This window comes from Pseudoalteromonas sp. SW0106-04, assembly GCF_001293805.1.
Classification (GTDB): Bacteria; Pseudomonadota; Gammaproteobacteria; order Enterobacterales; family Alteromonadaceae; genus Pseudoalteromonas; species Pseudoalteromonas ruthenica.
The window spans coordinates 1-57671 of sequence record NZ_BCAI01000002.1; the positions used below are offsets into that span (position 1 = coordinate 1).

59 protein-coding genes, 1 tRNA gene and 1 pseudogene (1 of these 61 running past the window's edge) are annotated in these 57671 nt (G+C 47.9%); 34 read left to right on the forward strand and 27 right to left on the reverse strand.

Translation table 11 applies throughout. The features are described from left to right. Positions 1–326: 326 nt before the first annotated feature. The 3 genes from W04_RS02555 to rph form a co-directional block, all read right to left on the reverse strand. Positions 327–713 carry a diacylglycerol kinase gene (locus W04_RS02555; RefSeq protein WP_026110905.1) on the reverse strand — a complete coding sequence of 129 codons (387 nt, stop codon included), beginning with the start codon at positions 711–713 and terminating at the stop codon, positions 327–329. Positions 714–775: 62 nt separating this feature from the next. Further along, the gene (gene pyrE, locus W04_RS02560; RefSeq protein ID WP_045980696.1) at positions 776–1420 is read right to left on the reverse strand and encodes an orotate phosphoribosyltransferase; all 645 of its coding nucleotides are present in this window, start codon (positions 1418–1420) and stop codon (positions 776–778) included. Positions 1421–1450: 30 nt separating this feature from the next. Continuing rightward, positions 1451–2164, reverse strand: coding sequence for a ribonuclease PH (rph, locus tag W04_RS02565; protein ID WP_022943484.1), 714 nt, complete (start codon positions 2162–2164; stop codon positions 1451–1453). Between the two features lie 169 nt (positions 2165–2333). Between rph and W04_RS02570 the strand changes: the two genes are divergently transcribed. Then, on the forward strand, positions 2334–3194 hold the full coding sequence (locus W04_RS02570; RefSeq protein ID WP_022943483.1) for a YicC/YloC family endoribonuclease: 861 nt from the start codon (positions 2334–2336) through the stop codon (positions 3192–3194). Between the two features lie 52 nt (positions 3195–3246). Here the strand turns inward: W04_RS02570 and W04_RS02575 are convergent, their stop codons facing one another. Next, positions 3247–4128 (reverse strand): cation diffusion facilitator family transporter, encoded by an 882-nt coding sequence (locus tag W04_RS02575; protein WP_053909708.1) that lies wholly within the window; start codon positions 4126–4128, stop codon positions 3247–3249. 212 nt (positions 4129–4340) lie between these two features. On the opposite strand from W04_RS02575, the gene W04_RS19050 reads away from it, so the two are divergent. The 10 genes and pseudogenes from W04_RS19050 (at position 4341) to W04_RS02625 (ending at position 16645) form a co-directional block, all read left to right on the forward strand. Next, complete coding sequence (locus tag W04_RS19050) at positions 4341–4706, forward strand: MCP four helix bundle domain-containing protein (RefSeq protein WP_231658002.1); 366 nt, start codon at positions 4341–4343, stop codon at positions 4704–4706. 27 nt (positions 4707–4733) lie between these two features. Then, positions 4734–6356, forward strand: a complete 1623-nt coding sequence (locus W04_RS02580) for a methyl-accepting chemotaxis protein (RefSeq protein ID WP_231658004.1) — start codon at positions 4734–4736, stop codon at positions 6354–6356. A gap of 76 nt (positions 6357–6432) precedes the next feature. Further along, positions 6433–6774: a hypothetical protein gene (locus tag W04_RS02585; RefSeq protein WP_053909709.1), complete on the forward strand. Its 342-nt coding sequence runs from the start codon at positions 6433–6435 to the stop codon at positions 6772–6774. Between the two features lie 309 nt (positions 6775–7083). Next, a pseudogene (locus tag W04_RS02595) lies at positions 7084–8064 on the forward strand (efflux RND transporter periplasmic adaptor subunit). A gap of 14 nt (positions 8065–8078) precedes the next feature. Continuing rightward, on the forward strand, positions 8079–11201 hold the full coding sequence (locus W04_RS02600) for an efflux RND transporter permease subunit (RefSeq protein ID WP_053909712.1): 3123 nt from the start codon (positions 8079–8081) through the stop codon (positions 11199–11201). A gap of 111 nt (positions 11202–11312) precedes the next feature. Continuing rightward, positions 11313–11933, forward strand: a complete 621-nt coding sequence (gmk, locus tag W04_RS02605) for a guanylate kinase (protein ID WP_053909713.1) — start codon at positions 11313–11315, stop codon at positions 11931–11933. A 65-nt stretch (positions 11934–11998) separates the two neighbouring features. Beyond that, on the forward strand, positions 11999–12274 hold the full coding sequence (gene rpoZ, locus W04_RS02610; protein ID WP_022943476.1) for a DNA-directed RNA polymerase subunit omega: 276 nt from the start codon (positions 11999–12001) through the stop codon (positions 12272–12274). Between the two features lie 117 nt (positions 12275–12391). Further along, a complete protein-coding gene (gene spoT / locus W04_RS02615) occupies positions 12392–14497 on the forward strand; it encodes a bifunctional GTP diphosphokinase/guanosine-3',5'-bis pyrophosphate 3'-pyrophosphohydrolase (protein WP_053909714.1) in 2106 nt (701 codons plus the stop codon). A gap of 9 nt (positions 14498–14506) precedes the next feature. Beyond that, entirely contained in the window at positions 14507–14899 is a 393-nt protein-coding gene (locus tag W04_RS02620) for a RidA family protein (protein ID WP_022943474.1), read from the forward strand. A gap of 126 nt (positions 14900–15025) precedes the next feature. Further along, positions 15026–16645: a DUF342 domain-containing protein gene (locus W04_RS02625; RefSeq protein ID WP_022943473.1), complete on the forward strand. Its 1620-nt coding sequence runs from the start codon at positions 15026–15028 to the stop codon at positions 16643–16645. Positions 16646–16707: 62 nt separating this feature from the next. Here the strand turns inward: W04_RS02625 and asnA are convergent, their stop codons facing one another. Then, on the reverse strand, positions 16708–17700 hold the full coding sequence (gene asnA / locus W04_RS02630; RefSeq protein WP_045979327.1) for an aspartate--ammonia ligase: 993 nt from the start codon (positions 17698–17700) through the stop codon (positions 16708–16710). A gap of 158 nt (positions 17701–17858) precedes the next feature. On the opposite strand from asnA, the gene asnC reads away from it, so the two are divergent. The 3 genes from asnC to recG all read left to right on the forward strand — a co-directional run bounded on the left by asnC (position 17859) and on the right by recG (position 21204). Then, positions 17859–18317: a transcriptional regulator AsnC gene (gene asnC / locus W04_RS02635; protein WP_053909715.1), complete on the forward strand. Its 459-nt coding sequence runs from the start codon at positions 17859–17861 to the stop codon at positions 18315–18317. Between the two features lie 50 nt (positions 18318–18367). Then, a complete protein-coding gene (gene trmH / locus W04_RS02640) occupies positions 18368–19063 on the forward strand; it encodes a tRNA (guanosine(18)-2'-O)-methyltransferase TrmH (RefSeq protein ID WP_022943470.1) in 696 nt (231 codons plus the stop codon). A gap of 65 nt (positions 19064–19128) precedes the next feature. After that, positions 19129–21204, forward strand: a complete 2076-nt coding sequence (recG, locus tag W04_RS02645; RefSeq protein ID WP_269432178.1) for an ATP-dependent DNA helicase RecG — start codon at positions 19129–19131, stop codon at positions 21202–21204. A 99-nt stretch (positions 21205–21303) separates the two neighbouring features. On the opposite strand, the gene W04_RS02650 is transcribed toward recG, so the two are convergent. Both W04_RS02650 and W04_RS02655 read right to left on the reverse strand, forming a co-directional pair. Further along, the gene (locus W04_RS02650) at positions 21304–22230 is read right to left on the reverse strand and encodes a porin (protein ID WP_053909716.1); all 927 of its coding nucleotides are present in this window, start codon (positions 22228–22230) and stop codon (positions 21304–21306) included. Between the two features lie 155 nt (positions 22231–22385). Further along, positions 22386–23243 (reverse strand): LysR family transcriptional regulator, encoded by an 858-nt coding sequence (locus W04_RS02655; RefSeq protein WP_022943467.1) that lies wholly within the window; start codon positions 23241–23243, stop codon positions 22386–22388. A 93-nt stretch (positions 23244–23336) separates the two neighbouring features. On the opposite strand from W04_RS02655, the gene W04_RS02660 reads away from it, so the two are divergent. Beyond that, positions 23337–23711: a DUF413 domain-containing protein gene (locus W04_RS02660; protein WP_053909717.1), complete on the forward strand. Its 375-nt coding sequence runs from the start codon at positions 23337–23339 to the stop codon at positions 23709–23711. A gap of 52 nt (positions 23712–23763) precedes the next feature. Here the strand turns inward: W04_RS02660 and rarD are convergent, their stop codons facing one another. Beyond that, positions 23764–24693, reverse strand: a complete 930-nt coding sequence (rarD, locus tag W04_RS02665; RefSeq protein ID WP_045979326.1) for an EamA family transporter RarD — start codon at positions 24691–24693, stop codon at positions 23764–23766. 58 nt (positions 24694–24751) lie between these two features. Further along, positions 24752–25204, reverse strand: a complete 453-nt coding sequence (locus W04_RS02670; protein WP_022943464.1) for a thioesterase family protein — start codon at positions 25202–25204, stop codon at positions 24752–24754. A 111-nt stretch (positions 25205–25315) separates the two neighbouring features. Here W04_RS02670 and recQ point away from each other — a divergent pair, with 111 nt between their 5' ends. The 4 genes from recQ (at position 25316) to W04_RS02690 (ending at position 29809) form a co-directional block, all read left to right on the forward strand. After that, complete coding sequence (gene recQ / locus W04_RS02675; RefSeq protein ID WP_022943463.1) at positions 25316–27133, forward strand: DNA helicase RecQ; 1818 nt, start codon at positions 25316–25318, stop codon at positions 27131–27133. Positions 27134–27160: 27 nt separating this feature from the next. Further along, complete coding sequence (locus tag W04_RS02680; protein WP_053909718.1) at positions 27161–27451, forward strand: DUF3630 family protein; 291 nt, start codon at positions 27161–27163, stop codon at positions 27449–27451. Positions 27452–27499: 48 nt separating this feature from the next. Next, entirely contained in the window at positions 27500–29176 is a 1677-nt protein-coding gene (locus tag W04_RS02685; RefSeq protein WP_022943461.1) for a POTRA domain-containing protein, read from the forward strand. A 72-nt stretch (positions 29177–29248) separates the two neighbouring features. Further along, positions 29249–29809, forward strand: a complete 561-nt coding sequence (locus W04_RS02690) for a mechanosensitive ion channel domain-containing protein (protein WP_053909719.1) — start codon at positions 29249–29251, stop codon at positions 29807–29809. 30 nt (positions 29810–29839) lie between these two features. Here W04_RS02690 and W04_RS02695 read toward each other — a convergent pair whose 3' ends face one another. The 3 genes from W04_RS02695 to W04_RS02705 are packed head-to-tail and all read right to left on the reverse strand — an operon-like array spanning position 29840 to position 32230. Next, entirely contained in the window at positions 29840–30928 is a 1089-nt protein-coding gene (locus W04_RS02695; RefSeq protein ID WP_268838279.1) for a succinylglutamate desuccinylase/aspartoacylase family protein, read from the reverse strand. Next, positions 30888–31793: a 30S ribosomal protein S6--L-glutamate ligase gene (rimK, locus tag W04_RS02700; protein ID WP_022943458.1), complete on the reverse strand. Its 906-nt coding sequence runs from the start codon at positions 31791–31793 to the stop codon at positions 30888–30890. The genes W04_RS02695 and rimK overlap by 41 nt, the downstream gene beginning before the upstream one ends. An 8-nt stretch (positions 31794–31801) precedes the next feature. Then, entirely contained in the window at positions 31802–32230 is a 429-nt protein-coding gene (locus W04_RS02705) for an ATP-dependent zinc protease (protein ID WP_053909720.1), read from the reverse strand. Between the two features lie 180 nt (positions 32231–32410). Here W04_RS02705 and zntB point away from each other — a divergent pair, with 180 nt between their 5' ends. Both zntB and W04_RS02715 read left to right on the forward strand, forming a co-directional pair. Then, positions 32411–33373, forward strand: coding sequence for a zinc transporter ZntB (zntB, locus tag W04_RS02710; protein ID WP_022943456.1), 963 nt, complete (start codon positions 32411–32413; stop codon positions 33371–33373). 67 nt (positions 33374–33440) lie between these two features. Further along, the gene (locus W04_RS02715) at positions 33441–34151 is read left to right on the forward strand and encodes a hypothetical protein (protein WP_053909721.1); all 711 of its coding nucleotides are present in this window, start codon (positions 33441–33443) and stop codon (positions 34149–34151) included. A 221-nt stretch (positions 34152–34372) separates the two neighbouring features. Here W04_RS02715 and W04_RS02720 read toward each other — a convergent pair. Beyond that, a tRNA-Arg gene (locus tag W04_RS02720) sits at positions 34373–34447 on the reverse strand. 414 nt (positions 34448–34861) lie between these two features. On the opposite strand from W04_RS02720, the gene W04_RS02725 reads away from it, so the two are divergent. Continuing rightward, on the forward strand, positions 34862–35044 hold the full coding sequence (locus W04_RS02725; RefSeq protein ID WP_022943453.1) for a helix-turn-helix domain-containing protein: 183 nt from the start codon (positions 34862–34864) through the stop codon (positions 35042–35044). On the opposite strand, the gene W04_RS02730 is transcribed toward W04_RS02725, so the two are convergent. Genes W04_RS02730 through W04_RS02740 form a run of 3 tightly spaced genes read right to left on the reverse strand, consistent with a single transcriptional unit; the run spans position 35030 to position 36703 of the window. Further along, entirely contained in the window at positions 35030–35818 is a 789-nt protein-coding gene (locus tag W04_RS02730) for a phosphotransferase (protein WP_053909722.1), read from the reverse strand. The genes W04_RS02725 and W04_RS02730 overlap by 15 nt on opposite strands. Further along, the gene (gene pnuC / locus W04_RS02735) at positions 35811–36434 is read right to left on the reverse strand and encodes a nicotinamide riboside transporter PnuC (protein ID WP_053909723.1); all 624 of its coding nucleotides are present in this window, start codon (positions 36432–36434) and stop codon (positions 35811–35813) included. The genes W04_RS02730 and pnuC overlap by 8 nt, the downstream gene beginning before the upstream one ends. Positions 36435–36445: 11 nt before the next feature. Beyond that, on the reverse strand, positions 36446–36703 hold the full coding sequence (locus tag W04_RS02740) for a hypothetical protein (protein ID WP_045979317.1): 258 nt from the start codon (positions 36701–36703) through the stop codon (positions 36446–36448). A gap of 211 nt (positions 36704–36914) precedes the next feature. On the opposite strand from W04_RS02740, the gene pdsR reads away from it, so the two are divergent. The 4 genes from pdsR to W04_RS02755 all read left to right on the forward strand — a co-directional run bounded on the left by pdsR (position 36915) and on the right by W04_RS02755 (position 40194). Then, on the forward strand, positions 36915–37604 hold the full coding sequence (gene pdsR / locus W04_RS02745) for a proteobacterial dedicated sortase system response regulator (protein WP_022943449.1): 690 nt from the start codon (positions 36915–36917) through the stop codon (positions 37602–37604). Then, positions 37605–39743, forward strand: a complete 2139-nt coding sequence (gene pdsS, locus W04_RS02750; protein ID WP_053909724.1) for a proteobacterial dedicated sortase system histidine kinase — start codon at positions 37605–37607, stop codon at positions 39741–39743. Between the two features lie 62 nt (positions 39744–39805). Continuing rightward, positions 39806–39943 carry a hypothetical protein gene (locus W04_RS18830; RefSeq protein ID WP_157576255.1) on the forward strand — a complete coding sequence of 46 codons (138 nt, stop codon included), beginning with the start codon at positions 39806–39808 and terminating at the stop codon, positions 39941–39943. Positions 39944–39972: 29 nt separating this feature from the next. Continuing rightward, positions 39973–40194, forward strand: a complete 222-nt coding sequence (locus W04_RS02755) for a hypothetical protein (protein ID WP_045979315.1) — start codon at positions 39973–39975, stop codon at positions 40192–40194. Between the two features lie 8 nt (positions 40195–40202). Here W04_RS02755 and W04_RS02760 read toward each other — a convergent pair whose 3' ends face one another. From W04_RS02760 to W04_RS02775, 4 genes are all read right to left on the reverse strand, one after another. Further along, entirely contained in the window at positions 40203–40703 is a 501-nt protein-coding gene (locus W04_RS02760; protein WP_022943445.1) for a DUF1543 domain-containing protein, read from the reverse strand. A gap of 75 nt (positions 40704–40778) precedes the next feature. After that, positions 40779–42131 (reverse strand): sigma-54 dependent transcriptional regulator, encoded by a 1353-nt coding sequence (locus W04_RS02765; protein WP_022943444.1) that lies wholly within the window; start codon positions 42129–42131, stop codon positions 40779–40781. Continuing rightward, positions 42121–42693, reverse strand: a complete 573-nt coding sequence (locus tag W04_RS02770; RefSeq protein WP_022943443.1) for a hypothetical protein — start codon at positions 42691–42693, stop codon at positions 42121–42123. Before W04_RS02770 ends, W04_RS02765 begins: the two co-directional genes overlap by 11 nt. Before the next feature lie 11 nt (positions 42694–42704). Then, on the reverse strand, positions 42705–44120 hold the full coding sequence (locus W04_RS02775; RefSeq protein WP_022943442.1) for a HAMP domain-containing sensor histidine kinase: 1416 nt from the start codon (positions 44118–44120) through the stop codon (positions 42705–42707). Between the two features lie 252 nt (positions 44121–44372). On the opposite strand from W04_RS02775, the gene W04_RS02780 reads away from it, so the two are divergent. The 5 genes from W04_RS02780 to W04_RS02800 all read left to right on the forward strand — a co-directional run bounded on the left by W04_RS02780 (position 44373) and on the right by W04_RS02800 (position 47533). After that, complete coding sequence (locus W04_RS02780) at positions 44373–44609, forward strand: calcium sensor EFh (protein WP_022943441.1); 237 nt, start codon at positions 44373–44375, stop codon at positions 44607–44609. A gap of 105 nt (positions 44610–44714) precedes the next feature. Continuing rightward, a complete protein-coding gene (locus W04_RS02785; RefSeq protein WP_022943440.1) occupies positions 44715–44948 on the forward strand; it encodes an EF-hand domain-containing protein in 234 nt (77 codons plus the stop codon). Between the two features lie 109 nt (positions 44949–45057). Beyond that, positions 45058–45726: a hypothetical protein gene (locus W04_RS02790; protein ID WP_138547105.1), complete on the forward strand. Its 669-nt coding sequence runs from the start codon at positions 45058–45060 to the stop codon at positions 45724–45726. 18 nt (positions 45727–45744) lie between these two features. Further along, positions 45745–46896 carry a sensor histidine kinase gene (locus W04_RS02795; RefSeq protein ID WP_053909726.1) on the forward strand — a complete coding sequence of 384 codons (1152 nt, stop codon included), beginning with the start codon at positions 45745–45747 and terminating at the stop codon, positions 46894–46896. Next, complete coding sequence (locus W04_RS02800; RefSeq protein ID WP_053909727.1) at positions 46889–47533, forward strand: response regulator transcription factor; 645 nt, start codon at positions 46889–46891, stop codon at positions 47531–47533. Before W04_RS02795 ends, W04_RS02800 begins: the two co-directional genes overlap by 8 nt. Positions 47534–47662: 129 nt before the next feature. Here the strand turns inward: W04_RS02800 and W04_RS02805 are convergent, their stop codons facing one another. Together W04_RS02805 and yaaA are read right to left on the reverse strand one after the other, a co-directional pair. Then, positions 47663–48625, reverse strand: a complete 963-nt coding sequence (locus W04_RS02805; RefSeq protein ID WP_053909728.1) for a mechanosensitive ion channel family protein — start codon at positions 48623–48625, stop codon at positions 47663–47665. A 141-nt stretch (positions 48626–48766) separates the two neighbouring features. Next, positions 48767–49546 carry a peroxide stress protein YaaA gene (gene yaaA / locus W04_RS02810; RefSeq protein ID WP_053909729.1) on the reverse strand — a complete coding sequence of 260 codons (780 nt, stop codon included), beginning with the start codon at positions 49544–49546 and terminating at the stop codon, positions 48767–48769. A 282-nt stretch (positions 49547–49828) separates the two neighbouring features. Between yaaA and tal the strand changes: the two genes are divergently transcribed. Together tal and W04_RS02820 are read left to right on the forward strand one after the other, a co-directional pair. Continuing rightward, on the forward strand, positions 49829–50779 hold the full coding sequence (gene tal / locus W04_RS02815) for a transaldolase (protein ID WP_053909730.1): 951 nt from the start codon (positions 49829–49831) through the stop codon (positions 50777–50779). 152 nt (positions 50780–50931) lie between these two features. Further along, the gene (locus tag W04_RS02820; protein WP_022943433.1) at positions 50932–51117 is read left to right on the forward strand and encodes a DUF3545 family protein; all 186 of its coding nucleotides are present in this window, start codon (positions 50932–50934) and stop codon (positions 51115–51117) included. 45 nt (positions 51118–51162) lie between these two features. On the opposite strand, the gene ung is transcribed toward W04_RS02820, so the two are convergent. The 5 genes from ung to W04_RS02845 form a co-directional block, all read right to left on the reverse strand. Then, the gene (gene ung / locus W04_RS02825) at positions 51163–51834 is read right to left on the reverse strand and encodes a uracil-DNA glycosylase (RefSeq protein ID WP_053909731.1); all 672 of its coding nucleotides are present in this window, start codon (positions 51832–51834) and stop codon (positions 51163–51165) included. Between the two features lie 67 nt (positions 51835–51901). Beyond that, the gene (thrC, locus tag W04_RS02830; RefSeq protein WP_053909732.1) at positions 51902–53185 is read right to left on the reverse strand and encodes a threonine synthase; all 1284 of its coding nucleotides are present in this window, start codon (positions 53183–53185) and stop codon (positions 51902–51904) included. After that, positions 53185–54126, reverse strand: coding sequence for a homoserine kinase (gene thrB, locus W04_RS02835; RefSeq protein WP_053909733.1), 942 nt, complete (start codon positions 54124–54126; stop codon positions 53185–53187). Before thrB ends, thrC begins: the two co-directional genes overlap by 1 nt. A gap of 9 nt (positions 54127–54135) precedes the next feature. Continuing rightward, the gene (thrA, locus tag W04_RS02840) at positions 54136–56553 is read right to left on the reverse strand and encodes a bifunctional aspartate kinase/homoserine dehydrogenase I (RefSeq protein WP_053909734.1); all 2418 of its coding nucleotides are present in this window, start codon (positions 56551–56553) and stop codon (positions 54136–54138) included. A gap of 251 nt (positions 56554–56804) precedes the next feature. Continuing rightward, on the reverse strand, positions 56805–57170 hold the full coding sequence (locus W04_RS02845) for a response regulator (RefSeq protein WP_022943428.1): 366 nt from the start codon (positions 57168–57170) through the stop codon (positions 56805–56807). A 236-nt stretch (positions 57171–57406) separates the two neighbouring features. Between W04_RS02845 and W04_RS02850 the strand changes: the two genes are divergently transcribed. Further along, positions 57407–57671: the 5' portion of a HAMP domain-containing sensor histidine kinase gene (locus tag W04_RS02850; protein ID WP_053909735.1), read on the forward strand. The gene runs 1496 nt beyond the window's last position; the window shows 265 of its 1761 coding nt (coding positions 1–265); it begins with the start codon at positions 57407–57409; its stop codon lies off the right edge, out of view.

Here is a 57671-nt window from a genome sequence, read left to right on the forward strand (position 1 = left end):
CCTCGAGGGCTGTGCATTCTACTCAACCCTGTTTTATTGTCAACACTTTATTTTAAGAAGTTTGCATTTTTCAATGCGCTTTTTAAAACTCAGTTTTACTTGACTCCCTGAGTAGCTACCGCTTCGCTATGCGTTGCTGCCTGCCGTCTCAGTGGGGTCGCATTATAGGGAGATTCGATTTCCACGCAACCCCTTTTTTAAAGAAAATTGCTAAAAATGGATCATTTGCGCACTTTACGCTCAAAACGCACTAAAAAAGACCATTAATTGACTTATTAATGGCTATTATTCTGTTGTTAACTGAAAAGCGGTTTAAAAGATGACCATTACCAGTAGGGTCTGACTGCTTGGTAAATACTGACTCCCCATACCAAGGCTGCAATCAACAATGCCAAGCTTACCGCAGCCGAGCCCATATCTTTAGCGCGCCCAGAAAGAATATGTAATTCCGTAGACACCCTATCGGTGAGCGCTTCAATGGCTGAGTTCAGTAATTCAACAACCAACACTAATAATATAACCACAATCAGTGCTAACCAATGCATCGCGGTATCGGCAATGAAAAAGGAGATAGGAAAAAGGATGAATGCCAAGGTCAGCTCTTGGCGAAATGCGGCTTCGCCCTTATAAGCTGCTTTGAGTCCCCAGTAGGTACAACGCAATGCTTTAACTATCCGCCCTAGCCCTTGGCCGTTTAACTTTAAGCTTGTCATAACGCTTGCCACCTTATTATCAGCCATAAAAAAAGCCCCGATAGCGGGGCTTTCCAATATTGCTATGCAACACCATATTGGTCGCGGTAGGCTTTGACCGCTTGCAGGTGCTCATCCATATTGCCCTGCTGCTCAAGATAGGTGATTAAATCTGCTAGTTTAACTATCGATACCACTTGGGTGTTGAAGTCTCGCTCTACTTCTTGGATAGCCGAGAGCTCTGCTTTGCCTTTTTCCTGACGATCCAGAGCAATCAGCACCCCGCTCAAATCAGCGCCATTGGCGGCAATGATTTCCATAGACTCGCGAATGGCGGTGCCAGCGGTGATCACATCATCCACTAACATCACCTTTCCTTTAAGGTCAGAGCCAACTAGGTTGCCTCCTTCACCATGGTCTTTTTTCTCTTTGCGGTTAAAGCAGTAAGGTACATCTTTATTGTAGTGGTCTGCCAACGCCACCGCTGTAGTCGTAGCAATAGGGATCCCCTTATAAGCAGGACCAAACAATAAGTCGTAATCAATACCGGCATCTTCAAGTGCAGCTGCATAAAAGCGGCCTAACTTGGCCAAGTCTTGCCCGGTGTTAAACAACCCAGCATTAAAGAAGTAAGGGCTAGTGCGGCCAGACTTAAGCGTAAACTCACCAAACTTCAATACCTGCTTGGCTAATGCGAATTCAATAAACTGCTTTTGATATTCTTTCATTAGATGTCTCTTTAACTAGTCGTTTAGTGCTTATGCCAAAGCTTGTTTTTGGATGTCGATAATTTCGCGGATAGAGTGCTTAGCTAAACTTAGCATTTGCTCTAGCTCATCAAATGAGAACGGTTCACCCTCAGCAGTGCCTTGCACCTCGATGATTTTACCCGTTTCGGTAAGAATCACGTTCATATCTGTTTCGGCTTGTGAGTCTTCGATATATTCCAAGTCGGTAATGGGTTCGCCGTTGAAAATACCCACAGAGATAGCCGCTATCATGTGTTGCAGAGGGTTAGTGTTGATCATTCCTTTAGCGCGCATATAGGTTAATGCATCAACCAAGGCGACACAGGCTCCACTGATAGATGCCGTACGTGTACCACCGTCCGCTTGAATCACGTCGCAATCGATAGTGATAGTGTTTTCACCCAGGGCTTTTAAATCAACGGCAGCTCGCAATGCACGGGCGATCAGTCGTTGAATTTCCATGGTGCGTCCGCCTTGCTTGCCACGCGCTGCTTCGCGGTTATTGCGGGTGTGGGTCGAGCGCGGTAACATGCCATATTCTGCGGTTACCCAACCTTTACCTTGGCCCTTCATAAAACGCGGTACACCCGCCTCAACACTCGCAGTACACAATACCTTAGTGTTGCCAAACTCAACCAGCACTGAGCCTTCAGCATGCATGGTGTATTGGCGAGTAAAGGTCACTGGACGAATTTGATTAGGTGTTCTTTCACTTGGACGCATTCACTATCCCCTTCATTAAAAATTTTCGTTCATTATATGTGTTCACCCGCTGCGATGCCACGGCACTTTTATGAATTTCCCTAATTGTGCTGGAAATTTCCGCTAGAGCTCACTCTTTGTTAAGGTATAATGCATGCCGATATATCTGTTATAAATTAGGAAATCATTCATGATCCACAGCATGACTGCGTATGCTCGCCAAGAAATTAAAGGCGATTGGGGCACCGGAACTTGGGAGATCCGCTCTGTAAACCAACGTTATCTGGAAACCTTCATTCGCGCCCCCGAGCAATTTCGCGGTTTAGAACCTGTGATCCGTGAACGGCTGCGTAAAAACTTACAGCGCGGTAAGGTTGAAGTATTCTTAAAATTTGCCGCCAACCCAGCCCATGTTGGCGAGTTACAAATCAATGAGTCTTTGGCCTCACAATTAGTAAAGAGCGCGCAATGGGTGCAAGCACAAAGCCAAGGCGACATTAATCCCGTAGACATTCTTCGCTGGCCAGGCGTAATGGAAGCGGAAGAAATGGATATGGACGTCGTGCAAGGTGAATTGCTCAAAGGCTTAAATGGCGTTATAGATGACTTTAAAGCCGCCCGTGCTAGCGAAGGCGAGAACCTTGAGCAAATGATATTAACTCGCTTAGACGCGATTTTAGAGCAAGTCGCCATCGTCGAAGCGCAAATGCCCGAAGTCATCAAATGGCAACGTGAAAAGCTATCGCAGAAGCTGGAAGATCTGCAAGCCGAAATCGACGAGACCCGCCTTGAACAAGAGCTTATTTACTTGGCGCAAAAGCAAGATGTTGCCGAAGAACTCGACCGCTTAAAATCGCACGTAAAAGAAACCCGTAAAATTCTGAAAAAAGGCGGCGCCTGTGGTCGTCGTCTTGATTTTATGATGCAAGAGTTTAACCGCGAAGCCAATACACTGGCCTCCAAATCTATTAACACCGAAGTGACCAACGCCGCCGTTGAGTTAAAGGTGCTGATTGAGCAAATGCGTGAGCAGATCCAGAATATTGAGTAATTACCTCGCATTCATTTTACACTTAAAAGCCCCTTTCCAGGGGCTTTTTTGCTTAACCATCTCGGCATTGCTCTTGCGGATACTCAAATTCTAAGGTGGTGTGTGCTAAGTCATACTCTGCCAGGTTGTCGGCCAAACGTTGCTTTAGCGCTATCACTTGCTCAGCATTAAGCTCTTGAGCAAGACACAAATGCGCTGTCAGCACATGATGTTCACCATCTAACGACCAGTAATGCACATGGTGAGCGGTGCTGATTTCTTGCGGCTCTATCAGTACCTCAGTGAGTTTTTTTTGCGTCTTTTTATCCGGTGCCCCTTGCAGAAATAGCCGTACGGTTTGTACTAGGTTGCGCACCACATTGATCAAAATAAACAAGGTAAAACAAATGGATAAAATAGGGTCTAGAATCGGCCAATCAACAAACATCAATACGATTGCGACCACCAGCACTGCCACCCAACCCAGCACGTCTTCAAGAAGGTGCCAGTTAAGCACCTTCTCATTAAGTGATTTACCACTGCTCAGTTTTATCGCCGCATAACCGTTCACCGCAATACCTAGTATCGCCAGTGCGAACATGCCTTCCGTTACCGGCATCACTGGGTCGAACAACCTCGGCACCGATAACACCAGTACCCACACCGAGCCGACCACTAATACCACCGAATTAATAAACGCACCGAATAAACTTAAGCGCCGGTAACCATAGGTAAAATGCTGATTGGCACCTTTATTACTGAATTTGTTAAGCAGCCAGGCGCTGCCGATTGACAGGCTATCCCCTAAGTCATGCACGGCATCGGCCATTATCGCGGTACTGTTTGTAAGCCAGCCGCCAATAAACTCGATAATAGTAAACCCGAGGTTTAAAAAGAATGCCCAACCAATGCGCTCTGAAGCGATATCATGGGAATGATCGTGGTGATGCGCCATTTTCTTATCCTTTTGCTGCGTGTACCTACACTCTGGGTTAAAATCTCTTTACCGTCTTTCCCGCTTTTTATCGCGCTCCCTTTAACTTAAGCGCGATTAAGCACATTTTTCTCGTGCGTTATATCTGTGTAAAAACACTATGCCAAACTTTTGTGAGCATTACTAAGCCTGTCAGCTATCCTAATTAACAGGCTCTTATCAGTGAGTACATTATGAAACTAAAAACAAAGTTGTCTTTGTCGTTTGCCGCCGTTATTGCTTTAATGGTTATCTCGAGCCTTATCGTTTGGCTTAAAGTCTCCACCGAAACCCTGCAAGCTGAGGAAGTTAAAAACGACGACCTTCCCGGTTTACTAGCCTATTTATCGATCTCCGATACTATTTATCAAATGCAAAATGAAGCCCTTGAATACATAGGCGGTGAGCAACAAAAGCGAGACAGCTTTGCGGCTTTGTATAGACAATTTCAAACGCAACACCAAGAGCTTTATAAGTATGAGTCTAACAAGCCATCAGACATAGAGAAGATGGCAAACATAGAAAACTTAGTGAAGGAATATAATCGCGGCATCACTTAGGGCGTATTTAATCGATACGACCCTGAATTGTTTCGTAGCGTACAATCACAAGTGGCACAGTTAGAACAAGACACCGGTGAGAAGTTAGGTGACTTACTCGACGAGCTAAAAGACCAAGAGTATGCACAGGCCATGCAAGCAAGGGATTTACAAACCAGCTTGCAGGATAATTTACCGGGTGTCAGATATTACCTCGAACTGATAGATGAGGCCGGTGACCTGGTCGCGGGTGTGAACGCACACATTCGCGGTGATACCGCAGCTAAAGCACGCTTTAAAGATGATTTAACCAGTTTCAATGAATACCTTGAGGCGCTTCGGCCACTTGAGCAACAACCTGATGAAGTTGCAGCGCTACGCCAAGTTGAGTCTTATCGCGATGACATTGTGCGCACGGCCAACAGCATTTTTACACGCTATAGTCCACAGGACTATATTGATGCTCGAAGTACTATCAATGACCTAGAAGCCCAGGTTGTTGATAAACTAAACACTATTTTGCAAACCTCAGCGCGGGAAGAGCAAGTAGATGCTATTAGCGCCTTAAACCACCTTGTCGAGGGCTTAAACCTGACCTTGATCATTATTGTGATCATTACCTTAATCGCCTTCGTTGTCGCAGGCATTATTGCCTACCTCATTAGCCACTCAATCATTACTCGCTTAAACAATGTGCTAGAGACAGCAGAAAGTGTCAGCATCGGCGATTTATCGCGCCCGGCTATTGCTCATGCTAACAAGGATGAAATCGACAGCCTTGCTGCGGCGACCAATAAAATGTCGTCATCTCTGCATGATTTAATGGCTCTGATCACGTCACTGGCCACTCAGGTTAGAGAATCTAGCTTGGAAATTAGCTCAACAAACGAGCAAATCGCTAATCGCAGCCAAAACTCAGCAGACCAATCAACACAGATAGCCACTGCCATTGAAGAAATGAGCTCAACGGTTTCAGAGGTCGCCAGACAATCACAACAAGCATCTGGCAATAGTGAGCAAGCAAGAGAGTATGCCGCTCATGGTGCCGAAGCAGTAAGCCAAACGGTAGCGGAAATAAGAAGCGCTTCGAGCAGAGTGCAGAACACCTCCAGCTCAGTCACCGAACTGGGTGAGCTTAGTAATCAAATTGGCAATATCATCAGTGTGATCAGTGCCATTGCCGAGCAGACAAACTTGTTGGCACTTAATGCTGCCATTGAGGCCGCACGAGCCGGTGAGCAGGGCCGAGGCTTTGCCGTCGTTGCCGACGAAGTACGCACCTTGGCTGAGCGCACGACCAAAGCCACCGATGAAGTCGCGCAGACAATTACCGCCATCCAAAAGCAAACTCACCAAGCGGTAGAATCTATGCATAGTAGCGTAGAACAAGTAAACAGCAGTGTATCTATGGCGGAGCAGGCCGGGGAGCAACTTAGCAATATAATGCAAAGTGCCAGCGACATTGCCAGTATGATTCAATCCATCGCGACGGCCACCGAAGAGCAATCAGTGGTCGCTGCGGAAATGGCCAAGGACGTGTCTGATATTGAACGCGCGAGCCAAGCATCACTGAACGACACGCAAGGGGCTTTAGAGATTGCGAAACAGCTTAATTCTCAAGCCGGTGAACTTAGTGAGTCTGTGCAGCGCTTTAAATTGCGTGCCAGTTAAGCACAATACTCATTGATTTTATGTATCGCTGTCGGTATTTTAGACCCTAATTTGATAACTAACAGGTGTGCTCCCGGTGCTTAAGTGTGTATTTAGCATTCTTTTACCCCTAGTGATTGTGCTGCAATCACTGGCAGCGAGTGCTGATCCCACCCCTGTACATCAAATCGACAGCGAGCATTTACAGAGCGTACATTCGCACCAACAACATGATGACTTGCAACCACAGGCAAGCGATAACTTGCACGATACTGCTGATTGTCATCACTGCGGCCACTGCTCAGGCTCACATCTCACTTGGGGGAGCATGCCGGCCCCCTGTTTTGCTAATGACCATGTTGATTTCGCATTGCCGGACTGGCGCCACCGCGCTGTGGGCGAAGTCATTTACCCAACTTTCCGCCCTCCCATCGTCTAACTGCACTTATCCGCCATGCCCAACGCGCACACTGCGCTTGCGGCTAACTTAACATTTGCAGTTAGAGAACAGTTTATGAAGCTTTCTATTTTTTGCTTTGCGCGCAGCGCGAAGGCACTTAGTGGCGCGTGTATTTATCGCGCCTTGGACACCTTTTTCACGGTGTTTATCAAAACCGTTACATTGTTAGTATTGAGCGTGTCGTCGCTCACCTTCGCGGGCGAAGGTCACGACCATAATGATATCAACAATACCGCAAAATCATCACCCAGCGACCATAGTCAAGGTATTGCACTCAGTGAGCGCAGCATGGCCCTAGCGCAAATAAAAGTAGCGCCCTTACAAGCACGTACACATAACAAAACGCTGTATGCACCTGGAGAGCTCAAAGCCAATGGGTACTCAAGTTACATCGTTTCTGCACGTACTGAGTCGGTTGTCATTGAGCGCCACGCAATGCTTGGCGAGCACGTCAATCAAGGGCAACCACTGGTCACCTTATTCAGTGAAACAATGGCCAATGCTCAGGCCGACTACCTAGTAGCAGCGAGTGAGTGGCAACGAGTAAAGCAACTTGATAACCGAGCGGTGAGTGAAAGTGCTCGCTTAAAAGCACAGTCACAATACAACGCCAGCTACGGGCAGTAAATTGCCCTTGGCTTAACCACTGAAGCCATTGATACGATTAGTAAGGACAACATTGCGTCATTTGGCCAATATTCTTTGGTGGCCCAAACCTCAGGAGTGGTGCTTAACGACGACTTCACCCAAGGCCAACGAGTGGAAGCTGGCCAGAGCATTATGACCATCGCCGATGAATCTAGCCTATGGGTTGAGGCCAAAGTTGCGCCTTATAGCGACGGCGCCATCAATAAAGCCACAGCGGTGAATATTGTCGTCAACGGCCGCACTTATCCAGCGAAAGTCATTCAAGAAGCCCATGTGATTGACCCAACTACACGGACGCGGGTGATCCGGCTAAAAGTAGATAACCCGCAAGATAAACTCCATGCCGGCATGTTCGTTGATGTGCATTTCACCTTTGCCAGCACCACGCCTGTATTAGCTCTTCCGCAGAGCGCGCTCATGCGCGGCAGTGACGGCGATTGGCAGGTGTTTGTACAACAAAGCCCCGGCGAGTTCTTACCCGTAGAGGTTGAATTGGGTGAACGCTTTGGTCGCTACCAACAAATCTCCGGCGTGCCTGCGGGTGTCAATGTCGCGATGACCGGGGCTTTCTTTATTTCTTCTCAGCTGGCCAAAAGTGGCTTTGACCCTCATAACCACTAAGCTGGAGCGGCACAATGTTTAATTATATTATTGCTTGGGCGGTGCGTAACCGCCTCCTTGTCGTGCTGGCGTTGGTGAGCCTGATCGCTGCCAGCATCACAGTGATCCCTAAACTTAACTTAGACGCCTTTCCCGACGTCACCAATGTACAAGTAACGGTAAACACCGAAGCCCCTGGTCTGGCCGCCGAAGAGGTAGAGCAACTGATCACCTACCCTATCGAAGCGGTTATGTATGCACTTCCCAATGTCGAGCAAGTGCGCTCGATATCTAAAACAGGCCTTTCTGGAGTGACCATCGTGTTTAACGAGGACACCGATATTTACTTTGCTAGACAGCTGGTTTTTGAGCGTTTACAAGCCGCCAAAGAGCTTATCCCTGACGGTCTTGGCAGCCCTGAGATGGGCCCCAATACCTCAGGCTTGGGGCAAGTGTATCAGTACTTACTTATAGCCGATGCAGAGGCCGAGCTCGATACGATGGCCCTGCGCTCACTCAATGATTGGGTGGTAAAGCTGCTGATTATGCCGATTGACGGCGTCACTGATGTGCTGTCATTTGGTGGTCGTGTGCGCCAATATCAAGTCGCCATCAACCCGAATAAATTACTCGCCTACCAATTAACGCAGCAAGACCTTGTTGCCGCGCTCGATGCCAGCAATGACAATGTGGGCGGTTGGTATATGGACCGTGGTCAAGAACAGCTGGTGGTGCGCGGTACCGGCTGGTTTGCTCACTCACGCCAAGGCATTGAGCAAATAAAACAAGTAGCGGTAAAAACCGTCGCCGGCACGGTCATTACCGTCGGTGATATTGCTGAGGTACGCTTAGGCAGCGAGATTCGCCAAGGTGCGGTGACCATGAGCCGTAAAAACGCCCAGGGCGAGGTCGAGCAGTTAGGTGAAGTGGTCTCTGGCATTGTCCTCAAACGCATGGGTGCCAATACCAAAGCCACCATCGATGGGATCGAGCAAAGGGTGCAAATGATCAATCAAGCGCTGCCACAAGGGGTGCGATTTCAACCTTTTTATGATCAAGCAGACCTTATCACCAAAGCCGTGAATACGGTGATGAATGCACTCACTCTCGCCTTTATTTTTATCGTTGTTGTGCTCGCCCTGTTTCTAATGAACCTACGCGCCACGTTATTAGTGCTCATATCCATCCCTATTGCCATTGCTATGGCCTTAATGATGATGGTGTGGCTTAACGTTTCCGCTAATTTAATGTCACTTGGCGGTCTTGCTGTGGCGATTGGCATGCTAGTCGACGGCTCAGTGGTGATGGTTGAGAACATGTTTAAGCATTTAAGCCGCCAAGACAGCACGTTAACGGCACGCGAGCGTATTTTACTCGCGGGTAAAGAGGTCGCTCGACCGGTGTTTTTCGCCGCAACCATTATTTTAGTCGTGTTTATGCCGCTCTTTAGCTTCGAAGGCGTTGAAGCCAAACTGTTCCAACCGATGGCGATAAGCATTATTTTAGCGGTGATCAGTGCGATTTTCGTGGCGTTGATTATCGTCCCTGCACTAGCAAGCTATCTGTTTATCGGTCAAATCACGTCGCGCCCCAGCTTGATACTCAAACCCTTGGATGTGCTTTATCGAAAAACATTACACCTGGCCCTAGCGCATACCAAAGCGGTGGTAGTCACGGCGCTTATACTCGTTGCTGGCGCTGTTGCCACCCTAGGGCAGTTGGGAACCGAATTTGTTCCCGAGCTCGAAGAAGGTACCATTAACCTGCGCGTTACCTTGGCACCTTCTTCAAGCCTCGAAACCGCGCTTGCGGTGGCCCCCAAACTCGAAGCCAAACTGTTAAGCTTTCCCGAGGTCACGTACGCCCTAAGCCGTATCGGTCGGGCCGAAATCGGTGGTGACCCCGAGCCGGTCAATAACATCGAAATCTATATTGGCTTAAAGCCCCCCAGTCAGTGGCAAAGTGCAGAAAACCGCTATCAACTACAAGCCTTGATGGAGCAAAAGCTCAGTGCCCACCCTGGATTGTTGTTTAACTTTTCTCAGCCTATCGCCACACGAGTTGATGAGTTACTGTCTGGAGTAAAAGCGCAGCTGGCCATCAAACTATTTGGCCCCGAACTTGAAGTGCTAGCGACTCAGGGCGAGGCCATTGCCAATGCGGTAAAAGCGGTGCCAGGCACCCGCGATGTCGCGCTTGAACAAATTGCCGGCGAAGCACAACTGATCGTAAAACCAAAGCGCCAAGCCTTGGCTCGTTATGGCTTACAAGTCGCCGATGTGATGGGCTTGGTACGCGACGGCATTGGCGGTGTACAAGCCGGACAAATTATTAATGGCAATGAACGCTATGATATTAACGTACGCCTTGATAAACCCTACCGACAAACCCCACAAGCCATTGGCAATTTATATTTGCAAGCTAGCAACGGGGCGTGGGTGCGCTTAGCCGATGTGGCCGATATTAGTATTGAATCGGGGCCTCCTCAGGTGCGCCGCGACGATGTACAGCGCCGAGTTGTAGTCCAAGCAAATGTACAAGGCCGGGATATGGGCTCGGTGGTGGCGCAAATTCGTGAGCAAATCGCAAATGATGTGGCGCTGCCCAGCGGGTACTCTGTGGCCATCGGCGGGCAATTCGAAAATCAACAGCGGGCACAGCAGCGCCTCAGCATTGTTATTCCATTGTCACTGGCTGCCATCGCGCTGTTACTGTATTTTGCGTTTGGCAGCGTCGGCCAAGCCTTGCTGATACTAATCAACGTCCCACTGGCAGTTATTGGCGGGGTGTTTTCCTTATATTTAAGTGGGCAGTATTTGTCGGTGCCAAGCTCGGTAGGCTTTATTACTTTATTTGGCGTTGCCGTACTCAATGGAGTGGTGATGGTCGAGAGCATCAATCAGCGTATCAATAGCGGCCAGGCTCTAGCCAGTGCAGTATTTGAGGGGGCCACGCAGCGCCTACGCCCGGTGCTGATGACCGCCATCACGTCGGCATTAGGCTTGATCCCCATGCTGCTTTCTCAAGGTGTGGGCGCCGAAATTCAGCGCCCCTTGGCAAGCGTGATTGTCGGTGGGCTACTGACATCCACCTTATTAACTTTGTTTGTGTTGCCAGCTTTGTATCCACGTTTTTCTCAGGCTAAGCTTAAACACTAAAGCTATTGTGGCGCATGAATCGACAACAGGTTTATGCGCCAGTTAACCTAGGCTAAGAAATCCGCTATACTACGCGGCTCTTTTTTAAACCCCAGTATTTAGAGAGACATCATGAGCCAAGTTCGTGGTAATTTGTTTATTTTATCCGCCCCATCTGGTGCGGGTAAGTCCAGCTTGATCAATGCATTACTCCAACAACATAGTGATATGCAAGTATCGGTGTCACACACCACTCGTGCTCCTCGCCCTGGCGAGCAAGACGCTAAGCATTATCATTTTGTAAGCGAAGCTGAGTTCAAAACACTGATCGACAATGATGATTTCTTTGAATGGGCGCAAGTGTTCGACAATTATTACGGCACTTCAAAGGCGGCGATAGAACAGCAACTTGCCAACGGCATTGATGTGTTTCTCGATATCGACTGGCAAGGCGCGCGACAAGTGCGTGAATTAGCCCCGGACGTCACCACTATTTTTATTTTGCCGCCATCCAAGGCAGAACTTGAAAATCGCCTGACTAATCGCGGCCAAGATTCCGCAGACGTGATTGCCGGGCGCATGGCCAAGGCGCAATCGGAAACCTCACACTTTGATGAGTATGATTACTTGGTCGTTAATGATGACTTTGGCACCGCTTTAGCTGAGATTGAAACCATCGTTAAAGCCAAGCGCTTAAGCATCAGCGCTCAGCGTGTAAAACATAACGAACTAATCCACGACTTGTTAAAATAACTATTGGCCTAAACTTAACCTTGCAGTAAACTATGCGTTTACAGAATTAAATTTTGGAGTGAAGCATGGCTCGCGTAACTGTTGAAGATGCAGTAGATAAAATTGGCAACCGTTTTGACTTAATCCTTGTCGCCGCCCGTCGTGCGCGCCAGATCGCCGTAGGTGGTAAAGATCCTATGGTTGATGCTGAAAACGATAAACCAACGGTTCTCGCTTTGCGTGAAATCGAGGAAGGCCACATTACTGTGGATACCCTAGAGGCCATTGAACGCCAAGAGCAGCAAAACCAAGAAGCTGCTGAAATGGCAGCTGTTGCGGCTATCGTTGGCGGCAACCAATAAGCGGCCTCTAACGCTCTCAAAACGGCTGCAATACTCGCGCAGCCGTTGGCTTTCCCCTCTTTTCATCGTATATTCACCTTAACTGTTCAATTTCGCCTCGCTGTGTTTGGAGTGTGAATGTATCTCTTTGAAGGTCTAAAGAAAAAAATATCCGAGTACCTGCCTCCGGCTGATGTGGCATTGGTACAAAAAGCCTATGTGGTGGCCCGTGAAGCCCATGAAGGACAATTTCGCTCAAGTGGTGAGCCGTACATCACACACCCCGTTGAAGTAACGCAAATTTTAGCCAGCATGAAGCTCGACCATGAGACCCTTATGGCGGCGCTTATGCACGATGTCATCGAAGACACCGACTTCTCGCAACAAGACCTGGCGGAGATATTTGGCGAGACGGTCGCCGAACTCGTCGAGGGCGTCAGTAAGCTCGATAAACTCAGCTTCAAAGACAAAAAAGAATTCCAAGCTGAAAACTATCGCAAAATGATCATGGCGATGACTCAGGACATCCGCGTTATTTTAATTAAATTGGCGGACCGCACCCATAATATGCGCACCCTGGGAGCACTACGTCCTGACAAGCGTCGTCGCATCGCCCGCGAGACCTTAGAAATCTTTGCCCCCATCGCTAACCGCTTAGGTATCCACGACATTAAAAACGAGCTCGAAGACTTAGGTTTTCAAGCGCTTTACCCGATGCGCTATCGCGCCCTGAAATCAGAGGTTGCGAAAGCACGAGGCAATCGTAAGGAAGTGATCAGCAATATTCAGGGTGAGATTGAATCACGCTTGGAAGACGCAGGCATTCAAGCGCAAGTATCAGGGCGAGAAAAGCACCTCTACAGCATTTACAAAAAAATGCTCAACAAAGAGCTGATGTTTAACGAGGTGATGGACATTTATGCGTTTCGCATTGTTGTTGATAGCATGGATACCTGTTACCGCGTGCTTGGGGTGGCGCATAATCTCTATAAACCTATCGAAACACGTTTTAAAGATTATATTGCCGTACCAAAGACCAATGGCTATCAGTCGCTACACACCTCGCTGGTGGGGCCACACGGCATTCCCGTGGAAATTCAAATTCGCACCTTAGATATGGACCACATGGCCGATAAAGGGGTCGCGGCACATTGGATGTACAAAAAGGCGGGAGAAAATACCGGGCATACTGCTCAGCAACGCGCCCGTCAATGGATGCAAAGCCTGCTCGAGCTGCAACAAAGTGCAGGCTCTTCATTTGAGTTCGTGGAAAACGTTAAAACCGAACTGTTCCCTGAAGAGATTTACGTATTTACTCCTGATGGCCGTATTATCGAGTTGCCAATGGGGGCCACCGCTGTCGACTTTGCCTATGCGGTGCACACCGATGTTGGCAACACCTGTGTAGGTGCCCGCGTCAATCGCAAACCGCACCCCTTGAGTCGACCGCTTGATACCGGGCAAACCGTAGAGGTGATCACCAGCTCAGGGGCACACCCCAACGCCACGTGGCTCAACTTTATTGTTACCGCAAAAGCACGTTTATGTGTACGTAATTACCTTAAGAGTCAACGCCAAGAAGAGGCTATGCAATTAGGGCGTCGTCTGCTTGATTCGGCTTTGGGCGAGCACGCATTAGACGAGATAGGTGAAGAGCGGATAACGCGTGTACTTGAAGAGCACCAACTCAACACCTTGCTGGAGCTATTGGTCGAAATAGGCTGTGGCAATATTATGAGCATGCTAGTTGCCAAACGCCTACTGCAAGTAGACGAGGAACAAATCGACGACTTAGAAAAATCGGCAAAGGCGGCCATTATTGGTACCGAAGGCATGCTGGTCAATTACTCTAAGTGCTGTCGTCCGGTCCCAGGTGATGCCATTGTCGCTCATGTTAGCCAAGGCAAAGGCCTGACCGTGCACCGCCAAGAATGTAAAAATATTCGCGGCTGGCAAAGCGAGTCATCAAAGTACTTTGTTGTGAAGTGGGAAGATAACCCAGAAAAAGAATACATTGCCGCTTTACGTGTGGAAATCATCAACCACCAAGGTGTGCTCGCTAAGCTCACCAACTTAGTGGCGTCAACAGGCGCTAATATTGTTGAACTAACAACTGATGAAAAAGAAAGCAATTTATATGTTATTGACCTTGGCGTGACCGTGAAAGACCGTATTCACCTAGCAAATATCATGCGCCGCATCCGGGTGATGCCAGATGTACAAAAGGTCTACCGTAAAAAGTAAAGGACAATCATGAATAAAATTATTATATCAACCGACCAAGCTCCCTCAGCTATTGGCACTTATAACCAAGCTGTTAAGGTAGGCACCGCTGTATACCTTTCGGGGCAAATTCCACTTGTGGCAGAGACCATGGAAATGATCTCTGATGACTTCGCGGAACAAACACAGCAAGTATTTAAAAACCTGGCCGCCGTTTGTGAAGCCGCCGGGGGTGAGTTACAAGACATGGTCAAGGTCAATATTTTCCTTACCGACTTGAGCAACTTTGCCACGGTGAATGAAATTATGAGCCAACATTTCAAGATGCCTTACCCCGCTCGCGCCGCGATTGGCGTGAAAGAGCTGCCTAAAGGCGCGCAAGTTGAAATCGACGGAATTATGGAGCTTCCATCCACTAATTAGACAGCCCACCTCACTGGTATACTTTTTGGGCAGAGTTTTCTGCCCTCTCCTCTCTTCCATTCTCCTTGTAAATCTCATAAAGTAGGATAAAACTTAATAAAGTCGTGTGCTTGCAAGGAATTATTTGTGTTTAAATTGGCCCACAATGGCAATGTGCTGTTTAATGTGACGCAGGAGACACCAGCGCCACCATCAAAAGCAGCCATGCTAGAAGCATTACAGCAATCCGAATTTGCTGGCTGTAAAGTGGACGACGAGCACCTCGATAAGTTTTACAGCGGTGAAGAATCAGGTCCGAGTATCGTAGTCGGTAAGCGCGTAGATGCCACGTTAGAGGTCACCATCAGCGACGATAAAATGTCAGCGATGGGACGGCTAACCACAGCGCAAGGGGGCAAAGCCCTCGATTTGGAAGCCGGCAAAAAGGCCATTGTGGTGGCGGGTGTACGCCGAGGCTACCAGCAAGCGCTTTTAGAAAAGCTTTTACAACAGCAATTCGAATTGGCCCCTGGTAGTTCAGTGAAAGGCACACTAGCGCGTGGACGCTTACCCGTTGATGGGCAGCCCAGCGAACTAGTCAAACAAACACAAACCCTAAAAGATCGCATTAACAAACCTAAACGCCGTGAAGACGGCACGGTTGATATGCGCGACTTTGGCAAACTTGCCAGCGTTCAGCCCGGCACTGTTTTAATGATCCAAAAGCCTGCGACTCCAGGGAAAGAGGGATTCACCGTCACCGGCGATGTGCTTGAAGCCAAACCTGGTGAGCAACTGTCTTTAACCCCCGGAGAGGGGACCGAACTCAATCCGGATAACCCACTGGAGCTGCGCGCGACTGTTTCTGGTGTGCCCGTGGAATCTCCCAATGGCATGCGCGTTGACGATATTTTCACGATTAAAGAAGTGAACGTTAAAAGCGGCCATATCGATTTTGATGGCTCTGTGGTGATCACCCATAACGTTGAGCCGGGTATGCGGGTGACCGCTAAGGGTGAAATTAGCGTACTGGGCACGGTGGAATCAGGTATTCTTAATGCCACCGGTGATATCACCATCAAACAGGGCACCATTGGTCACCCTAACCACCAACAAAATGACGCCGAGCTTACTTGCCAGATTAATGCGGGCGGTAATTTACATATCAGCCACGCCCAATATTGCTACCTAGAAGCCACCAATATCTATATCGAACGCCAAGCTAGCCATTGCCAATTAAAAGCTCTAGAAAGCCTCATAGTGGGGCCAGAAGAGAGCCCAAATGGTAAGCTCTTTGGCGGTGAAGTACTCGATGCCTGCCGCCTTGAAGCCGGTGAAATTGGTAGTGAGTCGGGGGCCAAGATGCGCATTAATCTAGTTGCCCGAGGCGCGGATATTACCGCTGACAATGACGCCTGTGTGCAGCAACTTTCGCAGACTGACGATAAACTCGCGTCGTTGCAAGATGCACTAGAGAAGGCCGAAGCGATTAAAGACGCGGAAAAGAAAAAGCAACTCATTGAAAAAATTGGCGCCACACAACTGGCTCTAGTACAACAAGCAGATGAGCTTGAAACTAAGCTGTCTAGCTTAGATAACACCTTACACTCACTGCTTGATGGCGCTAATCTTGTCGCTCATCAACGCTTAAATTCCGGCGTTGAGATTCATATCTTTGACAAGGTACTGAAAACAGCCAGACAGTACCCACCCTGCGTTGTAAAACTAGAGAAAAGCAAAATAGAGGTTGAGTTTAAAACCTCCTAAACAGCAAAAAAGCGTGCCTAGCCCATTACTCATAACGAGGCTCAGCACGCTAACCACAAGATTTACAATAAGGCTTGCTGTTGTTTTAGCTGTTCAGGCCATACTCCTACCTGCACTTGACCAATATGACTCTTTTGCAAAAGCAACATCGCTAAACGAGACTGGCCGATACCGCCACCAATGGTTTGTGGTAGCTTTTTATGAAGCAAGGCTTGATGCCAAGGCAGTTGCGTTTTGTGGCTTTGCTCGCTCAACTCCAACTGAGTGAGTAATGACTCGGGGCAAACCCGAATGCCCATGGAAGAAATCTCAAATGCATCTTCAAGTACCTTGTTCCACACTAAGATATCGCCGTTAAGTCCAGGCAACCCCTCATCTCCTTGAGTAGACCAATCATCATAATCCGGGGCGCGCACGTCATGACGTTGACCGTCTGCGAGCTTACCACCGATGCCGATGAGAAAGACTGCACCATACTGCTTACAAACCGCACGCTCCCGTTCTTTCGCGCTTAAATCTGGGTATGCCTGACGCAACTTCTCGGCATGAATAAAATGAATTTTTTCAGGTAGGTAAGGAGCAATATCAAACTGCTCACCGACATAGGTCTCTGTCGCTTTAATGGCAGCATAAATTTGCTCAACAGTGGCCTTTAGCGTCGCTAAACTGCGCTCGCTACGCTCACAAATCACCTTTTCCCAATCCCACTGGTCAACATACACTGAATGGATAGGGCTTAGACGTTCTTCGTCTGGGCGCAAGGCCCGCATATGTGTGTACAATCCAGAGCCCACCGCAAAGCCGTAATCAGCGAGGGTCTTACGCTTCCACTTCGCTAATGAATGCACCACCTCATAACGTTGCTCAGGCAGGGTTTTCACCTGCACGGCGACGGCCTTTTCGTGACCACTGAGCTCATCTTGAATGCCATCTCCTACCTGGGCAAGAATCGGCGCCTGCACCTCAACAAGATTCAAAGCCGCTGCTAAGTGCTGTGAAAATACCTGTTTAACCGTACTAATTTGCTGCTGTTGTTGAATATACTCTGTGCTCATGGTCCTCATTCCCATTGCTGCTGCTTTGTTCGATATAAAAACCATACCTCAGCGAGCGTTTTATTCAATAGCATTTAACAAAAAGAGCTTTACTTAAAAATAAAAATTAATTTAACTGAAATATATTAGATATCATTTATTTTTTATGTGTTTTAACTATGGAAAATTATCGATTCGACAATTTAGACAAATCCATCCTTAAGAGCTTGATGAGTAATGCCCGCACCCCTTACGCCGAATTGGCGAAACAATGCGGAGTCAGTGCTGGGACCATTCATGTGCGCATAGAAAAAATGCGCCAAGCCGGAGTGATCACCGGCACCCAGGTATGTGTTGACGCTAAACGCCTGGGGTATGATGTGTGTTGCTTTATTGGCATTAACCTCAACAATGCCCGCGACTACCCCCATACTTTAGAGCTATTGCGTGAGCTCGAAGAAGTAGTCGAGGCCTACTACACCACAGGTAATTACAGCATTTTTATTAAGGTGATGGCGCGCTCCATCGAGCACTTACAAGACGTGCTGATCAATAAAGTGCAAGCGATTGAAGCAATTCAGTCAACCGAAACGCTGATTTCTTTGCAAAACCCTATTAATCGTAGTGTGACCCCATAGCCACATTGGCGTATAATCGGCGCACTTTTTTGTAACAGCAAAGATGGGCTATGGGCGAGAAGCGTTACCACCGAGTAAAACAAGTTTTAGATAGACGACAAACCGATCTAAGCGTGTGCTTAGATGAAGTGCATAAACACCATAATCTTTCGGCCATCGTGCGCACCGCCGACGCTGTCGGTTGTCACCATATTCATGCGGTCTGGCCTAAAGAGCAGCGTCGTCTCACCAATAACACCTCCGGCGGTAGCAAAAACTGGGTGCACACCCATATGCATGACGATATTGACCAGGCTGTTGGCAGTATTCGCGAGCAGATCCCTGGGGTGCAGTTGCTGGCCACCAACCTCAGTAGTGACGCCGTCGACTATCGTGATATTGACTACACCCAACCCACTGCGGTGATTGTCGGCCAAGAGCGCGAGGGTATTTCCGATGCAGCGCTTGCCCATGCTGATAAACATATCGTTATTCCAATGCGCGGTATGGTGCAGTCTCTAAATGTCTCTGTGGCCGCAGCGTTAATCCTTTATGAAGCACAGCGTCAACGCGAAGCCGCTGGCTTGTATGAACGCGATATGCTCAATCCACAAATCAAGCACACTTTACTGTTCGAAGGATGCCACCCTATTATTGCCCAGCAATGCAAAGAAAAGGGGCTCCCCTACCCAGCTCTTGACGAGAACGGTGAAATTATTGCCAATGAACAGTTCTGGGATACCTTACGCTACAAACGTCAGCGCTAAGTGACTTGAAAGCAAGGCCCTGCAGTCAGTACACTTAGGTTATAACTGTTTGAAGGACATGCCATTTGCCAAGCCTGAACACCTACCCCATTAACGAGCTCAAAGGCGTTGGCCCAAAAATGGCCGAGCGCCTTGCCAAGCTTGGCATTCGCAGCGTGCAAGACATGCTATTTCATTTGCCGCTGCGCTATGAAGACCGCACCCGCATTGTTCCCATCTGCGAGCTTCTGCCACATACCCATGTGTGTGTGCAAGCCACCATTGAATCCGCCAACATTACCTTTGGTCGCCGGCGGATGTTGGTGTGCCATATTAATGATGGCAGTGGACGCATGACACTCAGGTTCTTTAACTTCTCTGCGGCGCAAAAAAATGCCATGCAAGAGGGTAAAGTGATCCGCTGTTTTGGTGAAGTGCGCCGCGCTAAAGTCGGGCTGGAAATGGCGCACCCTGAGTACAGTATTAGCGACAGCCCCGAAGCCCTCCCCACACAAACACATTTAAGCGCTATTTATCCGACCACCGACGGACTAAAACAACTGTCATTGCGCAACCTGATGCTTCAAGCGCTGCAAGCCTTGAATCGCGCGCCGATAGAAGAGCTGCTGCCACAACAGTATCGTCCCGCAGGTTGGTCACTCGCCGATGCCATTCGCTTTATTCACCAACCACCGGTTGATAGCGATACCCAAGCTTTAGAGCTCGGTGAACATCCAGCGCAGCAACGTCTGGCATTTGAAGAGTTACTGGCCCATAACCTCAGCTTGTTGGCCCTAAGGCAACAGGGGCAAGCACATAAGGCCGTGGCCTTGGCGCCAAATAATGCCTTAGAGCAGCCGTTTTTAGCGTCTTTAGGGTTTACGCCGACGTCAGCACAGCAACGCGTAGTGGCACAGATTAAAACGGATATGCAGCAGCCGTATCCAATGATGCGCTTGGTACAAGGCGATGTTGGCTCAGGGAAAACCTTAGTGGCAGCACTGGCAAGCTTATGTGCCATCGCCCAAGGTTACCAAGTGGCGCTCATGGCGCCGACAGAAATTCTCGCCGAGCAACATGCTTTAAACTTCAGCCGTTGGTTTACCCCGCGAGGTATTCAACTCACCCTGCTGGGTGGTAAAACCAAAGGCAAAGCACGTGAGCACGCCCTGAGCGATATTCAAAGTGGCCAGGCGCAAATGATTATTGGCACCCACGCATTATTCCAAGATCAGGTGCAATTCAATAACCTGGCGTTGATCATAATTGATGAGCAACACCGTTTTGGCGTCCACCAGCGCTTGTCACTGCGTGAGAAAGGCCGCTTTGGCGATTGCTACCCACACCAATTGGTGATGACCGCTACCCCCATCCCTCGCACCTTAGCGATGACCGCTTATGCTGATTTGGAAACATCAATTATCGACGAGCTGCCCCCGGGGCGCACGCCTGTTACCACCGTTGCTATCCCCGACAGCCGACGCGACGATGTCATAACGCGTGTGCACAAAGCGGTACAAGAGCAAGGTAGACAAGTTTACTGGGTGTGTACCCTGATTGATGAGTCTGATGCGCTGCAGTGTCAAGCCGCGCAATTAAGCGCCGAAGAGCTTCGTGAACGCCTCCCTGAGCTGCGTATTGGCCTAGTTCATGGTCGTCTAAAGGCGGATGAAAAGCAGCGCGTTATGAGTGAGTTTAAAGACGGCGAACTTGATGTGCTAGTGGCAACGACAGTGATTGAAGTGGGTGTTGATGTCCCCAATGCCAGCCTAATTATCATAGAAAACCCCGAGCGCTTAGGTTTGGCGCAATTACATCAGCTCCGTGGTCGTGTTGGCCGGGGCGCGGCAGCCTCCCATTGTGTGCTGCTCTATCATGCCCCTTTGTCACATACTGCGCAGCAGCGCCTAGGAGTGTTACGTGATAGCAACGATGGTTTTGTTATTGCCGAGCGCGATTTGCAAATTCGTGGGCCAGGGGAAGTGTTAGGCACAAAACAAACCGGCATGACCGATTTTAAAGTGGCGGATTTAGAGCGCGACAAAGCCTTAATCAACAACCTTCGTCCGCTCGCCAAACAGCTTCTCATACAGCATCCAGAGGTAGCCAAGGCATTGTGTTGGCGCTGGTTAGGCGATCGCTCTGCCTACGCCCAGGCCTGATGGAGCTATACCTGTATCAAAGCATTATAAGTGTGCTAACTCGCTGTATTTAGACAACAAAAAACCCGCCAAATGGGCGGGTTTTTCATCTGCAAAAGCTTAGAATTTGTATTCCATGCCTACAGCTAAATAGTCTTCATCAGCGCTCGCATCGTCATCAAATTTGGTATAAAAGCCAAATAACTTGGTACTTTTATTAAACTTGTAATCAACGCCTGCGGTCATCGCATTACGGTCGTTGCCAGCAAAATCCATGGTTTGGTATTGCGCTTTTAATACCGTTTTATCAATCGCATATGCTGCACTTACTAAGAAGCCGTCGCTGTCTTCACCACCTGCTGCGGGCTCTTGTGTTTGGTACATGGCACCGAGCTTTATTCCTGCGACTTTAGTGCCCACCGTAGCACGTAAAATATCATAGCCTTTTACTTCACTGTCAGCGGCAATTGCGGCGTACACGTTGGATTTTTTCAGGCCTTTATCACCATAAGTCAAGGCAACCGAATAGCCGTTGTCGGCATCGGTATCATCTTCAGCGATATAACTGGCAATAACTTTAAAACCATTGAGGCTATTCGAGGTGTATGTAACTGAGTCACCTAAGCGATTTTCACCTTTGAATACGTTTTTAATATCGCCTTCAAGGTCACTGAACAAGTCAACTTTACCTTGCGATTGCTTTAGCGCGGTATCGTTACGACCAATCACGATTTGGCCAAAGTTACCTTTAAGACCGACGTATTGGTTACGTGCAGTGATGTTGTCTTTATCGCCTTTTGAATCAGCATCAGACAAATCAACCTGAAACTCAAGTTTATAAACTACGTCCAAGCCATCAGCAATCCCCTCTGAGCCTTTAAAGCCAAGGCGAGACGCATTACTTTTGATTTCAGTGAATGATCCCTCACCCTCATCAGATGATTGCACTGTTACATTCGCTTTACCGTAAATATTGACATCAGCCGATGCGTAAAAAGGCAATCCAGCCGCCACAGCGAACACTAGTGCAGAAGGAGCAAATCTCATAGTCATTTCCTCAGTTAAAAATCGCAACACATAATTAAAACGCCTGCAGTCTGCCAGTGTTAAATTACAGAAATATGACAAATGACATTTAAAGTTCAACAAAGTGTCACCGAGGTGACATTTAAGCTTCACATTCAACGCTTTAATAATGATGTTTATGTGAGTTCTTCACCGATTAATTGTAGCTGCTGTTGGAGCTTTTCAATTAAGTCTTTTTGTTCATTGTCTTTATGAAAGGCGACGAACACTTCTCGCGAGGTCTGCGGCACTCCTTCAACTAAGAAGAGCTCTCCCGATTCCAGATATTGCTGCGCTTGCACTCTTGGCACAAAGGCACTACCGCCACAACGTAAAATCAACTCTAAGGCGATACGTCCTGTACTGGTGCGAAAATAAGGCGGTGCCGAATTGGCAAAATTGCGGGCATGCCACAGCGAAAATGCCGTCCCCCAATCCACGAATACATATTGGTTATCAAAAAAAGACTCAGCAGTCGCGTCGGCATAACTCGACAGCGGAATAATATCCAGTGTGCAAATTGGTTCAACGCATAACTCATCGACCTTAGGTAAATCGAACAGCACCGCTATATCTAAGGTGCGTTCGAGTAATAGTCGGGTGCTCTCCTGCTGATTTTTAACTTCTGCGACCAAGGAGATGCCCGGCATGGCCGAGACAATATGGGCAATACCAAATTGCAAAAACGCATCCCAAATATTCGCTGTGCCACTGAGTGCCAATTGGCGACGCATGTTATCCGCCAGCGCCACATCCAGCTTGGCGCGCTGTACTCCGGTGACAATCAACTTAGCGTGAGGTAACAGACGCTCCCCCGGAGCAGTCAGCTGGATGTTATTGCGTTGGCGCAGAAATAGATTGACGCCCAAGCTTTGCTCTAACTGACGAATACGAAAGCTCACCGCTGACTGCGTGATATATAAGTTCTCTGCAGCGCGGCCAAAGTGGCGAGTACGCGCGACCTCAATGAACGTCTTCAGTAAATCGATATCCACTCGTGTTTATCCTCACGATAAAAATTTTTTGTTTAAAAAAACAACGCTTGTGTACCATACTCCAGCCGATTTCCCTTGTATTAGGAGCTAGCTATGACGGCGCACCAATTGTTCGAATTACGCAAAGCCTTTGCTTGCGATCACAAATTCTATAATGATGAAAAGTTCCCACGCGGTTTCAGCCGCAGTGGCCACTTTACGCTACTAGAATCGGAGATTTTAGAAGAACATGGACGCTTATTAAAAGCTTTGCAAGAAAAAACGGTTGAACCCATTAACGACATACAAGCGCACTTTGTTGCAGCCACGACTGGCGTATCCACACCCATCAACCCGGTCGAGAAAGCGTGGATAAAGTACTTAAAACTGACGACCAGTAAGGCACGATTTTTCACCTTGTTTGGTCGTAAACGCAGCTTTGACGCACCTGAAGTGGAAGTAGAAATCGATAGCGACGATCTCGATTAAACCGCACTTTACGCCCATGCCAGCCATTAGCAGGCGTGGGCGAACTTAAAAATTAACGCAAGCTGGCGCGATTGACGGTACCTTGCTGCTGCGCGCGAGCGTTGCGGCTAAAGCGCCATGAATCCCAACTAAACACCAGCAATGCAGCCCAAATACAGGCGAAGGTAACGATGCGCTCAGCATCAAATACCTCGCCATAAAAGACCACGGCTAATAAAAACATCAGGCTTGGGCCAATATATTGGAAAAAGCCGATAGTGGTGTATTGCAACCGCTTAGCAGCAGCGGTGAAGCACAATAGCGGTAAGGTGGTCACAATACCGGCGCTAACCAGCAAGGTATTTAATTGCCAACTATTGACCATTAAATCGGAGCTTGCTGTGGGCGTTGAGAAGTACCAATAAGCCAATGCCACCGGGAATAAGATAACCGCTTCAAGTAGTAACCCAGGTAATGATTCAACGGGCATCTTTTTACGAATTAAACCATAGGTGGCAAAGGAGCCAGCCAACGCAAAGGCCACCACCGGAAACGAACCGAAACTGATCAGCTGAATGGCCACCCCAGTGAGCGCCAGAGCCACCGCAAATAGCTGCCACTTGCGCAAGCGCTCAGATAAAAAGGTCACACCGAGCAGTACGTTCAGTAACGGGTTGATGTAATAGCCAAGACTGGCATCGAGCATGTGGTCATTGTTCACCGCCCAAATAAACAAGCCCCAGTTGAACCCTAATAAGGTGGCACTCACTACCAGCATGAGTAAGTATTTTGGCTGTTTAATGATCACTTGGACGTTACGCCACTGACGCAACACTGCCACCACTAACAGCAAAAATAGCACTGACCAAATCACACGATGGGCAAGGATTTCCAGAGCGGGTACAGCGAGCAACTGTTTGAAATAGACCGGGGCAACGCCCCACATAGTGAACGCCAAGGCTGCGAATAGCATGCCTTTTTTGGCTTGAGCATCGGATGACATAACACTAACCCAAACGGTAAAAACGCTATTCTACGCCTCGCATTGTTGAAGGGCTAGTTTATCCGACTAAATAAGTGCCTGTACCATAAGCGATTTGCACACCTTGGTCATTATGCAGCTCCATACGACAGACACACACCTTGTTACCCGAGCGAATCAACATAGCCGTAGCAATAAAACGCTCACCCTTGCCCGGGCGTAAATAATCTGTGCGCAAATCGATGGTGCCTAAGGTTGCCAGCCGGGATTGTGCGCTGAGCATTTCTGCCGGGCCAAATTTATCAATCACCGATGCCGCAGCAAGCAATCCACCCACGGTGTCTAACAACGACGAAATAACTCCGCCATGGAGTATTTGCTGTTGCGGGTTACCGATTAACTGCGCGCTCCATGGCAATTCGATGCTCGCCGACTCGCCGTCCAGCTCCTTAATCTCCATTGCCAATAACTGGTTAAACGGCATTTGCGCAAATAACTGGCTTAGCTTATTCAGGGCTTGAGCTTTATCCATAGTCTGTTCTCAACTGGTAAGATGAGTTATAGCCTATCTGAAGATGCATTTTTAAGCAAAGAGCAAGGCAGTTGCAGACAGGAATAATAAAAGACTCTAGAATAGGCGGCCATGAGCAGTGTATCCGCATTATTTTCCGAACAAACGCCTGAGCAGATCCTGCGCGACGTGTTCGGCTACAGCCAATTTCGCGAGGGCCAACAGCAGGTGATCAACGCCGTGCTTGGCGCTCAGGATGCCTTAGTGCTCATGCCGACAGGCGGTGGCAAGTCATTATGCTACCAAGTGCCGGCAATGTTATTACCCGGGCTAACCTTGGTCATTTCACCATTAATATCTTTGATGCAAGATCAGGTAACCCAGCTCAACGCCCAAGGGGTCAAAGCGGCTTATATTAATAATTCTCTGACTCGTGAACAGCAGCAGCTCATCTATCAGCAACTCCATGACGGCGAAATAAAACTACTTTATGTTGCTCCGGAGAAAGTGCTGCAATATGAGTTTATGCAGCGTCTTGGCTATTTAAATATCAGCCTTATTGCGGTTGATGAGGCACATTGTGTGTCTCACTGGGGGCATGATTTTCGTCCCCATTACTTCCGCCTTAGTGAACTCAAACAGCGCTTTGCCCATGTACCGATGATGGCACTTACTGCCACCGCCGACAGCGCCACTCGTGTCGATATTGTCAATCAACTGGGGCTTCGCTCGCCCTATATCCATATTGGTAGCTTCGATAGGCCAAACATTCGCTACACCTTGGAAGAAAAGTTTAAACCTTTCACTCAGTTGCTGCGCTATTTGCGCACCCAAAGTGGGCAAAGCGGCATCATCTACTGTACTAGCCGCAAGCGTGTTGATGATTTGGCCCAAAAGCTCAGTGAAGCAGGTTTTAATGTCGCCGGTTACCACGCTGGCATGAGTAACGAATCGCGCCACTTTGTACACAACGCTTTTGCCAAAGACGATATTCAAATTGTGGTCGCCACCGTGGCCTTCGGCATGGGCATCAACAAACTCAATGTGCGCTTTGTGGTGCACTACGATATTCCTAAAAACATCGAGTCTTATTATCAAGAAACTGGCCGAGCCGGACGGGATGGTTTGGCCGCAGAAGCCATTATGTATTTTGACCCGGCGGATGTCCCTCGAGTTAGGCGCTTTTTTGAAGACATTGACGATGAGCAGCGCCGCCGTGTCGAAGAGCAACGTTTTAATGCTATGGCCAGTTTTGCCCAAGCGCAAACCTGCCGACGACAAATACTGCTTAATTATTTTAGTGAATACCAGCGCGAGGCATGCGGCAACTGCGATATCTGCTTAAATCCGCCGCAGCGTTTTGATGGCACCGTGGTGGCGCAACAGGCGCTATCCTGTGTGTATCGCGCCGGCCAAAAATTTGGGCTGGGCTATATCGTCGAGTTACTGCGCGGCGCTAACACTCAGCGTATCCGGGATCTCAATCATCACACCTTAAGCACCTACGGCATCGGCAAGGAGCACAGCAGCGAATATTGGCTCAGTATTTTGCGCCAGCTCATTCATCAGGGCTTACTGCATCAAGATATTACCCAAGGTTCGGTACTACACCTTACCGAAGCAGCCAGACCGGTGCTCAAGGGCGAATATCAGCTACAACTTGCTGAGCCACGTTTACAAGCCAAGCATGTTTATCAAGATAAGCTGGCCCAGTTCAATTACGATAAAAAGCTGTTTGCTAAATTGCGCGCCTTGCGCAAGCAACTAGCGGATGATGATGATGTGCCGCCGTATGTGGTATTCAATGACCGAACCTTAGCGGAAATGGCGCAACTTATGCCTACCAATGACACCGAGTTTTTAAAAGTATCGGGTGTGGGGTTCACTAAACTCAGTAAGTACGGCAGTGCCTTTATGACTTTAATTCGTAATCATCTGTCGCCCGAATAATCGCCAACACTATATAAGAGCTTAACTGTGACCCAACTCGCTATAGATAGCCAACACCACGTTATTATCATTACTCCAGATGTGATGCCCAGCGCCGATGAATTCGATTTTTGGGGCCGTATTTTCCTGCATCATGACGCCATTGATATTGGTGAGTTTGAACAAGGTGTAGACAGGCACATGCTGCGCTTTAGCTTTGAACTGCTTCCTTTTGAGCTGCATTTTGAACATTATGGCGACAATATTTGGATCAGCGCGACAGGGGTTGAAGCGCAAGGTAAGTTAACCGAATTAGGAAATTATTTAAGCGCAAGTTAATAAATGTGCGATACACTTTAATTCACGATATGGAAAAAAGTGAGTTAAATGAATCGACTATTCGTTCTACTGAGTACCCTAGCCGCCTTTTCCAGTGCTGTTCCCGCGCAGCAGGAAAAGTGCAAGAATGAACAGTCCCAAGTGCAAAGTAACCACTTACTATCGCGTCAACTCGAGGACAAAGCTCCCCTTCCAGATGCCAATCCTAGCCGACGGATTGGAGACATTAGCTTTAGCCAGCAAAATATCTTTAACACCGAATTAGACGACGAAAATAACTGGCTGTTTCGCCTTGCCAACGACATGCATGTGATGACTGAACAGCAAGTGTTAGAAAATATTTTGTTGTTCCAACCAGGCGATCGCTACAGCCCACAACAATTACGCGAGTCAGAACGTTTGCTGCGTCAACAAGGCTATTTATATGACGCTCGGATCAGTGCGCAAACACGGTGCGACGAGTTTGTAGATGTGAAAGTCGAAACCCGTGAGCTCTGGACTTTGTTGCCAGAGATTAGCTTTAGCCGCAGCGGAGGTGAGAACCGCTCTACCTTTGGTTTTCGTGACAGTAACTTCCTTGGTTGGGGTAAGCGCGTATCCTTAGTACGCACCAATGATGAAGAGCGCAGTGGTTACGAATTTACCTATGACGATCCGAATATTCTTGGTAGTCGTTATCGCGGTCGTCTTGAGTATGCAGATAACAGTGACGGTAAGCGCCATTGGCTGTCGGTCACCTACCCTTTTTATGCGCTGTCTACAAAACACAGTTATGGGGTTGCCAATGGCAGTAACCGCCGTCAGGAGAAGCTCTATGATCGCGGTGAAGAGATCAGTGAGTTCTCGCAACATACCTCTTCTAGCCATCTTTTTTATGGGGTTTCAAGCTCCCCTGCCCCGAATTGGACGCAGCGTACCATCGTCGGTTATCGCTACCAAAAAGACCGGTTTGATGCGATAGATGAAACCGTATTACCTCTTGCCGAAGAGCGTACGCTTTCCTATCCCTATTTGCGAGTCAGCTGGTTGCAAGACGATTATGTAAAAGTACACAATATCGACTCTATCACGCGCACCGAAGATTTGAACCTAGGTTGGCAAATCGACACCACTTTAGGTTACTCAGGCGAATCTCTGGGTGGCGATACTAACCGTTTGGTGCTCGACTTTCGTGTGCAGCGCAGCCACTACGTTAATCAGCAGAGTCTGTGGCGTTGGTCGGTGGATGTACAAGGTCAGCTACGCGAAGATGGGTTCACTGCTGAGAATCTATTTTTTGGCACCCAAGCTGAGTATTTCTTTAATAGCGATGATGCTCAGTCGTGGTATGTAAAGGCGCGTATAGATGGCGCTGAAGGGTTAACTTTGGACCGCCAGCTTACACTAGGTGGCGATTCCGGACTGCGCGGATACCCGCAGCATTATCAGCAAGGGGATCGGCGAGCACTGCTTAGCATTGAGAAGCGCTATTATTGGGAATATAACCTGTGGCAGTTGTTTCGCGTCGGTGGGGCTGCTTTTTATGACGCAGGACAAGCCTGGTTTACCAACAGCAATCCCGCCAATGACACTCACTTTCGCCACAACTACGGGGTTGGTTTACGCTTAGCACCAAGTCGCGCCAACGCCGGAACGGTTATTCATATCGATGTCGCCAGAGCTATCAACCGCCCGGATGATGTCGACCCCGTGCAATGGTTGGTGACCGTGAAGAAATCCTTCTAAATACACTTTGCTGATGTCTGTTTCCATGCTATACAGCGGCTTTAACAACTTGTTTTTATAAGGAACATATCTGTGGCGCTGGTTGATCTTCTTACTCAACATTATAAGTGGCTGGTTACCCTTGTGGTGCTGCTGCTTTTCCCTTTATTGGTGCGCTTGCAGCTAAAAATTTTTAACAAAACGATCCGGGGTCGAGTCGACCCTCATCGCAAACAGCGCGCGCAATTGTTACTCAAGGTGCTGCTTGCTTTTGTCCTGCTGTGCATCCTGTTAGTGTTCTGGGGCATTGAGTTACGCGGGTTATTAGTGGTCGGCTCAAGCCTGTTTGCAATGCTTGGCGTAGCGATGTTTGCGGGTTGGTCTTTGCTTTCAAACCTGACATCGTTTTTGCTGATGTTTGTACAAAATGATTGCCGGGTCGGCAACTGGGTCAAGGTGATTGATGGCGCTAACTTCATAGAAGGACGGATTATTGAAATGGGGTTGATGAACGTGGTTTTAGAGCACCTAGAGGGTCATCGTGTTCTCTACCCCAATAATTTATTTGTAACCCGGCCAGTGATGGTATTGAACAAACCGCCACAAAAAACCAAGCCTACACGGCGTATACTAGCGCCTAAAAATAAATCTTAAAGTAAATGCCAACAGGCGCAATTGCGCCTGTTATTCATTGTTAAGTTCCGGTGTTTTTAACTCATCATCCATGTCACTGATTTCATCAATAAACGTCTCTAGCTGTTGCTCAACCAACGAGTTGGCATGGGCAAAATAAGCAAGATGAAAAATAGCATCGCCCTCGTTCACCAAAGGCATGGTCTGTTGTCCAATCACAATGCCACTGCGCGGCGCTAAAATCGCACATTCACTATCCCCTAGCGGGCTATTGATATAAGCCAACACTTGGCCTTTACTCACGCGCTCGCCAAGGGATACTTGAGCGCGGATAATGCCATCTGTTTCGGCGCGGATCCAACTGGTTGAACTGGCGATAACCGGTTCCGCCTGCTTGCGAACTCGCTTACCTCGTAGCATCCTCAGTTTACGCATAACGTTTTCCACCCCTTGCACACCCGCAGCAATAGCGATGGGATCGAAACGTAGCGCCTCTCCAGCTTCGTACGTGATCACCGGGATCCCAAGCTCTGCCGCTTCACTGCGCAGTGAGCCGTTTCGTAGCGAGGCATTGATCACCGCTGGCGTACCAAAGGCATTGGCTATTTTAGCTGTTTCCTCATTGCTTAAATCGGCTCGGATCTGCGGTAAATTGGTGCGGTGGATGGCACCTGTATGCAAATCAATGATATGGCTGCAATGCATCGCCACTTCGTTAAAAAACGTATTCGCCATACGCCCCGCCACAGATCCTCGCTGCGAGCCTGGGAAGCAGCGATTGAGATCGCGCCTATCGGGAAGGTAGCGAGATTTATGGATAAAACCAAACACATTGACAACAGGCACAGCAATTAAGGTGCCACGCAGCTGCGTGGCATCAACCTTTGCTAAGGTTTGGCGCACGATTTCAACACCGTTGAGCTCATCACCGTGAATTGCTGCACACACCAGCAATACCGGACCGCTTTCTACGCCGTTGACCACCTCAAGATTAATGGTCAGTGGGGAGTGGGTATATAGCTTGGCCGCCTCAAGCTCAAAGGTGCGCCGCTGCCCAGGTGCGACTTGTTCACCTAACAGCGTAAATGCCTGATTCTTTTTAGCCCTTGCCACGGGTTCTGGTCCTCTTTTCTTTAGCATTCTTTTCTATAAATTGAATAATCATGCCAGCAATATCTTTCCCTGTCGCTAACTCAATTCCTTCTAGTCCTGGTGAAGAATTAACTTCCATCACTAAAGGGCCACGCTCAGAGCGCAGTAAGTCAACCCCAGCTACATTTAAGCCCATTGCTTTAGCGGCGGCCACTGCTGTTTTACGCTCTTCTGGGGTAATCCGTACCAAGCTGGCACTGCCGCCACGGTGTAAATTGGAGCGAAATTCACCTTCTTGGGCTTGGCGCTTCATCGCCGCAATAACGCGATCGCCAATGACAAAGCAACGAATATCGGCCCCGCCCGCTTCTTTGATATATTCCTGCACCATGATGTGTGCTTTCAGGCCCATAAAAGCCTCAATCACACTCTCGGCCGCCTTGCGTGTTTCAGCAAGCACCACCCCAATCCCTTGTGTCCCCTCTAGCAGCTTGATAACAACCGGAGCGCCGCCTACCATCTCAAGCAAGTCTTTGACATCATCGGGTTTGGATGCAAAACCGGTTACCGGCATACCCACTCCCTTGCGTGATAGTAGCTGTAAAGAACGCAATTTATCGCGCGAGCGGGTGATAGCAACAGATTCGTTCACAGGGTACACCCCCATCATCTCGAATTGCCGTAACACTGAACAGCCATAAAACGTAATAGAAGCCCCGATGCGCGGAATAATAGCGTTGAAGTCCTCTAGTTTTTGACCTTTATAGTGTACTTCCGGCTCTTGCGAGTTGATATTCATATAACAGCGTAAAGCATCCAATACCTGTACTTCATGGCCACGCTGTTGTGCCGCCTCAATTAAACGGCGAGTGGAATACAGCGACTTGTTGCGTGATAAAATGCCGATTTTCATAATAAACCTTATAATTGTGTTTGGTATGACAATTCAGGGTCTACAACAATACGCCCTGCCATGGCTGTACGCCCCAATAGCATACGAAACTTCATGGTGTCTCTATTTGTGAGTGTTGCTTCAATGGGCCATTTTTGGCCGCCAATAAGTAACTGCGTCTGTATGACATAACGCTGCTCCTGGTGCCCACCAGAGTCAGTGACGGTGCGCTGATCTATCACCTTCGCTTGGCACTGTATCTCTGTGTTGTTGTCGTCTTGAATGGGATGAACCCAAAACCGCACCCAGACCTGCTCCTCTTGTGTAAACTCTTCAACTCGAAAAGCATGAATACATGAAGTACGGGCACCGGTATCGACCTTAGCCTTGATTTTATCAATCCCCAGCTCCGGCAGGGCTAGCCACTCACGCCAACCTACTGTTATTTTATTTGTCATATGCGAAGTCACTCGTATGCTCCAACGGCGAGGAGCGCAATAGTAAAAGCCGCTTTATACGGTAATTATCGATAAAGAACAGTGAATTAAATTACTCGCGTCGATAAAGACTATTCATTGATCTTGTAGCGATAATAGACAAGGATAGAAGAAACATTCTGTATTGAAAGTGAAGGTGTTATGTCAGCTTTGATTCATGCCTTAGTGTTAGACGCTCAAGGCGGCGCTGAACAATTAACTGAAAAATCAGCGATTAAGCAGTGGAAGCCCAGTGATGGTGTGCTGTGGCTGCATCTTGATTACTGCCAAGATGATATTGAGCAATACTTGGCAGCGGTACCATTAAGTGAATTTGCACATGATGCCCTTATTGCCGATGAAACACGCCCTCGTATTGTCAGCGATGACAGTGGCCATTTATTGTTTTTGCGCGGCGTCAATCTTAATCCGGCAGATAGTCCTGATGATATGGTATCGATTCGCGTGTTCGTTAGTGAACAGCTTATCGTCTCTACGCGCCACCGCCGCCTGCTGTCGGTGAATGCCCTTGCTGAATCTTTACGTAAAGGCAAAGGGCCGAGCACAACCTCAGCACTGGTATGCCAATTGTGCGAAAATTTAACCTCGCGAATGCAAGGTGTGATAGATGAACTCGAAGATAAACTTGACCAATTTGAAGAAGATGTTGATAGCCAACGAGCACATGATCACAATGCGCTATCACAGGTGCGCCGCCAAACTATCGGCTTAAAGCGCTATATCAGACCACAAAAGGAGGCTCTGCGCGCGCTTGTGAGTCAACAGCCAAGTTGGTTGGCTGACAGTGATACACCGCGCATCAATGAAACCATTAACCATCTGCTGCGCTACTTAGAAGAACTTGATTTGAATATTGAGCGCGCCCAGATAATCCAACAAGAGGTCGCGAGCCAAGTATCCGACCAACTTAATAAGCGTATGTATGTGATGTCAGTGGTAGCAGCGCTGTTTTTACCCCTGGGCTTTCTTACCGGTTTACTGGGCGTCAATATTGGCGGAATTCCTGGAACAGAATCAGCAGCGGCATTCCCGTTGTTTGTTCTCGCTCTAGTGATATTAACCGCCGCCGTCGCTTTGTATTTTCGTATGAAAAAATGGCTATAAAATGCCTACCCACGTGGCCTGCTTAGCTTGCCACGTTCCCCCCTTCACACACGGATGTAGCCCACGTATGAGCTTAAAAATACGCGACTTAGATCAACAGACCCAGTGGCTTAGTAGCGCACAGCGCCGAGCGCTTAAAGAAGTGATCGCCGCCAGCTTTGTCGGGGTCAGCCCTGATGAGTACATGCAATACTATTTTGATGACCCCAAGGCATGTCAGCGTAAGCTCAGGCTTTATTTTGACCATAGCACGCTGATTGGCTATTGCCTGTTAACCTTCACACAGCACGACAAAAGCACGGTAATACGAGCCTCTGCAGCTTTTTACCCACAATATAGAAATGGTGGCAATACCTTCTCTTTTTCCCTGTATCACAGTATTCGCTACTGGCTTACACGCCCTTGGGGCGCTGTGTATTATGCCGATACAATGCTCAGTCCAGCGATGTATCGGGCCATCGCCAAGCATGTAGCAATCATCTGGCCACACCCAGATTGCAGCAGTCCCAACGCGCTGTTCGAGCACTTTAACGCAGAAGGGGTAATAAGCCCTGGCGGCTCTCTTCGTTGTTTAAAGCCTGTGAACCGTACAAGTAACTACAGCATCTCGGAGCTTGCGGCCTTTCACGCCAGTGATAAAAAAGAAATTGCCTTTTACTGCAAAATGAATCCTAACTTTGATGCTGGCATGGGACTATTTGTGATTATTCCCATCCACACTAAGCAAGTGATTTATACCTTAGGCAAGCGATTGTTAAGCGTCTTTAAAGCGCTTTAATCGCTTTGATGGTATCTAGGTGCACTGGAGCGATGAACGACTTACCCGAATATAGCTGCACATTGACTTGGCACAGCGCCATGCAAAGTTGCTCTAATGCATGATATTAACTGCATGGCATAGGCTGATAGCTCATAACTGCCACACAAAATAAAAATGACATGCTCAATATGAAAGAGGGATGGTGATTGATTTAAAGGCGGTAATATTAAGAAAAGAAATGGCGCTCTCGCTAGGGATCGAACCTAGAACTTGGCCTCCGGAGGGCCACGTGATATCCATTTCACCACGAGAGCGCAGTGTCTATGTGTTCAGACAGCGCTTATAGTAAAGGCATCACAAGGTAAATACTAGCCCTAGCCGATCATATGGCGATATTTTCAGCAGCTGTCACTCAGCACCGAGCAATACGATTAAATTTCACTCATTCATGATGCAATTTCGCCTTGGCATTCAAGGTATTTACATTTGACTCATACTTTTGCGTTATTTTCTCTGGCAATCCTGCTATCTTGAACTTTACTTATATCTACTGTGTTGCAAATTTGCTGTTAACTTCCCTCAACAAGCTGTAAGTGGGCTGAGATATCATCATCTTTTTATTTCAGTATTGTTGGCTTGCTGCCGCTATAAAAGCGCACAGCTATTGAGAAGAACAGCGTCTGTTTCACCGTATGTACACTACTATTTATATGCTGTTTGGAGCCCCTATGAACTTGATGACTGCAGAACAAGTTGCCGAATACCTTGGTGTAAAAATTGAACGCGTAAAACGCCTTGCCCGTGAGCATTTGCTCATTGCCAAAAGCCAAGATGATAACGGTGACCCAATGTTCGATAAAAGCGACGTGGAAAGATATAAGGAGTTGGCGCAGCGCCTAGGTGGCATTTAGAATCTCATCGAGTTGTAGTTTGGCTTCATCCACTCGATGCGCAGTGTTATTCGCTCGATACCAAAAATAATTCAGCGCCGCGACTAACTTCTGCATAGCCGTAAACTTAACCCAGTCAATGCGTTGCTCACTGCCAAAGTACTCACTTAGCAACGCGTGCTGTTGTGCCTCAGTCAGAGAGAAACTAATGCTCAGCATGGCGAGATCAAAATATCGGTCGCCGGGCTGAGCATATTCAAAATCAATGCACTGCCAACATCCTAAGTAACTAATAATGTTTTGCCGAATTAAGTCATTGTGACAAAAGCGCATATCTTCAGATTGCATTTTAGTATCAGTGACAACCTGATGCAGCGCTTGCGCATATGCTTGGTAAAAAGGCTGATGCTCATAGCGCTTAAGCTCGGCATGCAAATCAAGGTATGGCCCGCTGCATGGCTGGGCGTGGATGAGCTGTAAACACTTCACAGCTTGGCTGACATCAAACTGCTCTGGCACCTTACCCGGCGCATAATGAAAAATAGCCCCTTGATGCGCTTCATCTACGTACAAGGGCGCCGGACAAGCAGCCTGTTTGGCTAAGCGGCGCTGAGCCGCAATTGCCTCGTGGGGTAATGGCTTGGCATAAAATTTAACCAGCCACGATTGCTCTGCGGTATCAACACGATAGTTTTCGTTGCTCACACCTTGTGGCAAATAGGTAATTTGCTCAATGCGCGTGCTGGGTTTATACCGCCGCACTAAGCTATTAATTGAGGCAACAGATTTAGGCATAGGCCGTTCCTGTGGTGCTCTTATGCTGGTATTGCGCCCGCCAGCGCAGATAGCCGGCTACCGCCATCACCATGTAAAACACAAATAGCACCGTTGTCGGATAATACCCTTTAGCAACATATAAATAGATAGACGCGGCATCAATAACCACCCAATATAGCCAGTTTTCCAACACTTTTTGTGCCACCAAATAGGTCGTTACCACCGCAAAACAGGTGGTTAAACTATCAAGGTAGGCGTAATCAGCATGGGTGTAATTATCCATGATATACCCGGCCACGAGGGCGACCACCGCCGTCGCTGCGATTACCACTGCGTGACGCTGGACAGTATATGAAGTAATGCCTTGGCGGGCGCTATTTTGACGACCATAGCGCCATGCCCACCAACCGTACACCGCCATACCCATATAGTAAAAATGTAGCGCCGACTCCATTAACAAAGCGCCGTTCCAGTACATCAAGGTATAGATTAAGGTGCTAATGAAAGCCGCCGGCCAGCACCACAAGCTCTCTTTCATAGCTAATAGCAAGTAAGCCATGGATAATGCCACAGCAACGTATTCCCACACCGACATGGCACTGAATCCGGCAATAATAGCGCTCAGAGTTTCCATCTTTACGCCTCTTAACTCGCTTCAGGAGAGAGGTCACCGCATAGAAACTTACACACAAAAATAGCCTTGCCGTAGGTTTCATAGGAGCGTTTAATTTCTGCACTCACCACTGACATCACGGTGTCATAATCGCCAAACACCTGAGTTGATAAGGTATTGGTGATCACTTTAATATCGCCATGCGCATTAAGGCGGTCAATGAAATCTTGAATATAGGGGATATAGTCTTGATGCAATGGGTACTTGCTTATTTCTACTGTCAGTTTCATGGGCCTACCTTGGGAAATATAAAGCCGATATTGTAGCCTGTCGCTAACATAAGCCAAACACCCTTGGGGATATTTTTGTCCTTCGCATAAATCACTGACGGCCATAGCGAGCACAAAAATGATGAATTATGGCAATTAGCCTGTTACTGCTCACAAAGCGCTAAATTCGCGATATAGTAGCGCTCACAACAAAAAACTCAGCACACGGATTATGAAACGCATTGCCATTATCGAAGACGAAGCTGCTATTCGCGATAACTACGTTGAAATGCTCGAAGGACAAGGCTACCAAGTACAAGGGTTTGCCGACAGGCCCAGTGCTGAAAGAGCGCTGTTTGAGCAGCTACCAGATCTCGCCATCGTCGATATTGGCTTAGGCAATGAGATTGATGGTGGCTTTATGCTGTGCCAAAGTTTGCGTGCCCGCTCGCATACCTTGCCAATTATTTTTTTAACTGCCCGTGACAGCGAAATTGATACAGTCTGTGGCCTGCGTATGGGGGCTGATGATTACCTTACCAAAGATATCAGCATGGCCCATTTAGCAGCGCGTATTGGTGCGTTATTTCGCCGCGTGGAAGCACAAGAGACGCCCCCGCAAGCGAATGAAACCATAGAGCAAGGCGATTTGGAGTTAGACCTCAAGCGGATGCGCGCCGCTTGGCAAAACCAAGCCGTGGATCTGACCGTAACCGAGTTTTGGATGGTACATTCGCTTGCTAAGCGCCCTGGTCACGTAAAAAGTCGTGATGAATTAATGAGCGATGCGAAAATATACGTCGATGACAGCACTATCACGTCGCACGTAAAACGTATTCGCAGAAAATTCCAAGCCATTGATGCTAGCTTTGATTGTATCAACACCGTCTATGGCATGGGTTATCGCTGGGAAATGAAGTAAATGGCACGATTTGGCTTGGGCCTGCGCAGTAAGGTCATTGTGTTATCTTGCTTTTTATTCGTCCTGCCATGGCTTGGCTACGAGTACGTTTGGGAAATGGAAAAGTACCTACGTAAAGGACAAGAAAAAACCTTGGTGGGCACCACCCGAGCTCTGGCCACAGCCTTACACGAACGCCCGGCCCTGTTTGAAAACGCCAGTCAATTTACCGACAAGGTCGAGAAAGGTCGCGACCTGTACGCCTACAGCATCGATAATGCCATTCGGCTTGATGGCGAATTGGGTGATTGGCAGCCTTATCAAGAGTTAATGTGGCAGTATCATGGCCAATACCTGAGTACCCCCAACCCAGAGCACGACAACGCCGATCTCTCTTTTCGCCATATGGTCGGCAAGTATGGTAATTACCTGTACGCAGTGTTCGCGGTGCGAGATGACATCGTGCGTTACCGCCCCAAAAATGCCCTTGGCGTGAGTCGCAACGACCACTTAAAAATCGCCATAAAAACGCCACAGGGGGAGCTTACGAATTACATTGTCGCGACCCGCGAAGATGGCTGGGTCAACGCCTTTGAACTGCCGTCACTGCAACCCTACACACAAATTCAGGGCTATTTCCGACGCACTGCACAAGGTTATAACATCGAGCTGCGTATGCCCTTAAATATGCTTGGTAACAAACTGGGCTTTGCCATCAGTGATTGGGACGATGGCCAACAGCAGCGCCACCTCATGGCCACCTCCAATGTGCATGATGCCAACCGCCTTGGCACCGTGTTGCTGCCATCGCCTGAGATCAAACGCATTATTAAAGGCATGGGTCACAGCGGCAGCCGTATTTGGGTTGTCGATAAACATCATCGAGTATTAGCACAGTCGGGCACCATTCAACATGCCGATGGCGTCTGGGCAAGCTCGTTACAAGAAAACGAACAACAAGGGGCGTGGCAACGCTTTGAAGAGCGCTTTTTACACCCGCTGTACTATAAAATTCTCACCCGCCCGCCCAGTGATTTTTTAGATACCTTGCACGATGTGGCCGCCCTTGAAGGCAGCCACATAGCCAACGCCCTAAAAGGCAAGCCGGCCTCCAACTGGCGCCTGACACCGGATAACAAAGCCGTTATTCTCAGTGCCGCCTACCCTATTTGGGGTGACGACCAAGTGCTCGGCGCGGTGATCGCAGAAGAGACCACCAATGGCGTACGTACGCTGCGCAACAAGGCACTGGAAAAGCTATTTAACGTGATTTTGGCGGTGATGTTTATCGGCACCATCACGCTGTTTTTCTTCGCTTCTCGTATTTCCTCGCGCATTCGTCGCCTGCGTGACAGTGCCGAGCAAGCCATTGATGAGCAAGGTCGTGTTCGCGGTACCTTAACACTGAGTAAAGACAGTGATGAAATTGGTGACTTATCCCGCAGCTTCGCCAACATCGTTAATCGCTTGGGCGGCTATACCCATTACCTAGAGAATATGTCTTCGCGCCTGTCTCATGAATTACGTACGCCGGTGGCGGTGGTGCGCAGCTCATTAGAAAACTTACAAATGATCGCCACCGAGCCACAACAGCAAAAGTACCTCACCCGGGCTCAGGAAGGGGTTAATCGGCTGAACAAATTGATCACCACTATGAGTGAAGCAACACGCTTAGAGCAAAGTATCTCAACGGCAAAAAAAGAGCATTACGATCTGCAGCAAGTGGTGCATGGCTGTATGCAGGGGTATCAGTTCGCATACCCGCAAGCACACTTTGACATCAACATTAGCGACGCGGCTATTCCCGTGGAAGGTTCAGCTGATTTTTTAGCGCAGCTGTTAGATAAGCTGATTAACAATGCCCTGGAGTTTGCTTACGAAGGCAGCGCGATTGGCGTTTCCCTTGAGCGCCAAGCTCAGCACGCAGTGCTTAAAGTGAGTAACCAAGGCCCGGCGCTTCCTGCGGATATCGGTGAGCATATTTTTGATTCCATGGTGTCGGTGCGCGAGCAAGATAAGCAGCAGCAGCCCCATTTGGGATTAGGCTTGTACGTGGCGCGGCTTATTGCCGATTACCATCAGGCACAAATAAAGGCTGAAAACCTCGCTGATGGCAGTGGCGTGGTCTTTTCACTGACCATTAAAATAATCCAAGATTGATTCACGACCTATTCATTCCTAAAGCGTTAAAGTTAGGCCATCGTCGCAATTATGGAGCACAAATGAGTATGACAGGTCAGCTTCTTCAACCTGAGGAGATTGAGTATATTTTTGCGCTCTTTAATAATAGCGAACACGCTGAGCCAACGCCTCCTCAGCCAATACCCCTTGAACCTAACAGTGAAGGTTCATTACAATAAGGCACGTCTTCTCCTCGTGCCTTATTTTTGTGAAACCACACCGCGCTAAAAAAGAACTTGCCCTACTGCCTATTTTATTTATTGCTATCGCTTTATGTGTGGGTGGTCACTTTGTGTTGCAACCCAACTATCAAGATAGCCATATCGTAGAGTACGCCCTCGCGGCCCTGCCCTTTGCATTGTTTGCGTTAGTCATTATTGCGATACGCATGGCCATCAAACAAGAACAAGATGAGCAGGACGAGGAGTAATCAGGTCGCTACAATACGTGATAACCAAACCAATCCGGCTTGATTGTTTGCGAGCGTCCGCTTGGGGTTAGGTGAATATGGTATTGGTTATCGAGCAAATCCAAGGCAAAGCAGTCATCCACCTCATGGAGGTCATCTTTATGCTGATGGCTCATGTGCGTTAAATAACGTTGTTTGACTTGCTGTTTGGCTTGCTCGGCGCTGTGTGCAACGGTCAATGTGAAGGCATGTTGCTCAGCCATTTTATCCGCTTCATAGGCACCTAAGTTCACAAAATACAAACGCTCCGGACGATTTTGCGGCGTGTCGGCAATGGCAATGTGGTAGCCATCAATATCGTTAACAGCCATATACGAGTCCATATGCACCTTGTCCTTGTCACCGACCCATTGCGCCTTGAGTTTTGAGTAGGTATCGTCAATGGACTCCCCAACCACAAAGCGTACGTCGTGCATTTCAATATGACAGCCGCGAACACGCCCACCTAAATACACCATAAATAACTGCATTAAATTATTCCATGCGTCTTAAAAAAGTCAGTATATCTATGAGTTATTGAGATTGTAAGAGCCTTAAAGTGGCCCTTACTTACTTGCCGATGGCGCGAACTGCTCAGCGTCAATATCGTGCTTTTTAATCAACTTATAAAAGTCACTGCGGTTACGCTTGGCGAGTTTAGCGGCTTGAGCGACATTGCCATCCACCATTTTCAAAACGCGGATCAAATACTCACGCTCGAATTGCTTTTTCGCTTCATTAAGAGCGATGGGTGAGCTCGACTCCATCTCACATTGCAGCGCCAGCGCTACTTGCTTCGCACTGATAAGCTCGCTAGGGCTAAGCGCCACAACTTGCTCCACCACATTTTGCAACTGACGAATATTACCGGGCCAATCATGGCGCAGTAACAAGTCCATAGCATCGTCACTGAAGCGTTTCACCGCTTGCTCTTGGCGCGCCGCAATTTGCTCACAAAAGTAATGTGCCAACAGCGAGATATCTTCGCGACGCTCATTTAATGCCGGCAGGCGCAGATTGACGACATTTAAGCGGTAATACAAATCTTCACGGAAGGTATTTTCACTAATGGCCGTGGGTAGGTCTTTGTGGGTTGCCGACACCACCCGCACATTAACGGGAATTTCTTCACTATGACCTACCGGGCGAATCGTTTTCTCTTGCAGCACCCGCAATAGCTTCACCTGCAGATTCAAAGGCATATCGCCAATTTCATCGAGAAATAAGGTGCCTCCCTCGGCCTGTGAGAATAACCCCACATGGTCCGTGGTGGCCCCGGTAAAAGCCCCTTTTTTATGACCAAACAGCTGTGATTCCAACAACTCTGCGGGCACCGCACCACAGTTGATGGCAACAAAAGGTCCATCACTGACATTGCTATTTTCATGCACCGCTTTTGCTAATAACTCTTTACCCGTACCACTGGCCCCAGAGATCAGCACATTCACATCAGCGGCGCCAACCATTCGCACTTGCTCTAGCAGGTGGTGCATGGTGGCACTGCGAGTAACGATACCATGATGGTTACTTTGCTGACCTTGGCTGTGACCATGCAGGCGCACCGCTTTAGCTAAGGTATCGATCAGCTCGTCTTTATCTATGGGTTTAGTCAAAAAGGCAAACACGCCCTGCTTGGTAGCCTTCACCGCATCGGGAATAGAGCCATGTGCGGTCATCATCACCACTGGCATGGTCGGGTAAAGTTGCTGCACTTGTTCGGCGAGTTGCATGCCATCGATATCATCCATGCGCAAGTCGGTAAGAAGCACATCAAAGTGCTGTTGTTGCAGCTCGCTTAAGGCATCACTGGCACAATTCGCGGTGCTAACCTCATAGTTATTGGCTAACAGGCGAATGGTGAGTAACTTCAGTAGGCTTTCATCATCATCCACTAATAAAACTTTGGACTTAGTACTCATTGTCACTCTCCTGCTGGGTACTGCGCTGCAATAGCTGTTGCTCTATTGCGGCAAGCGAAGACAAGGTTTTTTGCATGCGCGCTTTCATTTGCGCTTGCTCTTGCTTTTGCGCTTGTAACTCCTGGCGCATCTGCGCATTGGCGATAAGTTGCTGTTTCAGCAACCAGAAGTAGCGAGCGCTAGATTCAGGCCAGTAATACTGGGCACTCACGACTTCGAGCTCGGCCAACATTTCTTGTGGCTGCGTTTGCCCTCGTAAGCATAAACGCGCAAAAAATTGCTTCAGTTGCGGCTCGGCAATGAAAGTTTCATCGTTATCCTGCGCCGTGGCGGCAAAACCACCACATTGCTGCGCATGCCATTGCACTAGCTGTTGTGCGCTCGGGTAAGATGGCGGCTGTTTTGGACGCGGTTTCGGGTTGGGCGTACCGACCACTACTGTTGTTGGCGCTTTGGGTTGTTCAACCACAGTTGCACTGGGTTCTGCGCTCCCTAGCAACTGACAGCCGGCACTTAGCATGCTGATCATACCAAGGCTCACCAAGGCGACAAACTTATTCATAATGAACTCCATTACTGATTGAAATGCAGCGTAAAGCAACTGCCCTTAGGGGAAACTGAATGAATATTAATATCACCGTTGAGTTGGTCAACACATTCTTTAACTATCGACAAACCTAACCCACTGCCCTGCAAGCGACTAGACTTGCCCGCTTTGCCTTGGAAGAAAGCGTCAAACAGACGTTCTTGCTCAGCTTTAGAAATTCCAGGTCCTTGGTCGCATACTTTTAATTCAACCTCAGACTTACTTTGACTGATCGCGACGGTGATGGTGGCACCCGGTGGAGAAAACTTAATGGCGTTCGAGAGTAGCTGCACCAAAATCATTTGTACCAATTCGCCATCAAGGCGCAGCATAGCGAGTTTTTTATCACACTGCCAATTTACCTTCTGCTGCGCTAACGCTAAGCGATCAGCAAAATGCTCTAACACTTGATGTTTTAAGTCAGCAAGCTCACACGGGCGCGGATTGGCGGTGCGTGAGCGAATAGCATTGTAATTGAGCAAGCTTTGAATCATCGCTCTCAGACGTTCGGTGCTTTGGCTGATCAGCTCCAGCACATCCTGCTGTTGCTCGTTAATGGGCCCAACGACTTGCTCGCTAAGCAGATCACAGCCTTCCACCATTGATGCTAAGGGGGTTTTTAATTCATGGGTAACATGGCGTAAGAACGTATCCTTTTGCTGCTCTAACGCTTGTAGTTGCTGCTGCATCCAATGTAGTTTCTGCCCCAGCTCTCTTAATTCTTTGGCACCCGTGAGCTTAATATCAACATCCCAATCACCTTTGCCTAAGCGCCCAATCACCCGTGAAAGGTAACTGAGTCGGCTGCTAATACGCCATAGATACCCGCCACCAAAAAGCAACACAATAGGCACCAAGGCCACCAGCCAATGGATAAAGCTTTGTTGTAAATCAGCCAGAGCTTGCTGCGCATGCGTCACTTGCTTTTTAGTGTGTTCATGCAGCCACTGACCATGGGTATTAATCTGCTGGCGTAAAGGAACAAACAATTGTGCGTTTTGCGTTTGGCTATTACGTAATTCATCGCGTGTAGCGCTAAAGGTGGCATACAGCTCTTGCCAACGGCTTTGTTCACTGAATACATCAGCGGCACTGATTTGGCTATCCAGCATCGTATCTGCTTTTTGCCATTGTTGTGCTACCGCCTCACTTAACTGCTCACTTTGCAGTACCCAATTTTGCAGGGTTGCACGCTCTAGAGACTGGAAAAGTTGTTTAAATTCATTGAATTGCTCATTTTTTTGATAACTACTCAGAACCATTTGCTGAGTATTCACCATGTGCTTATCAAGGGCCTGCAAGAACACCACCACGACTAAAGCCAGTGGCACCAACAGAATGGCTACGCCAATAAAAAACTGTGCAAATAGATTGGGCCGCCAACGCCATAACTGTTTTATCAACTTGCCTCCTGTTGCAAATTTGCGAATCCGTAAAACTTTGAAATATATATAAATTTAAAAATTAACGCGCCACTTGTTGCTATTTGGCAACAACTCTACCTAACTACCTTCATGACCAACCTACTAACCCTATGAATTTTAACAAGAACAAAAACTGGCATTGTTCTTGTTAATGCTGCGCGGGTATAACTTAGGCATGATAAATCGGTTATACCTGCTTTTGAATTAAGCCACTATGAATTGGAGGATGCAGTGCGACGTTTAAGTGTTTTCGTTGCTTTTCTCACGGTGATAACAGTCACTTTTGCAAAAAGCCAGGTTTCATTTCAACATTTGGATAGTGATCATAATCACTCTATTTCGTATTTGGAAGCGCAGCAGCTTGATGGTTTAGCGCCTGTCTTTTCTGATCTCGACCGTAATCGAGATAACACACTCAGTGCCGATGAATTTGCTCGGTTCAGGCAACAACAATTAACACCCAGTTAGGATTTAATCGCACTAATCGAGCCATTAATCTTATTCTGGTTGGCGTGTGAAAATCGATTCGTTAGGCTAACAATATAAGTGCGTAGTCGCGCGCAAGGAACTCATATGAAAGTAATAGTCACTGTATTTATCTCATTAATTGCTCTAAGTTCTCTGAGCACTGCCCACGCTGGGAGTGTGGAGTCGCGCTTTAAAGAACTCGATCGCAACCGCGATGGTGCCATTAGTAAATCAGAAGCCGCTCAAGAACCCGCGTTATGGTCACGCTTTAGCAGCTATGATCAGGACAAAGATGGCAAGCTGTCACTACGTGAATTCAGTAATTACGCCCGCCAGTAACGCCCCCTCTTTTTAAAAGTTCATTATACAGTTATGACTTTTGACACATGCGTGTCATTCCTTGATGGATAAACTTGGGCATACACCCATTGCCATTAAGGATAAAACGATGAAGTCACACTGGTTATTGTTAACGACCGCCGCACTGTTTCTGAGCGCCTGCTCGTCGGATGATTTAGAGGAAGAGCTGGAAACCATTAATTTTGGCAGTGATTATTATAAAAATGATTACTACCTGCTTAACGCCACTGACTACGAGCTGGATTACCACATCGCCAACACCCAACTTAACGGTGATGAACGCGACGTGGCAGATGATGATTATTACCTCGCTACCCTAGCAAAAGATGCGCAGCAATATGCCATTACTCACGAGAGTAATGCCAACAGAAAGCTCTCCCTTTATGTTGCAGCAAGAAACGTATTTGGCCCAGTAGCGCAAAAGAAAGTGGAAGTGGAATATGATCACGCATACCACGTTGTCGCCTGGCAAAACGCTGCTCAGATAAACATAAGCCTTATAGAGCAACAGCAAGATAACCAGGACAACGCCTATGCCTTACGTATCTTTGCTGCCGAGCCAATTCAGGTTAGCATTAAGGGACACGCTTTTAGCCTAGGTGCAGGTGAGCTAAGTGCTTTTGTGCATGGCAGTGATTGCGATTCTGACGTAAAAATAGCGCAAAAAAATGTCGACCTATGTACTATCTCGTTCAATCGCTCATACTTACTTGTGGCTAACCAACAAGGCTTAACAGCTTTATATACCGAGCAGTAAACGCATGGACGCAACAACATGAAGGCATGGCAAAGTAACCACTTTATAGCGAATTGGACTGGCTCTGTTCTAGTACTATTCACCTGCGCCATCGTCGCTGGTTTTGTATTTTACTCGCTGCATCATCAACAGGATATACTGCGCTTCAACTTGCCTTACCCAGATGTGTTCGTCGCTGCTGTGTTCACTGGTTTTGTCATGCTGCACTTGTTGCGTACTACGGGCCCACAGAGAACTATTCGATCCCAGAAAATATTGGCCACAGCCCAATTTAGTCTGTTGCTGATACTACTGCTTTGGATAAAAAGCGGTCTCATTTTAATCCTCTCTGTGGTGTATGTAGCAAGCCTTGTCTATCTGGCGCCGCTAATAGTGTGCTTAGCTTTGGCACTGGTTATGCCTTTAGCCTATTTTGCCACCACGCCCACTTCCTACGACCTCGTGAATACTCTCTTATTCATCGCTTATCACTTGTTTGCTCTGCGCTTATCCTACGCCTTACTTGATGAGCGCCGAGCCAACGAGCGCAATAAGGCCCTACTCCAAGAGCTCAGTGCCACCCAGGTTTTACTGCAAGATACCGCCAAGCGCGATGAACGCCTGCGCATCGCTAGAGACATCCACGATTCGTTAGGACATGGCCTAACGGCGTTAAATTTACAACTGGAACTGGCCCAACAACTCAGTCACTCAGCGCAGCCCCCTTTGGCGCAGTGCAAACATATAATCACTGATTTACTGGCGCATACGCGCGATACGGTGAGTACTCTCAGGGCTTTCGATAATATTGATCTCAAGCAGGCGCTAACAACACTGATTGCAGATACTGTTCACCCTGTTACCCAGCTGCATTACAGTGAGCGTGTCAAAGTACGTGATGCGCGAATCGCCGAGTTGCTGTTTCGTGCCACCCAAGAAGCGCTTACTAACGTGCGCAAACATGCGTACGCTACGCGCTGTGATATTTCCTTGTGGCGTCAGCAACAGTGGTTACTTTGGCGCGTTGAGGACGACGGTATGGGTATCAACCACCATCAATGGGGAAACGGGCTCAAGGGGATGCAAGAGCGTGTGATGCAACTTGACGGCGAGCTGACTGTGACTTCGCTAGCGACCGGCACGCGCCTAGATATCGCGCTTCCGTTAGGTGCGGAGGCTGATAGTGATTAAAGTGGCAGTGGTAGATGATCAAAATTTGGTGCTCGAGGGATTGTGTAGCTTATTAGCACTGCATCCTGATTTGCAGGTAAGCGCACAACGCAACCACGCAGAGCATATCGTTACTTGGCTCACGGCCAACCCGGTCGATGTCTTGGTGTTAGATGTGCGTATGCCAACAGTCAGTGGTATTGACGCATTGCGTGAGATCCGCAATGCCAAGCTCCCTGTTGCAGTCATGCTACTATCAACCTTTGACGAGCATGATTTAGTACTCAAAAGCATTCGCCTTGGTGCTGATGGCTATCTACGTAAAGATATTTCCTTCGCGGTGCTCACCGATGCCATCATCGCGCTCAGCCAAGGACAACGCTGGTTACAACCGGCGGTAACACAAACTATCGCCTGTCACGCCTCACGCCCGAATAATCCCCCGCTGTATGAATTTACCCAATACGAAACTCTCAGTATCAGTGAGCTGGAAATCCTCCGCTTGGTGGCTGCTGGATTCTCTAACGCCGAGATTGCCGAGGCGCTGCATAAATCCGCAGGCACAGTGCGCAATCAGGTCTCTGCTATTTTAGCCAAGCTGATGGTGCGCGATCGTACCCGCGCTGTATTGCGAGGCATCGAGCTAGGTCTGATTTAAACGATGGCGCCAAGGCGTAGGCTAATTACAACTTGCGCTCCCCAATTACTGCGAATAACCAGAAGAAGCGGGAAAATTTTATAACCCGCTTGCAGCTTTTACCGAGTCAGCAGCCGCGCACATGTGTCGCTATTCACTGTCCTCTCCCGGTTTTTCATCCTGGCCTCGTTGCTTATGCGCCCCTTCTTCTGGAGACTGTGACGGCAACATCTGCACCAGCTTTTCACCGCCTTTGATACCAAAATCCAAGGTGCGAATAGGAAATGGAATAGTCACATCCACACTGTCGAGCGCCTTTTTAACGGTAATGTAAGCTTGATTGCGGATTTCCATGTAACCTGGATCATCATTTGGGTAGGCTATCCAGAACCAAACCAGCAGATTGATAGCGCTATCACCAAAACCATCGGCGTAAACGGCTGTATCCTCTTTACGAATAACAAAGTCGAGGTTATTGATGTACTCGACAATGGCTTTTTCTGCTGCTTCGATATCATCGCCATAAGAAATACCGACCGGCACTTCGATACGGCGGGTACCGAGATAGTTGTAGTTAGTGAGAATATTGCGAAACAGAATCTTGTTGGGAATAATGATCAACTGACCGTAAAAGTTCTCTACTAACGTATTGCGCAGATTAATTGATTTTACGGTGCCAAACACATCGCCACTTTCGATTACATCGCCGGGTCTAAAGGGTTTACGAATACCCATGGCGACACCGGCAATCAAGTTCTCGGTCATATCTTGAAAGGCAAAACCGATAGCCAAACCGACAATTCCCGCACCCGCGAGCAATGAAGTGACAGTGCCTTTTAACCCTAAGAAATCTAGGGCGATAAACACCCCGAGCGTGAGAATCAAAATCTTCACGATAGAAGTCATTAAACCTGCAATCTGCTCGGAGTCCAAAGAGCGTTTTAATACTTTGCTAATGATTGAGCCTAGCACCCGCGCCAACAGCGCAAAGACGATAGTAATGACAATCGCCACCACTAAGTTAGGAATATGACTGATTGCGGTCTCTAGCCAACCACCGAGTTTTTCTTCAATGAGTTTTTGTGCTTTTTCGACATTGAAATTAGCGAACATGCAATGCTCCATTCATGCGCATAAGTAGATAAAGCGTAAATGATGCAAGATAGCTGCCATATTAGTGGGAAAGGTGACTGGGGAAGGGTTTGCGGGCTCTCATCTTCACCTTCAAAGAGAACAGCGGAGCCCTATGTGGAATTAACTTTGCTCGTCGCGCAAAAACACCGGCTCGTTGTCATTTTTCGTCGCTTCAGCGCTGAAATAGTACCCCGCGCTATCGAAACGTTGTAAAGCCGATAACGAGTCCACTTGGTTTTCGATAATATAACGCGCCATCATCCCTCGCGCTTTTTTAGCATAAAAACTGATGACCTTGTATTGGCCGTTCTTACAGTCTTTGAATACAGGCGTAACAATCGTCCCGTTGAGTGCTTTTTTGTCCACTGCTTTGAAATATTCATTCGAAGCCAAGTTAACCAGCGTGGATGTGCCCGCCTGCGCCATGGCTTCATTTAATTTTTTGGCGATAACCTCTGCCCAAAATTGATATAAATTTGTGCCTCGGGGGTTATTTAACTTGGTGCCCATTTCTAAGCGGTAAGCCTGCATCAGATCCAGTGGTTTTAACACCCCGTAAAGACCGGAGAGAATGCGTAGATGCTGCTGCGCATAGGCTAAGGCTTTATCCTCTAAGCTTGATGCATCAAGGCCTGTGTAAACATCGCCATTGAATGCAAACACCGCTTGTTTTGCATTCTCAGGGGTAAATGGCTGCGACCACTCACTAAAGCGTGCGGCATTGAGCCCCGCTAGCTTATCGCTAATCTTCATGAGGCTGCCAAGCTGCTGCGGCGAAAGCTCGCGACACACCTCGATCAGCTCTTCACTGTGGCTCAGCAGCTCTGGCTGCGTGTAGTCCTGCGTTGGCGCAGGCGTATCGTAATCAAGATTCTTTGCTGGAGATATAACAGTAATCATAATTGCAGTTGACTTGCCTAGTAATTAGTGTCAATTTCAACATTAAATAAAGCAAAAATCACGCTTTATTCAAAAATCGACCTTTCTACCTGCAAGTTCACTTGTACGGTGCGCGTCGGTTCCATGCGCGCTAGCCAATAGCGACATCAATGCACGGACAATTGACCTCCCTTTGGTTGTCACTTAGGTGCAACATAAACGAAATAACCTATGTATGTTTGTCTGGCGTTTTCAAGCAACAGGCAAGCTCAGCAGATTTTATGCTTGGAATGAGGAAAGCACATGACTACAGCACTGCAACAGTTGAAAGCACATTCAACCATTGTAGCCGACACCGGTGATATTGAAGCGATTCGTAAACATCAACCTCAAGATGCAACGACTAACCCCTCTTTGCTGCTTAAAGCGAGTGAGATAGAGGCATACAAGCCCTATCTAGATAAAGCATGGCAGTATGCCAAAGAGCAAAGCACTGATGCGCAGCAGCAACTCGAATTAGCCTGTGACTATTTTGCGGTATTAATCGGTAAAGAAATCGCTGATATTGTGCCTGGTTACATCTCCACCGAAGTGGACGCGCGTTTATCATTTGACACCCAAGCAACCATCGCCAAAGCCAAACAGTTACTCGCGCTGTATGATTTAGAAGGCGTGAGCCGTGACAAGATTTTAATTAAAATTGCATCGACATGGGAAGGGATCAAAGCTGCCGAGCAACTTGAGAAAGAAGGCATTCGCTGCAACCTTACGCTGTTATTCAGTGACGCCCAAGCCCGTGCATGCGCCGATGCCAATGTTTACCTTATTTCACCTTTTGTGGGCCGTATTCTCGATTGGCATGTTGCTAACGGGATGGAGAAGCCTAGCGATCCATTGCAAGACCCAGGCGTGCAATCGGTGCGCAGTATTTATGACTTTTACAAAGGCCACGGCTACGACACTATCGTCATGGGTGCCAGCTTCCGTAACACCGGTGAAATTCTTGCCTTAACGGGCTGTGATCGCCTCACCATAAGCCCTGCATTGCTCGAGGAATTAGCCGAGTTGCCGGCTAATACAGATTACTTGTTAAGCGGTGCAAACGATGTACAACCTAAGCCTGAAGCACTCACAGAGAGTGAATTCCGCTGGTTGCATAACGAAGACGCGATGGCGACTGAAAAGCTCGCCGAGGGAATTCGTGCTTTTGCTAAAGCTCAGCAAGATTTAGAGGCTCGTTTTAAACAACTCTAACACCATTCGGCGGCCCACAAGGCCGCCATTTCTCTGCCCTTTCCGCTCGTAATAGAATTATCACTTTTCTGTAACCTTGGTTAAACATTTTCGTTTTATTTTTATACCAACTGTGGTATAGATTGATTGCGTTAGTTATACAGGAGAGTGTCATGGATAGTCTGAATGAACTAATAAAAATAATAGAAGGTCCAGAGACCAAAAAGACATCCGGTCGAAATAAAAAACGTAAATGGCGCGAAATCGAAGCACTAAAAGATAAGCAACGTCTGCGCAAAGAACTGCAAGAACTAGACTTGTTCAGCGATGACATTGGTTTAGAAGAGTTAGATTTTTGATACCAACATAAAAAAGAGGGCCTATATGCCCTCTTTTTTATTGCGTTATATTTGCTCGGCTAGAGTCCAATCAATGGCAGCTTGACCTTGGTTGGTAAGGATTTCATTGGCTTTGGAAAAGTGACCACAGCCAAAAAAACCTCGATGTGCTGACAGCGGCGACGGATGAGGAGCCTTAAGCACATGGTGCTTTTGCGTGTCGATGTGCTTGCCCTTTTTCTGAGCGTGTGCGCCCCAAAGCAAAAACACAATGCCCTTGCCATGTTGGTTAAGCTGTTCGATGACCACGTCAGTAAAACGCTCCCAGCCGAGGTGCTTATGCGAGTGTGCTTGCCCTTGTTCAACGGTCAATACGGTATTGAGTAGCAACACCCCTTGGTGTGCCCAAGACTGTAAATATCCATGTTGAGGGATGCTGAATCCAGCGATATCTTGCGCCAATTCCTTATACATATTCGCCAATGACGGCGGCGGTTTTACCCCTGGCAACACCGAAAAGCATAAGCCATGCGCTTGGTTTGGACCATGGTATGGGTCTTGACCCAGTATCACCACTTTCACATCTTCAAACGCGGTGGCGCGAAATGCCTCAAATACCTGTTCTTGAGGCGGATACACAGCTACGCCCTGCTCTCGGCGTTGGCGCACATAATCCAAGGTTTGTTGAAAGTAAGGCTGCTGTTTTTGCTCTGCTAATAAATCAGACCAAGATGTCATGCTGCTCGGTTCCATTAAAAAAACGGCCCTAAAGGCCGTTTGTTATCGATATTGCTAGCTTACCAAATTAACCTAATTTCGCCAGCAGCGCTTGCCGTAATTGTTGATAATCTGCACTCATCGGCTCAGCAAGGCAAGGTTTAGCTAAGGCATCGCTAAGCGCCTTTGGCATCGCTAATTCAACATTTAAAATCTTCTCCACGCTGGCTTGAAACTTAGCCGGGTGGGCCGTAGCTAGGAAAATCCCCTGATGCTCAGGTGCTAAATCCGCTTTTAACCCTTCATAAGCAATCGCGGTGTGTGGCTCAGCTTGATAGCCCATGCTCTGTAATTCACGCATCGCCACAGCGGTTTGCTCCTCATCCACAGCATGAGAAAAGAAATCGTCATAGCTGAAACGACCACTGTCTAACATCGTTTGTACACGAGGCCAGTTATTGGGCCGACTGACATCCATAGCATTAGACAGAGATTCTTGAGTCTCATGCGGCTGCCATTGTTTGGAAGCGATGAAGCGCGGCACCGTGTCATTTTGATTTGTTGTTGCCGAGAGTTTTTGAATGGGTAAGCCAATCAGCGAAGCTATCATCGCTGCGCACACATTACCGAAGTTACCGCTCGGCACCGAGATGTGCGCTTTGTCTCGCTGCGCTTTGGGCAACTGCGCCACCGCCTCAAAGTAATAACATACCTGCGCGAGTAAGCGACTAATATTAATAGAATTCGCAGAATTAAGGCGCAAACGTGTTTTGAGCTCGTCATCTAAAAACCCTTGCTTAACCATGGCCTGACAATCGTCGAACGAGCCCTTAACACTGTAACAGTGAATATTATTACCTAAGGTTGTAAACAGCTTTTGCTGCGCCTCTGATATCTTGCCTTCAGGGTACAGGATCACCACATCGATGTTCTCTTTGCCATAAAAAGCATGAGCTACTGCAGCGCCAGTGTCACCACTGGTGGCTGTGAGAATAGTGACCTTTTCTGAGTTACTGAACTGGGCAAGGCACTGCGCCATAAAGCGCCCACCAAAATCTTTAAATGCCAAGGTAGGGCCATGAAAAAGCTCTAAACAATGGAGGTTGTCGGCAACGTGAACCAAAGGTGCTGGAAAAGTAAACGCTCCCTGCACCATTTCAGCGACCACATTAGGACTCAATTCATCGCCAATCAAGTGCGTCAGTACTTGTGTGCTGCGCGAGACAAAATCCATTTCCAATAAGGCATCCATATTATCCAGTGGCGTTAGCTGTTGCGGAAAAAACACTCCTTGATTGCGCCCTAACCCCGTTTTTACCGCCTCAACAAAAGACACCACTTGGCTATCATCTTTTAAATTATACAACCGCATTATTCTTTTCCCTCATTCAAAACCCGCGTACCTGCCGTATCTATCTGACAAATATGACTAAAGCCTTGTTCATTTACATAGTTCTGCTGTAACCACTGTTGGCAGTTTTTAGCATCATTGATATTGTCACATAGTGCAAAAAGCGTCGGCCCAGCACCAGAAATACTCACCGCCTTCGCGCCTAACTCTAGCATCGCCTTTTTGGCGGCACTGAAACCGCTGATCAATTCACTGCGATAGGGCTCAGCAACCGTATCAATCATCAGCTCCATCGCTAACTCATGCTGTTGCTGATGCATTAGCGTACAAAATGCACTGAGACGCTGAGCAAATTCAATACCATGGTGTAAGCTCATTTGCTGCGGCAGCACTGCTCGAGCCTGAGCGGTATTGAGAGTGAAACCGGGAAACGCGACCACTGGATACCAGTTACTGGGAGTGGGGATCGTCAGTGAACGACCGGGTATCAGCGCCCCTGTGAGCTGCAAACCACCAAGCAAACACGGCGTGATATTGTCATAATGACGAGCGCCGCTGACCTTAGCTTCAAAATCAGCCATGAGCTCAATGAGCGCATCCTCGCTGAGCTCAGTGCCGGCAAATTTATTCAGCGCTGCAAGTGCCGCAACCACTGAGCAGGCGCTGGATCCCAGACCTGAACCAATGGGCAGGTTTTTCACTAACTCCATACGCGCTGTCGGCATATCTGGTGCGGCCGTGGCACGAAAGTGCGCCATGCACATAAAGGCTAAATTTTGCTCTGCCTGTTGTGGCAATTTATGGGCGTAAGGCCCTGAGCACACAAATTCTGTTTCAGCGCTGGCGCTAATTCGCACCACATCGCCCAACAAAGTGCCATCAATGGGTGCAATAGCCGCTCCCAACGCATCAAATCCAACCGCAAAATTACCAATCGAGGCCGGCGCATAAACTTCAATCATGGCCCTCTCCTAACGTGGTAAGGTTTTCAGAATATCAGCGAAAACTCCCGCTGCGGTCACTTCGGCTCCTGCGCCATAACCGCGAATAACGTAAGGCTTGGGCTGATAATACTGACTCAAAATAGCTAAGGCATTTTCGCCGTCACGAATGTCATACAACGCATGTCGACTATCAACGGCTTCAATACCAACACGACAATGACCATCTTCAATTGCGCCAACATAACGCAAGACCTTTCCTTCGGCTTGGGCGCTGGCAACCTTATCGGCAAAGTCTGAATCAAGTTGTGGTAATTTAGCCATAAACTCATCAACGCTTAGTCCCTCGGCAAAGCCCGGCGGCAATACCGACTCCACTTCAATATCATCCAGCTCAAGTGCCAAACCAGACTCCCTAGCGATAATAAGTAGTTTACGGGCGACATCAGTCCCTGATAGGTCATCACGAGGGTCCGGCTCAGTAAAGCCATTTTCTTTAGCTTTGATGGTTGCTTGTGACAGGCTTAAGCCATCACCGATAACACCGAACATATAAGATAACGATCCCGATAAAATGCCGCTAAAATGCAGAAGCTCATCACCGGCACCGAATAACAACTGCAGGTTATCGAGCACCGGCAAGCCGGCGCCAACATTGGTTTCATACAAAAAGCGGCGATTATTGCGCTGCGCAGCGAGTTTGAGCTGCTGATAGTAAGCCTGCGAGCTGGTATTGGCCTTTTTATTAGCCGCTACCACATGAAAACCAGCATTAAGGAAATCGGCATACTGAGCAGCGAGCGCACCAGAGGAGCTGCAATCCACTAACACTGGGTTAATCAGATGGTTTTGCTTAACGAACTGTTCCAGCAAGGTTAGATCAAATTGCTGTGAGGTCTGCGCCAATGGCTGCTGCCAATTTTCTAGATCAATCCCGTCACTGTTTAACAGCATCTGTCGGGAGTTGGCCACGCCTCGGACTTTGAGTTTGATATTACGTTGTTGCAACCATTGTTGTTGCCTACGCACTTGGCTTAGCAGCTCGCTGCCAACAAGCCCACAGCCGAGCAGGAAAACATCAATAGAAGGCACATGGGTAAAGAAGTTTTCATGACAAACCTTCACTGCATCATTACATAACTCACCATCAACAACCGCAGAAATTGAACTTTCTGTTGAATCCTGGGCTATGGCAACGATATTCACTTGAGCCTGCGCCAGCGAGGCAAAGAACTTCGCTGCTAAGCCTTTGTGTGCTCGCATGTTATCGCCAACTAACGTAACAATCGCTAAATTCCGCTGCACTTGTACAGGCTCAATAAGCCCCGCTTTTGACTCAAGTTCAAAAGCTTGTTCGAGAGCATGCAGCGCCAAGGCTAAATCTTGCTGATGCACGCAAAAGCTAATGCTGAACTCACAGCTGGACTGGGTGATGAGAACAATAGAGACATTATCGGCTGCTAGCGCAGTAAACACTTTGGCCGCCATGCCGACTTTGCCTTTCATGCCCGGCCCTGACACCGTGAGCATAGCCAAGTCTTGTAAACTTGAGATCGCTTTTACCGGCTCACTTTCAGTGACTTCATCACTGATCAATGAGCCGGGTTCTTTACTGTTGTGGGTATTTTTTATCTCACATGGCACGCCCGCTTTTGCGCATGGCACAATGGTTTTGGGATGCAAGACTTTAGCGCCAAAGTAAGAGAGTTCCATCGCTTCTTTGTAAGACAGAAAATCGACCTTAGTGGCCCCTTTGATATAGCGAGGGTCAGCGCTATACACACCGTCAACATCGGTCCAGATTTGACAGATATCGGCCTCTAAACAAGCGGCTGCAACAGCAGCAGAATAGTCGGAGCCATTACGCCCTAGCGTGGTCAATTGGGCATCGTCATTGGCCCCAGTGAAGCCAGGCATAATATATATTTTTGCGGGGTTAGCGTGCAAATATTCACGAAACTGTAGTTTTGATACATCTAGATCAACTTCAGCGTTTAAGTAGCCACCGCTGGAGCGGATAACTTGTTCCGCACTCATATAATGAGGGCGAAAATCATCGAGTAGCACCTGCATCAAGGCCACACTAATGCGCTCACCAAAGCTAATTACATAAGCGAACACCGAATCCGGGCACTGTCCTAATAAAGCCACGCCTTCTAGCTTTTGTTTTAACTGCGTAAAATCGGGCCAGTTTGTAGGCTGCTGATTTTGCTCACACACTTCGTCTTTCAAGGTATGTGCACGCTCATAAAACAGTTGCCACTGTGACTGGATATCTACACCTGTCGCCGCACTCTCAGCTAATCCCACCAATGTATCCGTCATACCGCCGGGGGCTGACAATACCAGCAGCATTTGCTCTTTGAGCTCCTGGCGGACAATCTCACTTACTCGCTTTAAACAACTGGCATCGGCCAGTGACGAGCCTCCAAACTTTAGTACTTGCATGTTTTCCTCATTCCCAATAACACCTTTTTACCAGGTCGTGACGATAGGCCAAAAAAAAGGCCTATGCTCAGTGAGCATAGGCCTTTTTTCTCTGCGCACCGACCCATGCCACTATCCGCTAAGGATGGTGGTGGTAATAATGGTGGTCAGTGTTGCGTAATTTGTGTTCATGGTTCTAGACTGCACGAAAATGACTATTTCTGTCAACAGCTAAAGAAAAGAAAAAATATGCTTTTTAGATATAACTAAGATTAGTAAACGCCAAATTTATGCAAAACATCCGCTAAAGCATCTGTTTTTACCGGTTTATTAATGAATCCAAGGGCGCCGAGTTGCGCTGTGCGCTGCTTCATTTGCGACTGTACGTCGGCAGAAATAACCACTACGTAGGTTTCTATTTTGCGTATGCGCATTTGTTGTAATACCCCGATACCGTCAATTTTCGGCATGGTGAGGTCTAAACAGAGAAGATCAAAGTGTTGTTCGCTCATTAGCGTCAGTGCATGTTCACCATCTGTAGCGTGCGTCACCGCGCAAGGCAAAATAGACATAACCGCTTTGCTCGCTTGTTTTCGAGCCATTACGGAATCGTCACAGACTAACACCTGAAAAGCCATTACTACGCCATTTGAGGGTAAAACTTATATCAGTAGGTTATACCATAGCTATAAACAAATCTTAACACCGCAGGCCACAGATTTTTGTTAATCTGCAGTCTTTAAGCTATTATTTTATTTATTTTTTCAAGAATCTTGGCTAGCTTTAGGTTTTTGAAGCCAATGGCGAATTTAGGGCTGATAATTGACGTTTTATCATCGCTTTTTCATGGTTTATACAAGGGCTCTGTACTCGTATGTTACATAATAGTTTGTCGAAGAAGCTCCTAACCAGTGTTTTGTCGGTGTATTTTTTACTCACATTTGTTGTCACTTGCGGCCAAGTCTTTGCTGAGTACTTGAATACCAAAAACTACATACGCGATGAACTACAAACACTGCAAAAGACCTTTAGTGGCAGCCTTACCCGCGCAATTTGGGAATTAAATACCGATCAAAGTATTACCATCGCCGAAGGGTTAATAGCTATTCCTATGGTTGAAGGAATTATTGTCCGTGATG

What these genes read in the sequence shown, in the direction of transcription:
- W04_RS02555 (WP_026110905.1), bottom strand. Translation starts at nt 713, where the DNA reads ATGACAAGCTTAAAGTTAAACGGCCAAGGGCTAGGGCGGATAGTTAAA.
- pyrE (WP_045980696.1), bottom strand. Translation starts at nt 1,420, where the DNA reads ATGAAAGAATATCAAAAGCAGTTTATTGAATTCGCATTAGCCAAGCAG.
- rph (WP_022943484.1), bottom strand. Translation starts at nt 2,164, where the DNA reads ATGCGTCCAAGTGAAAGAACACCTAATCAAATTCGTCCAGTGACCTTT.
- W04_RS02570 (WP_022943483.1), top strand. Translation starts at nt 2,334, where the DNA reads ATGATCCACAGCATGACTGCGTATGCTCGCCAAGAAATTAAAGGCGAT.
- W04_RS02575 (WP_053909708.1), bottom strand. Translation starts at nt 4,128, where the DNA reads ATGGCGCATCACCACGATCATTCCCATGATATCGCTTCAGAGCGCATT.
- W04_RS19050 (WP_231658002.1), top strand. Translation starts at nt 4,341, where the DNA reads ATGAAACTAAAAACAAAGTTGTCTTTGTCGTTTGCCGCCGTTATTGCT.
- W04_RS02600 (WP_053909712.1), top strand. Translation starts at nt 8,079, where the DNA reads ATGTTTAATTATATTATTGCTTGGGCGGTGCGTAACCGCCTCCTTGTC.
- gmk (WP_053909713.1), top strand. Translation starts at nt 11,313, where the DNA reads ATGAGCCAAGTTCGTGGTAATTTGTTTATTTTATCCGCCCCATCTGGT.
- rpoZ (WP_022943476.1), top strand. Translation starts at nt 11,999, where the DNA reads ATGGCTCGCGTAACTGTTGAAGATGCAGTAGATAAAATTGGCAACCGT.
- spoT (WP_053909714.1), top strand. Translation starts at nt 12,392, where the DNA reads ATGTATCTCTTTGAAGGTCTAAAGAAAAAAATATCCGAGTACCTGCCT.
- W04_RS02620 (WP_022943474.1), top strand. Translation starts at nt 14,507, where the DNA reads ATGAATAAAATTATTATATCAACCGACCAAGCTCCCTCAGCTATTGGC.
- asnA (WP_045979327.1), bottom strand. Translation starts at nt 17,700, where the DNA reads ATGAGCACAGAGTATATTCAACAACAGCAGCAAATTAGTACGGTTAAA.
- asnC (WP_053909715.1), top strand. Translation starts at nt 17,859, where the DNA reads ATGGAAAATTATCGATTCGACAATTTAGACAAATCCATCCTTAAGAGC.
- trmH (WP_022943470.1), top strand. Translation starts at nt 18,368, where the DNA reads ATGGGCGAGAAGCGTTACCACCGAGTAAAACAAGTTTTAGATAGACGA.
- W04_RS02650 (WP_053909716.1), bottom strand. Translation starts at nt 22,230, where the DNA reads ATGAGATTTGCTCCTTCTGCACTAGTGTTCGCTGTGGCGGCTGGATTG.
- W04_RS02660 (WP_053909717.1), top strand. Translation starts at nt 23,337, where the DNA reads ATGACGGCGCACCAATTGTTCGAATTACGCAAAGCCTTTGCTTGCGAT.
- rarD (WP_045979326.1), bottom strand. Translation starts at nt 24,693, where the DNA reads ATGTCATCCGATGCTCAAGCCAAAAAAGGCATGCTATTCGCAGCCTTG.
- W04_RS02670 (WP_022943464.1), bottom strand. Translation starts at nt 25,204, where the DNA reads ATGGATAAAGCTCAAGCCCTGAATAAGCTAAGCCAGTTATTTGCGCAA.
- recQ (WP_022943463.1), top strand. Translation starts at nt 25,316, where the DNA reads ATGAGCAGTGTATCCGCATTATTTTCCGAACAAACGCCTGAGCAGATC.
- W04_RS02685 (WP_022943461.1), top strand. Translation starts at nt 27,500, where the DNA reads ATGAATCGACTATTCGTTCTACTGAGTACCCTAGCCGCCTTTTCCAGT.
- W04_RS02695 (WP_268838279.1), bottom strand. Translation starts at nt 30,928, where the DNA reads ATGCTAAAGAAAAGAGGACCAGAACCCGTGGCAAGGGCTAAAAAGAAT.
- rimK (WP_022943458.1), bottom strand. Translation starts at nt 31,793, where the DNA reads ATGAAAATCGGCATTTTATCACGCAACAAGTCGCTGTATTCCACTCGC.
- W04_RS02705 (WP_053909720.1), bottom strand. Translation starts at nt 32,230, where the DNA reads ATGACAAATAAAATAACAGTAGGTTGGCGTGAGTGGCTAGCCCTGCCG.
- zntB (WP_022943456.1), top strand. Translation starts at nt 32,411, where the DNA reads ATGTCAGCTTTGATTCATGCCTTAGTGTTAGACGCTCAAGGCGGCGCT.
- W04_RS02715 (WP_053909721.1), top strand. Translation starts at nt 33,441, where the DNA reads ATGAGCTTAAAAATACGCGACTTAGATCAACAGACCCAGTGGCTTAGT.
- W04_RS02725 (WP_022943453.1), top strand. Translation starts at nt 34,862, where the DNA reads ATGAACTTGATGACTGCAGAACAAGTTGCCGAATACCTTGGTGTAAAA.
- W04_RS02730 (WP_053909722.1), bottom strand. Translation starts at nt 35,818, where the DNA reads ATGCCTAAATCTGTTGCCTCAATTAATAGCTTAGTGCGGCGGTATAAA.
- pnuC (WP_053909723.1), bottom strand. Translation starts at nt 36,434, where the DNA reads ATGGAAACTCTGAGCGCTATTATTGCCGGATTCAGTGCCATGTCGGTG.
- W04_RS02740 (WP_045979317.1), bottom strand. Translation starts at nt 36,703, where the DNA reads ATGAAACTGACAGTAGAAATAAGCAAGTACCCATTGCATCAAGACTAT.
- pdsR (WP_022943449.1), top strand. Translation starts at nt 36,915, where the DNA reads ATGAAACGCATTGCCATTATCGAAGACGAAGCTGCTATTCGCGATAAC.
- pdsS (WP_053909724.1), top strand. Translation starts at nt 37,605, where the DNA reads ATGGCACGATTTGGCTTGGGCCTGCGCAGTAAGGTCATTGTGTTATCT.
- W04_RS18830 (WP_157576255.1), top strand. Translation starts at nt 39,806, where the DNA reads ATGAGTATGACAGGTCAGCTTCTTCAACCTGAGGAGATTGAGTATATT.
- W04_RS02760 (WP_022943445.1), bottom strand. Translation starts at nt 40,703, where the DNA reads ATGCAGTTATTTATGGTGTATTTAGGTGGGCGTGTTCGCGGCTGTCAT.
- W04_RS02765 (WP_022943444.1), bottom strand. Translation starts at nt 42,131, where the DNA reads ATGAGTACTAAGTCCAAAGTTTTATTAGTGGATGATGATGAAAGCCTA.
- W04_RS02770 (WP_022943443.1), bottom strand. Translation starts at nt 42,693, where the DNA reads ATGAATAAGTTTGTCGCCTTGGTGAGCCTTGGTATGATCAGCATGCTA.
- W04_RS02785 (WP_022943440.1), top strand. Translation starts at nt 44,715, where the DNA reads ATGAAAGTAATAGTCACTGTATTTATCTCATTAATTGCTCTAAGTTCT.
- W04_RS02790 (WP_138547105.1), top strand. Translation starts at nt 45,058, where the DNA reads ATGAAGTCACACTGGTTATTGTTAACGACCGCCGCACTGTTTCTGAGC.
- W04_RS02795 (WP_053909726.1), top strand. Translation starts at nt 45,745, where the DNA reads ATGAAGGCATGGCAAAGTAACCACTTTATAGCGAATTGGACTGGCTCT.
- W04_RS02805 (WP_053909728.1), bottom strand. Translation starts at nt 48,625, where the DNA reads ATGTTCGCTAATTTCAATGTCGAAAAAGCACAAAAACTCATTGAAGAA.
- yaaA (WP_053909729.1), bottom strand. Translation starts at nt 49,546, where the DNA reads ATGATTACTGTTATATCTCCAGCAAAGAATCTTGATTACGATACGCCT.
- tal (WP_053909730.1), top strand. Translation starts at nt 49,829, where the DNA reads ATGACTACAGCACTGCAACAGTTGAAAGCACATTCAACCATTGTAGCC.
- W04_RS02820 (WP_022943433.1), top strand. Translation starts at nt 50,932, where the DNA reads ATGGATAGTCTGAATGAACTAATAAAAATAATAGAAGGTCCAGAGACC.
- ung (WP_053909731.1), bottom strand. Translation starts at nt 51,834, where the DNA reads ATGACATCTTGGTCTGATTTATTAGCAGAGCAAAAACAGCAGCCTTAC.
- thrC (WP_053909732.1), bottom strand. Translation starts at nt 53,185, where the DNA reads ATGCGGTTGTATAATTTAAAAGATGATAGCCAAGTGGTGTCTTTTGTT.
- thrB (WP_053909733.1), bottom strand. Translation starts at nt 54,126, where the DNA reads ATGATTGAAGTTTATGCGCCGGCCTCGATTGGTAATTTTGCGGTTGGA.
- thrA (WP_053909734.1), bottom strand. Translation starts at nt 56,553, where the DNA reads ATGCAAGTACTAAAGTTTGGAGGCTCGTCACTGGCCGATGCCAGTTGT.
- W04_RS02845 (WP_022943428.1), bottom strand. Translation starts at nt 57,170, where the DNA reads ATGGCTTTTCAGGTGTTAGTCTGTGACGATTCCGTAATGGCTCGAAAA.